This is a genomic window from Paenibacillus tianjinensis (genome assembly GCF_017086365.1).
GTDB lineage: Bacteria > Bacillota > Bacilli > Paenibacillales > Paenibacillaceae > Paenibacillus_AQ > Paenibacillus_AQ tianjinensis.
Genome location: NZ_CP070969.1, coordinates 5,765,187 through 5,822,857, shown reverse-complemented (window position 1 = coordinate 5,822,857; position 57,671 = coordinate 5,765,187). Strand labels below are relative to the sequence as shown.

General features: G+C 48.4%; 46 protein-coding genes (1 of these 46 only partly in view). All 46 read left to right on the top strand.

Annotation, left to right across the window (positions count from 1 at the left end):
• Positions 1 to 24 precede the first annotated feature (24 nt).
• A complete protein-coding gene (gene fabZ, locus JRJ22_RS27040) occupies positions 25 to 447 on the top strand; it encodes a 3-hydroxyacyl-ACP dehydratase FabZ (RefSeq protein ID WP_054942285.1) in 423 nt (140 codons plus the stop codon).
• Positions 448 to 494: 47 nt separating this feature from the next.
• On the top strand, positions 495 to 2,213 hold the full coding sequence (locus JRJ22_RS27035) for a phospho-sugar mutase (protein ID WP_206102280.1): 1,719 nt from the start codon (positions 495 to 497) through the stop codon (positions 2,211 to 2,213).
• 113 nt (positions 2,214 to 2,326) lie between these two features.
• On the top strand, positions 2,327 to 4,363 hold the full coding sequence (locus JRJ22_RS27030) for a DUF5693 family protein (RefSeq protein WP_206102279.1): 2,037 nt from the start codon (positions 2,327 to 2,329) through the stop codon (positions 4,361 to 4,363).
• The gene (gene csaB / locus JRJ22_RS27025; RefSeq protein ID WP_206102278.1) at positions 4,339 to 5,487 is read left to right on the top strand and encodes a polysaccharide pyruvyl transferase CsaB; all 1,149 of its coding nucleotides are present in this window, start codon (positions 4,339 to 4,341) and stop codon (positions 5,485 to 5,487) included. Before JRJ22_RS27030 ends, csaB begins: the two co-directional genes overlap by 25 nt.
• Positions 5,488 to 6,252 (top strand): WecB/TagA/CpsF family glycosyltransferase, encoded by a 765-nt coding sequence (locus JRJ22_RS27020; protein ID WP_408637856.1) that lies wholly within the window; start codon positions 5,488 to 5,490, stop codon positions 6,250 to 6,252.
• A 113-nt stretch (positions 6,253 to 6,365) separates the two neighbouring features.
• Positions 6,366 to 7,493 (top strand): glycosyltransferase family 4 protein, encoded by a 1,128-nt coding sequence (locus JRJ22_RS27015; RefSeq protein WP_206102276.1) that lies wholly within the window; start codon positions 6,366 to 6,368, stop codon positions 7,491 to 7,493.
• A 165-nt stretch (positions 7,494 to 7,658) separates the two neighbouring features.
• A complete protein-coding gene (locus JRJ22_RS27010; RefSeq protein WP_206102275.1) occupies positions 7,659 to 11,603 on the top strand; it encodes an S-layer homology domain-containing protein in 3,945 nt (1,314 codons plus the stop codon).
• 227 nt (positions 11,604 to 11,830) lie between these two features.
• Positions 11,831 to 12,097 carry a hypothetical protein gene (locus JRJ22_RS27005; protein ID WP_332461352.1) on the top strand — a complete coding sequence of 89 codons (267 nt, stop codon included), beginning with the start codon at positions 11,831 to 11,833 and terminating at the stop codon, positions 12,095 to 12,097.
• Between the two features lie 512 nt (positions 12,098 to 12,609).
• Entirely contained in the window at positions 12,610 to 15,438 is a 2,829-nt protein-coding gene (locus JRJ22_RS27000) for an Ig-like domain-containing protein (RefSeq protein ID WP_206102274.1), read from the top strand.
• 83 nt (positions 15,439 to 15,521) lie between these two features.
• Complete coding sequence (locus tag JRJ22_RS26995) at positions 15,522 to 16,058, top strand: hypothetical protein (protein ID WP_206102273.1); 537 nt, start codon at positions 15,522 to 15,524, stop codon at positions 16,056 to 16,058.
• A 164-nt stretch (positions 16,059 to 16,222) separates the two neighbouring features.
• Positions 16,223 to 16,495, top strand: coding sequence for an alpha/beta-type small acid-soluble spore protein (locus JRJ22_RS26990; RefSeq protein WP_206102272.1), 273 nt, complete (start codon positions 16,223 to 16,225; stop codon positions 16,493 to 16,495).
• A gap of 222 nt (positions 16,496 to 16,717) precedes the next feature.
• Positions 16,718 to 17,920 carry a methionine adenosyltransferase gene (gene metK / locus JRJ22_RS26985; RefSeq protein WP_054942275.1) on the top strand — a complete coding sequence of 401 codons (1,203 nt, stop codon included), beginning with the start codon at positions 16,718 to 16,720 and terminating at the stop codon, positions 17,918 to 17,920.
• Positions 17,921 to 18,128: 208 nt separating this feature from the next.
• Entirely contained in the window at positions 18,129 to 22,145 is a 4,017-nt protein-coding gene (locus JRJ22_RS26980) for an Ig-like domain-containing protein (protein ID WP_206102271.1), read from the top strand.
• A gap of 346 nt (positions 22,146 to 22,491) precedes the next feature.
• Complete coding sequence (locus JRJ22_RS26975; protein ID WP_232380967.1) at positions 22,492 to 25,209, top strand: stalk domain-containing protein; 2,718 nt, start codon at positions 22,492 to 22,494, stop codon at positions 25,207 to 25,209.
• Between the two features lie 58 nt (positions 25,210 to 25,267).
• Entirely contained in the window at positions 25,268 to 26,425 is a 1,158-nt protein-coding gene (locus JRJ22_RS26970; protein WP_054942273.1) for a sensor histidine kinase, read from the top strand.
• A gap of 4 nt (positions 26,426 to 26,429) precedes the next feature.
• Positions 26,430 to 27,152 carry a response regulator transcription factor gene (locus JRJ22_RS26965; protein ID WP_054942272.1) on the top strand — a complete coding sequence of 241 codons (723 nt, stop codon included), beginning with the start codon at positions 26,430 to 26,432 and terminating at the stop codon, positions 27,150 to 27,152.
• Positions 27,153 to 27,488: 336 nt separating this feature from the next.
• The gene (locus JRJ22_RS26960) at positions 27,489 to 27,899 is read left to right on the top strand and encodes a glycosyltransferase family 2 protein (protein WP_206102269.1); all 411 of its coding nucleotides are present in this window, start codon (positions 27,489 to 27,491) and stop codon (positions 27,897 to 27,899) included.
• Between the two features lie 195 nt (positions 27,900 to 28,094).
• Entirely contained in the window at positions 28,095 to 30,350 is a 2,256-nt protein-coding gene (locus JRJ22_RS26955) for an ATP-dependent helicase ComFA (protein ID WP_232380966.1), read from the top strand.
• The gene (locus tag JRJ22_RS26950; protein WP_206102268.1) at positions 30,338 to 31,213 is read left to right on the top strand and encodes a ComFC family protein; all 876 of its coding nucleotides are present in this window, start codon (positions 30,338 to 30,340) and stop codon (positions 31,211 to 31,213) included. Before JRJ22_RS26955 ends, JRJ22_RS26950 begins: the two co-directional genes overlap by 13 nt.
• Before the next feature lie 169 nt (positions 31,214 to 31,382).
• Positions 31,383 to 31,802, top strand: coding sequence for a TIGR03826 family flagellar region protein (locus JRJ22_RS26945; RefSeq protein ID WP_206102267.1), 420 nt, complete (start codon positions 31,383 to 31,385; stop codon positions 31,800 to 31,802).
• A gap of 102 nt (positions 31,803 to 31,904) precedes the next feature.
• Positions 31,905 to 32,192 (top strand): flagellar biosynthesis anti-sigma factor FlgM, encoded by a 288-nt coding sequence (gene flgM / locus JRJ22_RS26940; protein ID WP_206102266.1) that lies wholly within the window; start codon positions 31,905 to 31,907, stop codon positions 32,190 to 32,192.
• A gap of 12 nt (positions 32,193 to 32,204) precedes the next feature.
• Entirely contained in the window at positions 32,205 to 32,705 is a 501-nt protein-coding gene (locus JRJ22_RS26935) for a flagellar protein FlgN (RefSeq protein ID WP_206102265.1), read from the top strand.
• A gap of 56 nt (positions 32,706 to 32,761) precedes the next feature.
• Positions 32,762 to 34,363 (top strand): flagellar hook-associated protein FlgK, encoded by a 1,602-nt coding sequence (gene flgK / locus JRJ22_RS26930; RefSeq protein WP_206102264.1) that lies wholly within the window; start codon positions 32,762 to 32,764, stop codon positions 34,361 to 34,363.
• Positions 34,364 to 34,382: 19 nt separating this feature from the next.
• Positions 34,383 to 35,303 carry a flagellar hook-associated protein FlgL gene (flgL, locus tag JRJ22_RS26925; protein WP_206102263.1) on the top strand — a complete coding sequence of 307 codons (921 nt, stop codon included), beginning with the start codon at positions 34,383 to 34,385 and terminating at the stop codon, positions 35,301 to 35,303.
• Positions 35,304 to 35,320: 17 nt separating this feature from the next.
• Positions 35,321 to 35,884 (top strand): DUF6470 family protein, encoded by a 564-nt coding sequence (locus tag JRJ22_RS26920; RefSeq protein WP_206102262.1) that lies wholly within the window; start codon positions 35,321 to 35,323, stop codon positions 35,882 to 35,884.
• Positions 35,885 to 35,964: 80 nt separating this feature from the next.
• Positions 35,965 to 36,411 carry a flagellar assembly protein FliW gene (gene fliW, locus JRJ22_RS26915; RefSeq protein ID WP_206102261.1) on the top strand — a complete coding sequence of 149 codons (447 nt, stop codon included), beginning with the start codon at positions 35,965 to 35,967 and terminating at the stop codon, positions 36,409 to 36,411.
• Complete coding sequence (gene csrA, locus JRJ22_RS26910) at positions 36,405 to 36,635, top strand: carbon storage regulator CsrA (RefSeq protein WP_206102260.1); 231 nt, start codon at positions 36,405 to 36,407, stop codon at positions 36,633 to 36,635. Before fliW ends, csrA begins: the two co-directional genes overlap by 7 nt.
• 106 nt (positions 36,636 to 36,741) lie before the next feature.
• The gene (locus tag JRJ22_RS26905; RefSeq protein WP_232380965.1) at positions 36,742 to 38,274 is read left to right on the top strand and encodes a flagellin N-terminal helical domain-containing protein; all 1,533 of its coding nucleotides are present in this window, start codon (positions 36,742 to 36,744) and stop codon (positions 38,272 to 38,274) included.
• A gap of 197 nt (positions 38,275 to 38,471) precedes the next feature.
• Complete coding sequence (locus JRJ22_RS26900) at positions 38,472 to 38,864, top strand: flagellar protein FlaG (protein WP_206102259.1); 393 nt, start codon at positions 38,472 to 38,474, stop codon at positions 38,862 to 38,864.
• A gap of 18 nt (positions 38,865 to 38,882) precedes the next feature.
• A complete protein-coding gene (gene fliD, locus JRJ22_RS26895; protein ID WP_206102258.1) occupies positions 38,883 to 40,379 on the top strand; it encodes a flagellar filament capping protein FliD in 1,497 nt (498 codons plus the stop codon).
• Between the two features lie 26 nt (positions 40,380 to 40,405).
• Positions 40,406 to 40,795, top strand: coding sequence for a flagellar export chaperone FliS (gene fliS / locus JRJ22_RS26890; RefSeq protein WP_206105323.1), 390 nt, complete (start codon positions 40,406 to 40,408; stop codon positions 40,793 to 40,795).
• Positions 40,788 to 41,123, top strand: a complete 336-nt coding sequence (locus tag JRJ22_RS26885) for a flagellar protein FliT (protein WP_206102257.1) — start codon at positions 40,788 to 40,790, stop codon at positions 41,121 to 41,123. Before fliS ends, JRJ22_RS26885 begins: the two co-directional genes overlap by 8 nt.
• A gap of 226 nt (positions 41,124 to 41,349) precedes the next feature.
• Complete coding sequence (locus tag JRJ22_RS26880; RefSeq protein ID WP_019915069.1) at positions 41,350 to 41,547, top strand: cold shock domain-containing protein; 198 nt, start codon at positions 41,350 to 41,352, stop codon at positions 41,545 to 41,547.
• Between the two features lie 500 nt (positions 41,548 to 42,047).
• Complete coding sequence (locus JRJ22_RS26875; RefSeq protein ID WP_206102256.1) at positions 42,048 to 43,478, top strand: S-layer homology domain-containing protein; 1,431 nt, start codon at positions 42,048 to 42,050, stop codon at positions 43,476 to 43,478.
• A gap of 260 nt (positions 43,479 to 43,738) precedes the next feature.
• The gene (gene hpf / locus JRJ22_RS26870; protein ID WP_206102255.1) at positions 43,739 to 44,290 is read left to right on the top strand and encodes a ribosome hibernation-promoting factor, HPF/YfiA family; all 552 of its coding nucleotides are present in this window, start codon (positions 43,739 to 43,741) and stop codon (positions 44,288 to 44,290) included.
• Positions 44,291 to 44,586: 296 nt separating this feature from the next.
• Entirely contained in the window at positions 44,587 to 47,094 is a 2,508-nt protein-coding gene (gene secA, locus JRJ22_RS26865) for a preprotein translocase subunit SecA (protein ID WP_206102254.1), read from the top strand.
• Between the two features lie 218 nt (positions 47,095 to 47,312).
• Positions 47,313 to 47,594 (top strand): hypothetical protein, encoded by a 282-nt coding sequence (locus JRJ22_RS26860; RefSeq protein WP_206105365.1) that lies wholly within the window; start codon positions 47,313 to 47,315, stop codon positions 47,592 to 47,594.
• Positions 47,499 to 48,633, top strand: a protein-coding gene (gene prfB / locus JRJ22_RS26855) for a peptide chain release factor 2 (protein ID WP_408637912.1) whose coding sequence is annotated in 2 segments (ribosomal slippage) — positions 47,499 to 47,591 and positions 47,593 to 48,633 — 1,134 coding nt in all. Because the reading frame shifts where the segments join, the coding sequence is not laid out codon by codon here. The genes JRJ22_RS26860 and prfB overlap by 96 nt, the downstream gene beginning before the upstream one ends.
• A 340-nt stretch (positions 48,634 to 48,973) precedes the next feature.
• Entirely contained in the window at positions 48,974 to 49,858 is an 885-nt protein-coding gene (locus JRJ22_RS26850; RefSeq protein WP_206102253.1) for a YitT family protein, read from the top strand.
• 155 nt (positions 49,859 to 50,013) lie between these two features.
• Positions 50,014 to 51,063, top strand: a complete 1,050-nt coding sequence (gene argC, locus JRJ22_RS26845; RefSeq protein WP_232380964.1) for an N-acetyl-gamma-glutamyl-phosphate reductase — start codon at positions 50,014 to 50,016, stop codon at positions 51,061 to 51,063.
• A gap of 21 nt (positions 51,064 to 51,084) precedes the next feature.
• Positions 51,085 to 52,317, top strand: coding sequence for a bifunctional ornithine acetyltransferase/N-acetylglutamate synthase (argJ, locus tag JRJ22_RS26840; RefSeq protein ID WP_206102251.1), 1,233 nt, complete (start codon positions 51,085 to 51,087; stop codon positions 52,315 to 52,317).
• A gap of 40 nt (positions 52,318 to 52,357) precedes the next feature.
• Entirely contained in the window at positions 52,358 to 53,161 is an 804-nt protein-coding gene (argB, locus tag JRJ22_RS26835; RefSeq protein ID WP_206102250.1) for an acetylglutamate kinase, read from the top strand.
• Positions 53,162 to 53,260: 99 nt separating this feature from the next.
• Complete coding sequence (locus JRJ22_RS26830) at positions 53,261 to 54,547, top strand: aspartate aminotransferase family protein (RefSeq protein ID WP_232380963.1); 1,287 nt, start codon at positions 53,261 to 53,263, stop codon at positions 54,545 to 54,547.
• Entirely contained in the window at positions 54,544 to 55,512 is a 969-nt protein-coding gene (argF, locus tag JRJ22_RS26825; RefSeq protein WP_206102249.1) for an ornithine carbamoyltransferase, read from the top strand. The genes JRJ22_RS26830 and argF overlap by 4 nt, the downstream gene beginning before the upstream one ends.
• 711 nt (positions 55,513 to 56,223) lie before the next feature.
• A complete protein-coding gene (locus tag JRJ22_RS26820; protein WP_054942246.1) occupies positions 56,224 to 57,459 on the top strand; it encodes an argininosuccinate synthase in 1,236 nt (411 codons plus the stop codon).
• A gap of 119 nt (positions 57,460 to 57,578) precedes the next feature.
• On the top strand, positions 57,579 to 57,671 hold the 5' end (the start) of the coding sequence (gene argH / locus JRJ22_RS26815) for an argininosuccinate lyase (RefSeq protein ID WP_206102248.1). 1,323 nt of this gene lie beyond the right edge of the window; the window shows 93 of its 1,416 coding nt (coding positions 1-93); its start codon is at positions 57,579 to 57,581; its stop codon lies beyond the right edge, outside the window.

The following is a 57,671-nucleotide window of genomic DNA, read 5'->3' as shown; positions in this document are numbered from 1 at the left end:
ATATCCGAAAGGAGCTTTGCCAACATGCTTAATATCAATGAAATTCAAGAAATAATCCCCCACCGGCCTCCATTTCTGCTGGTGGACAAAATTATCGAAATAGAAATGGGCAAACGGGCAGTAGGCATCAAGAATGTGACGGTGAATGAACCGTTCTTCGCCGGCCATTTTCCGGGATATCCGGTTATGCCGGGTGTGCTGATCACCGAAGCGCTGGCTCAGGTCGGAGCTGTGGCCATTCTGGGAGTTGAAGCTAACCGCGGGAAGATTGGTTTTCTGGCAGGTCTGGACGGATTCCGTTTCCGTGGCCAAGTAGTGCCGGGCGATACGCTTACACTGGAAGTGGAGATTACCAGACTTAAGGGCAGCATCGGAAAAGGCCAAGCTACTGCCAAAGTGGATGGCAAGATCGTCGCTTCCGGAGAAATTATGTTCGCACTAAGCTAGTACCTGTTATAAAATCATATATCATAGATGGAGAAGGAGAGATTCATATGACTCAATTAAGCCCGAAAGCCGAAGAAACTTTATCACGCTGGCTGCAGGACCCTTCTGTGGACGAGAACACCAAGGCAGAACTGAACCTTCTTGCGAATGAGCCGCAAGAGCTGGAAGAGCGCTTTTACAGAGATTTAGAATTTGGTACAGGCGGTTTGCGCGGTGTGATTGGTGCCGGCAGCAACCGGATTAACCGTTACACAGTAGGCAGAGCTACTCAAGGGTTCGCTAATTATATTCTGGAACAGCATACCGGGGAAGGCAGACCTTCTGTCGTAATCGCGCATGATTCCCGCCGTTTCTCACCGGAGTTTACTTTGGAGGCAGCGCTCGTACTGGCTGGTAACGGCATTGAAGCGCATCTCTTCCCTTCGCTGCGGTCCACACCACAGCTGAGTTTCACTGTACGCCATTTGAAGGCTACTGGGGGCGTAGTGATTACAGCCAGCCATAACCCTCCGGAGTACAATGGTTATAAAGTGTATAATTCCGAAGGCGGACAGCTGGTTCCGCATGAAGCGGAAAAGGTTATTTCCTACATATTGGAGGTTGATTCCTTCAATGGTGTAAAACGTATTTCCCGTGAAGAAGCCGAGAGCCAAGGCTTGCTGCATTGGCTGGGAGAGCAGGAAGATGAGGCCTTTACAGATACGGTGGCGGCTGTCAGCGTTGCCCGTGAACAAATCACATCTACACTTGGCCGTGATTTCAAAATTGTCTACACTCCGCTGCACGGAACAGGGAATCTGCCAGTCCGCAGCGTTTTGAAGAAGATCGGATTTACTGAGGTTCATGTCGTACCGGAGCAAGAGCAGCCGGATTCTGAGTTTTCTACCGTCAAGTCTCCGAATCCTGAGGAACGCGAAGCGTTCACCCTTGCGATTAAGCTGGGTGAGGAGCTGGGCGCTGATCTGCTGATCGGAACCGATCCGGATGCCGACCGTATGGGAGCCGTTGTGCGCGACAATGAAGGCAAATTCGTGGTTCTGTCCGGCAACCAGTCCGGTGCGCTGATGATCCATTACTATTTGAGCCGTCTGCAGGAACAAGGCAAGCTGCCAAGCAATGGTGCAGTGGTTAAGACCATTGTTACCAGTGAAATGGGGGCGGCCGTAGCTTCCCATTATGGCGCTACCGTATTTAATACACTGACCGGATTCAAATATATTGGGGAGAAAATGACCCAATTCGAGCAGTCCGGGGAGTATACCTACCTATTTGGATATGAAGAGAGCTATGGTTATCTTGCGGGCAATTATGCCCGCGATAAGGATGCCGTGCTTGCCTCTATGCTAATAGCAGAAGCGGGTGCCTATTACAAGGCGCAGGGCAAGACGCTGTATGATGTCCTCCAGGAGCTGTATGAGCAGTTTGGCTACTTCCTGGAAAGCCTGGAGTCCCGCACGCTCAAGGGTAAAGACGGTGTAGCGCAAATTCAGGAAATTATGAATGACTGGCGCACTAGCCCGCCACAGGAAATTGCCGGTGCCTCTGTAACCGAGGTCCTTGATTACTCGCTCGGCCTGAATGGCCTGCCGAAGGAAAATGTATTGAAGTACCTGCTGTCTGACGGATCCTGGTTCTGCCTGCGCCCATCCGGCACAGAGCCGAAAATTAAAGTGTATTTTGCCGTTCGCGGTGAATCGCTCCAGAATGCAAAAGACAAGGTAGCTGCGCTGACGCAACAGGTTATGTCCCGCGTGGACGGGAAATAATATATCCTACAAGATATTAAGTTTTCTACAGAAACGGATACTGCTCCTCACAGGACGCACGTCCGTTTCTGCTTGAGTTTAGAGGTTTTGAAGTGAAAGAGGAGGTACTTTTGGTGCAGCAGAAATGGCAACGATGGAATATAGCTTCGCGCAAGTGGTTGTGGATACTCGTGGTGATTGGTGTTTTGGCCGCTCTCCCGGTTGTTTACGATCGCCTGCAGACAGAGAAGTCTTCCAAGACGGTTGAATTTGTATTTGATTATCGTGATCTCGTAGAGGTAGCCAGCTACCGCGTAAATCCTAAGGACTATATATCTGAGCAGCTTGACCGTTTGAAGGATGCCGGTGTACAGAGTATGGCTATTTATGAGAGCACGCTTGAGGATTACCGCAAAACCCGCCGCCTGATGTTATGGGGTGCGGCTGACATCGCAAATTTGACAGACACGGTGATTCCGGAAAATGAGAACTATACATACGTCCTCTTCACGAGCACGGAGAATAGTTCGGTGCTCGCACCGATCATACAGGAAGCCTTCAATCGTCTTGATATCGCAACTGAAAACTGGAGCTTCCGCGGACAGCAGGGGCTTATCATCAAAACTCCGCTGGAGGACGCAACACTGAAGCCGCTGCAGCCGGACCCGTTTAATCTGGAGATGCTGCATGAGAAGGGCTTTAATATTGTGCCCCGGCTGGTTGATTCATTAACATACGACCAGGAGGCTGTTACGAAGCTGCTGGATCGTTATCAGGAGCTTGGAGTGAAACGGATTCTTTTTGAAGGGGAATCTGTTAAGGGATTCAATGATGATGCTTCCGATAGCAGTCTATCTGCATTTGCAGATCTTCTTAAGGAACGCGGAATGGGAATTGCTGCAATCGAGAACATTAAAGTACAGCAAAAAGGATTTAATAGACTGGCTTATCTGCTCGATTATAATGTGACCCGGCTGTATTCTCTTAGCGAAGGTGATTCCGGACTATCTCCGGAAGTAATCGCTGACCGCTTTGCGCTGGCCACTAAGGACCGTAATATCCGGATGATCTATCTCAACACTATTCCATCACGGGATACCACCAAGGCTCAGGTTACCGACACCTTGGACAACCTGGTAACCAGCCTTAGCGGCCCGGATGGGGCAGTGAAGAAAATCGAAGATAACGGCTTTACTCTGGGTCAGGCCACGGCTTTTGAAGTTGTCGATTCCTCCTATCAGCGTTACTTTAAGCTGGGAGCTGTGATTGGCGCAGTATCCATGGTTGCCCTTCTTGTCTCCTACTTTATTCCTTTGCTCACCCTTGCGGCCTGGGCACTGGGTCTGGTTGGAAGCGCAGGGCTGATGCTGCTGAAGCCGGAGCTCTTTGAACAGGCGTTGGCACTTGCAGTGGCGATCAGTGCACCAACGGTTGCAACGGTGCTGGCCGTCCGCAAAATCAACGAACAAGGCCCGCCGCTGCGGAAGAGTACGTTAACTTATGTGGTTATGAGCCCGGGCCGCCGATTGGCGCATAGTCTTGTGCTATATATAAAGACTGCTCTTATCTCACTGAGTGCCGTGCCTTTTGTCATCGCACTGCTAAACAATATTACCTACAGTCTGGTGCTCAATCAGTTCCGCGGGGTAAGCCTGCTGCATCTGGCTCCAATTGCCCTGACCGGGCTTTATGTACTCTTATATCGCGGAGAGTTTGCATTTAACAAAACAGGCAAACTACTGCGTACCCCAATTACGCTAGCCTGGGTTATTGCTGCCGGCATTCTCGGCGTGATGGGAATGTATTACTTAAGCCGTACCGGCAATGGCGGCAGTGTAAGCTCGCTTGAAATGTCATTCCGTACCTTCCTGGAGAATACAGTTGGCGTGCGGCCTCGGAATAAGGAGTTCCTGCTTGCCCACCCGCTGTTTATTTTGGGTGCCTTCATGGCCTATAAATATCGGAACGCCGCCTTTATCATGATCGTCGCGGTGATTGGACAGCTATCCATGGTGGATACTTTCGCCCATATTCATACTCCGGCCTTAATCTCACTCATCCGCGGAGGGCTTGGCTTGGGACTTGGTCTTATCATTGGACTTATCGCCGCCTTAGTATGGCAGATTGCGGAAGGGTGTTGGAAAAGATGGTCGCCACTGCTCAGAAAATAATTATTTCCGGCTACTACGGTTTCCGTAACAGCGGGGACGAGGCAGTGCTGCAGTCCATTCTAAACGCATTGCAGAAGCAGTCTCAGGCTGCCGGGATCACTATTGAACCTATTGTGTTATCCATTGATCCGGAATGGACGACCGCCACCTATGGGGTGAAATCCGTCCACCGGATGAAGCTGGGCGAAGTCCGGCGTGCCATCTCGGAAAGTGCCGGGCTTATCAGCGGGGGAGGCAGCCTGCTTCAGGATGTAACAGGCAGCAAGACTATTCCTTATTACCTAGGTATAGTTAAACTTGCCCAGTGGCTGGGGAAGCCGACCTTTATTTATGCCCAAGGCATCGGTCCGGTGAACCGGAAGCTGTTCCATCCGTTGATCAAGTCCGTATTCCGCAAATGTGTCTATGTGTCTGTGCGGGACGAGAAGTCCCGTCTGCTGTTGCAAAGTATGGGACTTGACGGGAGTAAGATTGAGGTTGTTCCCGACCCTGTTATGGGTCTGGAGCTTCCAGCGGTACCCGGAACGCCAGCCCAGGCTCCTCAATCTCCCAATAGCTCGGTTTCTGCACTGAAGACTGTAGGCGTATCAGTGCGGTATTGGGAGGAATCGCGGCGGGAGCTGGATGCGATCGCTGAAGGGCTGGTACAGGCCTGTGCCGAAGCGCCGCTTCACTTGCGGTTCCTGCCTTTTCACCATCCGCCAGACAATGAAGCCTCAAGATATGTGATACAGAAGCTGGAGAGGAAGATAGCAGCGCTTGGAGGAGCAGTTAGCCTGTGTGAGGATGCGCTTCATCCCCAGCAGATGCTGCGTGAAGTTGCAGGGTGTGATGCTCTGATCGGTATGCGCCTGCACAGCCTGATCTACGCCGCCGGCAGACGTGTGCCTCTAATGGGTATCTCCTACGACCCCAAGATTGATCATTTTCTGGAGCAAATCCGCTCCACGCCGGTAGGATCGACCCAAACATTGGAAGGCAGCGTGGTTGCAACTGAAATTCTGCATCTTCTGGAACAAGGGGAAGCATGGAGACGGGAGCGGGAGCCGTTAATCGCAGCCTTAGTTGAAGCAGCCGAGGCTCCGGCCCGGCAGATAACCGAATATTTCCGCCGTAAAGGATGATTGAACGTGAAAGCAGATAGTGTTTTGCCCACTGTGCCAATTTTTGGTATACGAGTATCCAAAGTCGACATGAAAGCTACGGTTTCCTATTTGACCGAGGCTGTACGTAACCGGGAGCCTCATCAGGTGATCACGGCCAATCCCATCATGGTTATGACTGCACTGGACAATCCGGCCTATATGGAGATTATGAAGTCAGCAGAATTGGTCGTCCCTGATGGAACGGGTGTTGTATGGGCAGCGGAATATTGCAAAGAGCCTGTGGCTGAGCGTGTAGCAGGATTTGATCTTTTACATGAATTGCTGCGCCAAGGCGAAGTCTATAACTGGAGGGTCTACCTTCTGGGTTCTACACCCGATGTGATTCGCGAGACCGCTTCAAGGTTACAAACTCAATATCCGCGTATCGTAATAGCCGGCTACCGGGATGGTTACTTTGGACCGGAAGCAGACGAGGAGATTATTGCGGATATTACCCGCTCTCAGCCAGACCTGCTTTTTGTCGCCAGAGGTGCAGACAGCCAGGAACCGTGGATCGCCAAGTACAAGTCCCGGCTGAATATTCCTGTGATGATGGGGGTGGGCGGGAGCTTTGATGTGATCTCAGGCAAAAGCAAACGGGCTCCTAAAGCTTTCCAGAAACTCCGTGCAGAGTGGTTATATCGACTTCTCAAAGAGCCGACTCGATACAAAAGAATGCTTGCGCTGCCGAAATTCGCAGTAAAAGTGGTACGCGAGAAAGATAAAGTGACAAAAGTTCAGTGAAAAGCGTGAATTAACCGGAAAAATCCGAACAACAGCCTAAAAACGGAATTGGAATTTACTTTTAGTTCGGCGTATAATTCAATGCGGTAGAGAAATGGGGGTCGACTTTTCAAATGTTAATTATATACATCGCCGGATTTGTTGTGTGCATGGGACTTGCGCTCCTGTTGACGCCACTGGTGAAGAAATTCGCTATTAAGATTGGTGCTACAGATGTGCCGAATGCCCGAAAGGTGCATACGAAGATAATGCCCCGCCTTGGTGGGCTAGGTATATTTCTGGCGTTTGTGTTAGGCCTGCTTGCCGTATTGCCAATTATTCCTTACGATTTTACTCCGCGGGAGGCTAACTTCATCAAAGCGCTGCTGTGCGGCGGCGGACTGATTGTTCTTATCGGGGGATTTGATGACCGGTTCGAGCTTTCAGCTAAAGTGAAGCTGCTGGGCCAAATTGCCGCAGCCTGCATCGTAGTTTTCGGGTTTGGCATTACTGTTGATTTCGTGAATATTCCTTTTAACAATACGTATTCCTCACTGGAGGGCTGGATCGCTGTTCCGCTGACGATCTTCTGGATTGTCGGTGTCACTAATGCCGTTAACCTGATCGACGGGTTGGACGGGCTAGCTGCCGGTGTATCCGGAATTGCAATTGCTACAATCGCTGTAATGGCATTTTTGATGGGCAATACGATGGTTGCGCTCCTGTGCCTGCTGTTGCTTGGCAGTATATTGGGTTTTCTGTTCTTCAACTTTCACCCGGCAAAAATCTTCATGGGCGATACAGGCTCACTGTTCTTAGGCTTCTGTCTGGCACTCTTGGCGCTGCTAGGATTTAAACAAATTGCGGTCGTGTCCTTTATCACTCCACTCCTAATCATTGGAGTTCCTTTATCGGATACATTCTTCGCGATTGTCCGCCGCAAGCTGCAGAAGAAACCTATCTTTGCACCAGACAAAGGGCATCTGCATCACTGCCTGCGCGAGCTTGGATTCAGCCACCGTCAAACGGTTCTCATCATTTACGGCATTGCTGCTTTCTTCGGAGTACTGGCGGTTATTCAAACATCCGCTTCACTCTATGAAGCAAACTGGGTAACCTTCGTGGTCATCTGCGTTATGCTGTTCTTCCTGCAGATTGGTGCTGAAATTACCGGCGTCATCAGTAAGACTAAACGGCCTTTAATTGACTTTCTGCTAAGAATGCGAATGAAGGTTAGTCCGGAGCGCGGATCCAAGTCATAAAGGTTCTAAATACTGTGATATGCTATTATATTCCTTTAATTTACAAAGCTCATCCTTTTTAGGATGAGCTTTTTTGTTGTATTCCTAAAAAAAACTGCCGATATGACCGATAAAGAACAAAGTGAAGAATATCGAGAACATATACTCAAAGGAGAGATATAACACATGTTACGCTTTAAGAGAGCATTCGTTTGGCTGCTGCTGGCGGCTCTGATCGTTTCCATGTTTCCTGGTAAATACACGCCGCTAGCAGCGGCAGCAACCACGACCTACTTTAGTCCGGATGATCTCACGCTGCGGAATACAGCAAGTCTTGACCAGACAGCGACCACTGGTGCAACAGCAATCACAAGAAATACTGTATATAAGACAAGCGCTCCCAACTTCTCCATAACCGGTACCTATGCACAGGTAACTGCTTCCACTATGAAGGTTACTGTGCAGCAGATGACGCAGAGTGGAGGGAAATGGGTTACAGATGATACCCATACTACTACTGGAGCGGTAACTACAGACACATTAAACCCTGATAACCGGTTTATAGCAAGTGGCCTAACCCTCTTTGCAGGATATAATAAAATTACTTTTTCAGGCATGCAAGGCTCCTTACAACGCTCAGAATCGTTTTATGTGCTTTACGATAAGGTCCCTTACATTTCTTCTCTTCAAGTACTTGGAGGAGGACCCACTGCCATTAACTTAAATGAAGGTACCAAGGTTGTTGTGCCTAACCAGCAGATCACGATCCAGGGTAATGTTACGAATGCAACCAAGGTAGGGGTATCCCTGAATGGTGGTTCTTCGCTGCAAACCTCGCTTCTTGAGGATGGAACCTTTTTCACACCAGCTCTCACTTTGAAATCTGGGGAAAACACGCTGGACATCATAGTACAGAATTCTGCCGATTCCATTGCAATTAAACGTTCGGTGTATTATTTTGACACCAACAAGCCGTTTACCGATCTGCAAATCACACACGGCGATTCAACGCTGACGCCACCCGTCTACAAGGCTTATAATATTTTGGATAATATCCCTACTCTGACAGCTAACGATACCACGGCCAAGATTATGGGACAGGTACTTTTGCCGTATAACTCCAGCACTAAGTCCTTTGAAGCGGATCATGAAGTGAAAATTAACGATGTGGTCGTTCCAATCGATGTACTGGAGTCCTATACGATTGCCTCAGACGGTACATTTAGTACAACGATTGGTACAACCGCACAGAAAGAAATCATTATCCCTGCTCCGGATGGGGTGACACCTCAATACCGCCTAATCACATTCCAGACTACCAATCCATTTGCGCTTACTGCGGGAACTTCTAGCGTAATCGTCGGTATTAAGTACGGGACCTACACTACATCGGTCAAAGAATCTTATAAGTTCCTGGCGGGTGAGACCGTCATTACGGATATGTACTATCTTTCAGGTTATAAGGAAGTTTCTACAGGTAATATTGACGCTAAAACATTATCTAAGCTTCCTTTAAATGGTGCTGAAGTCGAAACACCTGACTTTTTCATTATGGTGAAGTCTAGCGCGGCACCCTCAACTTTATTGGGTTCATACCTCCCTTTGGGGGCATCGCTGAAGCTAGAGAAACAAACTAACCTCAATAACCTCGGTTCTAATGAAGCTGTCTATAAAGTTGTTGGCTTCTCCAACGGGCAACAGAAGGTAAAATTTCAATTTTCAGGTTCGCAATCCTTCTATAATGCAGATATTGCTTATGTCTCCAAGAACTATATTTATGTAGCTAACTTAAATGATGGTCAGACTTATACGTTCAGTTCAGCTAATGCTGCTAATACAATGTTGGTATCAGGTGAATATATCGGGTTCGAGAATATCAGCAACGCCCAATTTTTCGTCAACGGAACTTCAAATGATAAACTGAATCCAGCACTACAGCCTACTGATAAATTTAATCCGACGACCGACCCGAAATTCTCATTTGTACTTAATATTTCAGCTTCAGGCCCCCTCGTATATGGAGAGAATAAAATCGTATTCACAGGGACCTCGATGGACAATGTGGGCAATAAGAGAGAAATACGCAAAGAACTGAAAATCTATATTGTAGATACAAATGTATCCAACCTGTCACAATTCCATCCCAAGCTGCCTAAAGGCAGAGCGGCTCTTAGCCATACGAATATTAAGGATTATACGGATAAAGAGCTTAATGATATTCTTGGATTGACTTCTGAGTTCATCTATAAGGATGAAAAGTATGTTACAAGCCAAACCAGCTACGACTTGGTACTCCGAGGTGGAGCGGCGAATAAGCTTAACCTGTACCAAGGGTCGGAATTGTTCCTTTCCCTGGATAATGCTATCCTGGGCACAACCTCTGCCAAAGCAGGGCCAACGCAGTTCACTTATAGAGGAAAGACCTATTACTATGATTTTGTGGGCAGCAGCACAGATTTCATTCTGCGGATCATGGATATTCCGGCAGAAACAGCGGGAAGCATTGTATACAATCTGGAATTAATCAATGAAACCGGTGCGCGCACGAATCAACGTTTGGAGGTAGAGCGTGAAGTCTCTCCATACCGCATCTTATCTCCAGTAGAAACGGTTGGGAAACAGATTGTCGTCAATAAAAACTTTGTCCGTTTTGATATTGAAGCTGAAGGGGCAACAAAGGTTTTAATTGATAAGTATGAAGCTGTGCCACGCACAGATTTGCCGAACAGATTTACGCTGGATTATGTTGGTTTGAAACCAGATAAAGCAACAACCATAAAAATCCAGATTGTTCGTGCTGCGGCAACCATAAATGATACAATCACTGTCTATTATGCAAGTGCCGTTCAAGTGGACACACAATTCATGGCTGAAAAGGTTGCAGCTAAGTATAGTGTATTCAACAAGGGACTGGAGCTTTCGTTTCCAAAGGGTACACTAATGAAAGGAAACACTAGCTCCGGCGCGGCGAAGTACTATCCTGATACCAAGCTGCTTTTCGGGATTGCAGATCCGTTAGATGGAGTTGTTGAGCGTAAAAACGATTATGGCAACACAATCAACGTAGATGCAGATGCCCGCACACCAGGAGGTCAAAGCACATTGCTAATTCCTTCTGATTTGGTATTGCGGTTTAACTCCACAGTAGAAACTAATAACTTCTCCCGGGTATCCGACATTTACTGGATCAGTGGAGGTCTTGGTGAAAAGGGAACTAAGGGCACTGCACTATATAAACCGGCTACGAATGGTATCGCGCCATACTCGGTAGAAGGTAATTTCACACAAATTGAAGCTGAACGCAAAATTGTTCCTTCACAGCGTGGCAAACTGACCCTAACGTTTAGTCCCAATATTGTGGATGAGGTTGGGTCAACGATAACAGTGTACCGATATACGGACTCAGGACAATGGGAGAACATTGGCGGCGAGGTCGATACGAAGAAACATACTATTACTGTTGCTTTTGATCAATTTGGGTATTACACAGTAATGAAGCTCCGCCGTGGATATACAGACATCACGAATCATCCGTGGGCAAGAAATATCCTTAACGGATTGTACTCCAAAGGAATTATGAAAAATCTTAGATTCGATCAATTTGGAGCCGATGATACGACTACACGTGGTGAATTTGCCACCCTGCTGGTGAAAGGGCTGAATATCCCTTTAAGCTACAATAATAGCCAGCAAACCTTCTTTGATATTGTGCCGGAGGCAGTTTCGACAACATGGGACTTCAAACATATTGAGACTGCTGCAAGAGCAGGTATCATAACAGGCTTAAGCGATGGGTTCTTCGGCCCGGATCAGCCGTTAACAAGAGAACAGGCAGCCGTGATGATTGCAAGAGCTCTGAAGCTTAAAATGGCGCTCAACGATGACAAGCTTCTGACCACTCTTACCAAGTCGTTTGTGGATTCGGGAAGTATGGACTTTTACTCCAGACCAGCCATAGATGCAGTGTCTAAAGCCAAAATCATGACAGGCAGTGCAGTGACAATTACGGGCCAACCTAAACCGGTATATAATTTCAATCCGAAGGGCAAGCTGACTAGAGCGGAAGCCGGAAAGATTGCTGTGTCACTCCTGCAGAAGAGCACAAGCATCTTCCCGAAAACCTTCAATTAATGTAGCAATAGAACGACAGGTCCGCGAAAACTGTTCGCGGGCCTGTTCTTTTTAATGGAAAATACATGCCATCGACATTAACTTTGTAATCTGCACTGTTTTACGTTACAATAATTTAGAAAATAATTTTTTCTGAAAGGTGAAAGCCATCGATGAAACCGATTTTATCAAAAGCGCAATTGGATTACACGAAAGCAAAGAATTTGTTTGAGAATAGAGCAAAAGTTTTGGAAAGAGAGATCGCCGCAAAACGGGCGTTGCAGGAGATTACACAAGAGGTAATGGAAGAGCTTGTACAAGCTACAGGTTTCCATGATGCATACAATGATCTTGTTATCGCCGAGAATGCCTTGATTGAATGGTCCCACACCACAATTAAACATGAGAAGACCTACCGCGAGAACCGTGAGGCTATTGATGCCATGTACGAGAATGTAAATGCCAGTCCTGAGAAACGTCAGGAATTGATTCAACTATCGATGAAGATACGTTAGTTTATATGTTATATAAGAAAAGCGCCGGAATCGGCGCTTTTTTATTTTCCAGTATGAGGAAAGACGATAGTTTGAAAAAGGAGAATTATGTTTATTTACTTAACAAATATTGCTTAATGACGTCTTGAAACCTCCATGCTATACTAATTCCCGTAGCAGCCCAACATTAACAATAGTTAGTAGAACATACATATCTATCTTCTATTGGAACGGGGAGCGGGATACAGCGGTTTAAAAATTATTTTTGAACAAAGCGCAACTTTTCCGGAACTCCTGCGTTTAAGGTGTAGAGTCATTTACACCAGGCATTTGTTAGATAACCCTAATAGCTAGGGCAATGCCGAATGGAAAAATTAGCTTTACGTGACTTGAGGCACATTGTATAATACTTAGGTAGAATTAGGAATCTAGTATTACTATGCCTTAAACCTGTTTACAAGTTTCTGTGATACCCGTCACAGACATTATTTATACTTAATATGCTCAACTCGGGAAAGGGGGTGCATCGGCTAATGAGTGACATGAGCTACCCAACTAAAGAAAAATCTCAGTTCATGAACGTCCAAGGAGGAGAAAAAAAGGTTATGAAGAAAATTTTATCCGTAGCATTATCTACAGCAATGGCATTCTCGATGTTTGCCTCTGTAGCGTTTGGTGAAACTGCAACAACTCCACAAGCAAAATTTGATGCTTTGGCAGCTAAAGGTGTTCTTAACGGATACCCAGATGGTCAAGCTCACCTTGAAAAAGATCTGACTCGTGCAGAGTTCGCTAAGATCGTTACTAAATTGTTCGGCCTTTCAGAAGTAACTGGTAAATTGTCTTACAAAGACAAAGGTTACACAGCTACTAACTGGGCTGTTCCTTACATCGAAGCTGTAACTGCAGCAAACTTGATGCAAGGTAAAGATACTGTTAAAGGTATCTTCGACTACAACGGTAAAGTAACAGTTCAAGAAGTAGCGGCTGTATTGTTCCGCGCTTTGAAACTGGAAACTCCGGCAACAACTGATAACTCCGCATCTGCATGGGCTAAAGGCTATGCACAAGCAGTTATCAACGCTGGTCTGGTTGCTCAAGGCACCAACTTCAAAGCTAACGCTACTCGCTCTTTGGTAGTAGAAGCAGCTTATGCAGTTGACAACATGACAACTAAAGTAGCTGTTGCTGGCGCAGAAGCTTTGACTCCAACAACCGTGTTGGTAACTTTCGCTGACAAAACAACTACTACACTGACATTGACAACAGCCCTGGTTGAAGGCGTAGAAACTACAATTCCTACGTTCAAATACAAAGGCTTTGACTATGCAGGCGTTAAAGTAACTTTGGCAGCTCCTAAAGTAGTTTCCGTGACTGCTCCGAACTCCAAACAGCTGGTTGTTAAATTCAACCGTGCTTTGGATTCCAAGACTGTTATTGGAACAACTTATGGTACAGACACACTGGCTCCTGGAGCAATTGCTGTTACTACGTTGACAGATGCTCAGCCTGTTGACATTCGATATGCAAATGCTACTTTGTCTTCCGACAAGACAGAACTGGTACTGACTCCAGCGGGTAGCGCATACTTCAAAGGTCAATACACTGTAACAGTAACTGCAGATGTTAAGACTGATACAGGTGTTAAGGTAACTCCTTACACAACTCTGCTGACTGTTGCTGATACAACTGCTCCAACAATTGTATCCGTAACTTCCACAGCTAAGGCTACTACTAACAAAGTGGTTGTGAAATTCAGCGAGCCAGTTCAAGATGGAGCTGTCGCTTACGTTGACGGTGTATCCGCTACTGTGCCTACTGGATCTGCAAGATCTTCACTTGATGAAGTAGTCCTGACAACTTCGACAACTCTGGTTACTGGCAAAACTTATGATGTTTCCTTCCTGAACGTTAAAGACTTTGCTGGAAACTACATTGCACCGAACCCAACTAAAACTACAGTAACTGTTGTAGCTGATGTTGAACTGCCAACAATCTCCAGCTTTGCCGTATCCGGTGAAGACACAATCAAAGTTGTATTCAGCAAAGCTGTTGATATCAACTCCCTGAACGGTGTATTCACATTGTTGAATTCTAACGGTGTTAGCCAAGGTACCCTGGTTCCTTCCAAAGGTAGTGATAGCAAAACCTTCACTCTGAAAACTCCGACTATTCCAGTATTCACCAATGGTGTATTCAACGGAACTGTAGTAATCGGCGCTGGAATCAGAGACCTTCTGGGCAACGTAACAACAGCTACTTCAACTCAAGCTGTTACTTTCACTAAAGATAGCGTAGCTCCTACAGTATCAAGCGTGACTTACACATCCACTGGTCTGGCTGTGAAGTTCTCCGAAAATGTTGAAGTTAAGGGAAGCAGCTTCACGTTGGTTAATGATGCTACAGGCGTTCCAACTCCGGTAACTGTTGCTACTTACAAAAATGAAGATGGCGTTGTTACATTCAACAATGTTACTGGCCTTGCAGCAGGAAGCTACACTCTGCGTCTGCCAGCCGGATTTGTTGTTGACTTGTCCTCATCGGCTAATAAGAGTGCTGCAACGGTACTGCCTGTAACAATTACTGCTACAACCTCTACAGATTCCAAAGCACCTGTATTCATTAGTGCGCCTGTAGTAGTTCCAACTCCTAAGAGTGCAAGTGACCAACAAGTTACTTACACAATTCAAGATGCTAGCGGCTTGAATCTGAATACTGTTCGTGATATCAATAACTACACCCTGGATTCTAAGGCTCTGCCAGCTGGTTCTTATGTAACAACCAACTATACTGGTAAGGCTAGTGATAACCTGGTGGTTAATGTTTACATTCCATCGAGCGGAATCAGTGCATCCAAGGGCTTTGACTTCTTGATCACTGGAGTCCAAGATGCAGCTGGTAACGCAATCACTCCACAGCTGGCAAAACTTGCTTTGGTTGATGGCGTTGCTCCTAAGCTGGCTACTGCAACAATCTCAGCTGATGATGCTACTAAGTTGATTGTTAACTTCACTGAGCCTGTTAAAGGCATTGACGCAACTAAATTTGTAGTCAAAGTGAACGGTGTTGAAGCTACAAACGGAGTGGCCATTGCATCTGTTTCCGGAAGCAAGTACTTCATCACAATTAGTGCGATTCAAGATAAATACAACGGCGCTGATGTACTGTACTTCGACAACAACAAAGACGGAAAAGTTCAAGCTAGTGAAATCGTAGCTTACACTTCCGCTAAAACTGGTGTGATTGATCTGAGTTCTTCATTCGTTAATGCAATCTCTGTAACGATCGCTGACAAGTCCGGTGTTACTGACATGGATGATAACGCAATCGACAACAGCGTAACTGTAAACGTAGCGAAGTAATTCGGTTTTACCGAAGCCCAGAATAGCCTCTTCGGAGGCTATTCTTTTTTTTAGCATTTTTTGAATTCTGAAGGAGGAAGCTGATGAAAACCGTTTGGAAAATTTCCATTGCAACCGGGCTGCTTGCTTGCAGTGTATGGGCAGGTTCTGTACTCAACATCACCGCTGAAGGTGCAAGTGTCGGCTCGCAGCCAGGTACGGCTGATGATCCCGTTGTAACGAAAAGTTATGTGGATCAACAAATTCAAAAGGCACTTCAAGGTGGAACAATAGCTACTCAGCCACCTACGGCAACCGCAACACCTGTTGCAACTGCTGCACCATCTTCTTCTCCGGCTCCAAGCAGTAATGAAGTAGTAATTGTTGATGTGAAACCGGGCCAGACTCTAATTGCTAGTGCGGGTGCTGAATTTATTGTCCGTGCGGGTAAAGCGGTCATTTATTCACAGGACAGTAATGGCGTCGCTGATTTAACGGATGGAACCGATCTTGCCAATGGGCTTGCAGCACCATCTAATCATTTATTATCGTTTCCCCGTGATGGACGTGGGATAACTGTCCAAGAAGGTCAAACTTTAGGACTTGTAGTCATGGTACGAGGTTCTTACACATTGAAATAAAGAAGAAATACTATTTCCTTAATATTAAGGATACCCTGTGGGAGCGATCCTCATACACCGGAACTCTTTCCCACTGCTGACAAACATTAAACGGACTCAAAGCCATGGATCAGACGCAGAATACTTCCTGTAATCTTTAAAATAATTTCAGGAGGTGCTGTAACATGGCACGTACTAATCGCACAGTGGTACCGGAAAGTCGCGCAATGCTGAAACAAATGCAATATGAAATTGCAGCAGAATTCGGTCTATATGGTGCTTCTTATGGCGGAGGAGCAGATACGGAGTTTGCATCTGAGCTTGGAGCTCTTGGAGGGGCTGCAGGAATTGGACGGAGTCAGTATCTTGGCCATTTAAGCTCCAGAGATAATGGTTCTGTTGGCGGGGAAATTACGAAGAGGCTTGTCAAGCAAGCTGAGCAGTCTCTTTTCACATAACTTGTGCAAACGCCGGTTGAGACTGCCTTTAATTGACACCATCCGGCAAATAAGATAATATGACTTTTGAGGAAAGCCTTAAACCTTTTCCATATGGAAAAGGTTCATTTTTTGAAGACAGCATTAATAATTTCTTGATACTATTCTTATTTTATTTGGCCTGTTATCACTAAGGAGCCCCCTTATACAGTGTCAGACTAACAATATGGGAGGTTGTTGTACGTGTCTATTAAAGGACGTCATTTGTTTACTTCCGAGTCCGTAACAGAGGGACATCCGGATAAAATCTGTGATCAGATTTCTGATGCAGTGCTGGATGCTTTTTTGGCCAATGATCCAAATGCCCGCGTTGCCTGCGAGGTAGCTGTAGCAACTGGTCTTGTACTCGTCATTGGCGAGATTAGCACCAAGTCGGAGTATGTAGATATTCCGGCCATTGTACGCAATACGATTAAGGAAATTGGCTATACCCGCGCAAAATATGGTTTTGACTATAATACTTGTGCTGTGCTTAGCTCACTGAATGAGCAGTCTGCGGATATCGCGCAGGGTGTAAATGCGGCGCTGGAGCATCGTGATCCTGCACAGGTTGCTGAAGAAACTGCTAATATTGGCGCAGGTGACCAAGGCCTGATGTTTGGTTTTGCAACAGATGAAACGCCTGAATTAATGCCTTTGCCGATCGCCCTGTCACATCGAATTGCCCGCCGTTTGTCTGAAGTCCGCAAAGACGGTACTTTGGAATATTTGCGTCCGGATGGCAAGACTCAGGTAACGATTGAGTATCAGGATGAAAAACCGGTGCGTGTAGATACAATTGTAGTATCGACTCAGCACGCAGAGGAAATTTCACTTGAGCAGATCCAGGCGGATATTAAAGAACATGTTATTCTGCCGGTTGTTCCGGCTGAATTGCTCGACGATAACACTAAGTATTTCATTAATCCGACAGGCCGTTTTGTCATTGGCGGTCCTCAGGGGGATGCCGGATTAACCGGACGCAAGATTATTGTTGATACATATGGCGGTTATGCCCGTCATGGCGGAGGCGCATTCTCCGGAAAAGATCCAACCAAAGTCGACCGCTCTGCTGCCTATGCAGCCCGTTATGTAGCAAAGAATCTGGTTGCTGCCGGCCTAGCTTCCAAATGTGAAATTCAATTGGCTTATGCAATTGGGGTCGCTAATCCTGTATCGATTAATGTGGATACATACGGAACAGGGAAAATCAGTGAGGAAAAGCTGGCTGACCTCATCAGCAGCAATTTCGATCTTCGTCCTGCCGGAATTATCTCCATGCTGGATTTGCGCAAACCGATTTACAGACAGACCGCGGCTTATGGTCATTTTGGCCGTACCGATGTCGATCTTCCTTGGGAACGTGTGGATAAAGCAGAAATGCTTAAAGCTCAGGCCGGAATTTAATTTATACACTATATAGACAAGCCCGCAGACAGGTCTTCTTTTTATGAGAAGATTGAAGTCTGCGGGCTTTTTTAATTTCAGTTGAGGAAGTTAGGGGTTAGGAGTGATTCACACTTGGAAGTCTTCTAAACTTTGGAAGCCTTTTAGCCGAAATATAAGAATATGTATAAAGACGAGATAGTATGGCTTGAGAGGAGTCTATCACCGCATGAAAAGGAAAATTTCAATATGGACGGCACTCATTCTGGCAGGAAACCTGGTGCTCGGTACAGGGTATTCGTCTATCGGAATCGGGAGCTCGGCAGTGCATGCCGCAAATGAATTTAGCATGTCCACATCCCCTGTCCAGGGAGAAGTGAATGTGAATGTAGCGTCGTCCATCAAACTTAGCTTCGATCGTCAGGTAACTCCGCAGAGTGGAGACATCACCGTTACTGCACTAGGGGCCAGTCAACCCTATGTAACTATCCCCGTGGGCAGCTCAGGCCTAATCAGCAGTTCAACGCAATATCAGCTCAAATTAGGTAAGGACCTTGAGTACAATAAGACCTATACCGTTAATGTGCCCCAAGGCATGTTTAAAGACGGACTGGGACTGGAATCAGCGGCAGCCTCTTGGACATTCACGACCGCGCCATCCATCAACCAAGCGATCACTGCTAGTGATTATTCTCCTGCGAATTATTCACGGGTGGATAGCAACCTTTCTCAGCTTAGCTTCAAGCTTAATAAGAAACTTCAGCGGGGTGGAGGTTCAATTAAGCTTATCGCTTCAGCAGACAACACTGTAGTGCAGGAGTTTAAGCTCATAGACGGAGAGGGATATATCAATTTACAAAGTGATGCCTCCTCAACTACGGTGACTTTGACTTTAACAAACAAACTGATGTCTGGCAGCAGCTATTACGTGCTGGTTGATCCCTATGCACTTAAAGATGATGACAATAAATCCTTTGCAGGGATTTCTACAGGGAATGTCTGGAGTTTTTCAGTCAAGGGAACGGCTGTCTCATCTGTAAATGTATCTCCAGCTAACAGAGCAGGTGCCGTCTCGACAACAGGCAATCTCCAGCTGACATTTGAGCAGCCGATGATGCCGGCTGCTGGAATAATCACTTTATCTCCGGGTACTTCAGACGGCACCAGGTATTTCAACGTGAATTCCTCTGCGGTTACGGGAGGGGGAACCCGATTTATTACGGTGGGTGCTGCTTCTGCCGCGAGTCCGCTGTTAAGCAATACGAAGTATACGGTGACCATTCCGCAAGGGGCTTTTTATGACCAGGATGGTAATGTTTTTCCTGCTTCAGGATCTTATACATGGAGCTTCACAACCACGTCGCTTACGGGATTTGGCGTAACAGCGCTTAGTCCGGCTGACCGCAGTGAGTCTGTAGGTACTGGTGAACCTATTAAGATTGCATTCAATCAGGCGGCAACTTTAACCGCTGAGAGTGGAGTAGCTCTGTATAAAAGCGGCGGGACAAAACTAACAACAACTGTATCTGCAGTTCCAGGTACAAATTCTAAGGAATACGTTATTGTACCTTCCACGTCACTAGACAATGACACAACCTATTATATTGATATCGCCAAAGGGACATTTGTTGACAGTAATAATAATCAATATGAGGGGATTAACGGAAAGGGCTCCTGGAGCTTCCGGACGGTAGCCTTGGATAAGATGTCCCCCAACCTCTCTTCAGCAGTGCTCGAGAACAATCGAACGATCCGTTTGAAATACGATGAGCCGCTTAATTCATCGGTATCATTGCTGATGAGCAGTTTTTCAGTAACGGTCAATGATGAGAAAAGAGCAATCGAAAGTATTTACATTCAGGGAGACAGCGTATATGTGACGCTTAGCACGGGTGTAGCTGTAGGGCAGATTGTTAAGATCTCCTATTCAGGCGGCTTAAGAACCATTCAAGACTTGAGCGGAAATACGGCAAACAGTTTCACATCACGGCAGGTAACCAATTCGGTTCAATCAGCATTGCCTACACCCAAAGACGGCACTTTGTCTGGAAAGACTGTAATTTTGAATTTTAATGATGTGCTGAGAACTGCTTCTACAGCTGGTTATGGCCAGTTCTATGTGTATGCAGACGGCGTTTCACTGGGTGTTAATTCTGTTAGCTCCAGCGGTTCAACAGTTACTTTAGGTGTAAATAATGTAGCATCTAGCGGCCAGGCTGTCCGGATAACCTACATCGCCGGGTCTTATCCGCTTCAGGATCAGTACGGTCAGAACATAACAAACTTCAGCGATTTCTATATCCGCAACACCAGCGATACGACCGCTCCGGTATTTCAGAGTGCAGTCGGTTCAGGCAAGCAGATTATACTTACTTATAATGAAGGATTATCCTCGGGCAATCTGCCGATGATCAGTCAGTTCTCAGTCCTGGTGGGAAGTACGCCTAACTTTGTAACCAACGTAGCTGTTAGCGGAAATCAAGTAACACTTACCTTAGAGAGTACACTTTTAACAACGAGCTACACCACAATCTCTTATGTTCCAGGGACAGCCGGAATCAGTGATTTCAATGGCAATAGGGCTGCTTACATTAATCTTGCGCCGGTCTCTATCTCGGGAAGCAGTGTAACGACAGTGCCGAATATCAGTTCAGCAACTATCACTGGTGATGAGCTTACCGTTACTTTCAGTAAAAGTATGCAGGCCAGTACGTCACTATATACCGGGCAATTCGCAGTCAGAGTAGACGGAAGTATTGTAGGGGTACAATCTTTCAATGTTTCCGGAGCAACCCTGAGATTGGTTCTGTCTACAGTAGTTAAAACCGGACAAGCCGTTGACCTGTCCTATATGACAGGAGCTGGAGGCATTTTTGATGTTAGCGGGAATGCACTTGCTTCATTTACAGCACTTTCTGTTCAGAACCTGACTGGGGGAACCAGCACAACGGCTAGCCGTCCTTCCTATCTGGGTACGCTCACTGCTGGTGAATTCGGGAAGGAATATCCGCTGCTCAAGAGTGACTCCGCTTCAGTGGCAGATGATCGTTCCGTTTACAGCCAGTCGCTCAAACGATATACACTGACCACGGCTCGCCTGGCTGCCAGTTATGAATACCTTAATAAGCTGGGCACGCCATCCTTAGTATTTGAAGTCCCGTCAACAGAGCTAGCCGCCTATGTTTCGGTACCGCTCAAACCGCTGCTGGATGCCGTAAACCGCAACAGTAAGTCGACGTTCGGGGTTCGCTACGGGGACAGCATGTTTACTCTGGCGCTGGATGATATCAATATGAACAGCCTTGCCGCCAACCTGATCGCAGACAGCAATACGATATCGCTTGTACTCCGGCTGGAGAAGGTTCCATCCGGCACATACACGCCTTTTGAGCAGAAGCTTAGAACACAAGGGCTGCAACCTATAACCAGCTTGACGGATATCCGGCTGAGCGCCGTGGTCAGCGGCAATTATTCCAATGGTACCGTCCTTACTGTACCGGGAGAGTATGCTGTTCGCACGACCTCAACTTTGAACAATGACCAGGTATCAGCAGCCAGACTGGATCTTGCCTATTATGATGCTGCTTATCTGCCTACCAAGATTGGCTCGGCCGGAAGTTATACGGTAATCAAGGCCAGTACAACAGGCAATCAGGTAGTCGGCACGTTCCTCTCAACCCGCAGCTTTACCGATATGAGCAAGCACTGGGCAAAGACGACTGTAGCTTTACTTGCTGCTAAAAATATTATCGACAGCAGCTACGGCACCACGTTTAATCCAGAACTGAAGATAACCCGGGCTGAATTTGCAGTAATGCTCAGCAGGGGGCTGGGGCTGCTGGGGGACAGGGTGACTGCACAGCAGTTCAGAGATATTCAGCCTTCTACACAGACAGGTGATTATATTGGGGCAGCGGCTAAAGCCGGTATTATTACAGGGAATACAGACGGCACCTTCCGGCCGAATGACAATATTACCCGGGAACAGCTGGCCATCATGATTATCCGTGCGATGGAATATACGAAGAATCCGATCACACTGAACGGTACGGCTTCATCTGCGCTAAGTGTCTTCAAAGACAGAGGTAAAATCCAGAATGCAAGTGCTGAATTTGTCGCCAAAGCTGTGCAGGAAGGAATTATACTGGGAATGACTACCACAGTGTTCCAACCGCAGGGTAATGCAACCAGGGCTCAAGCAGCGGTGATGCTGCAGCGTATGCTCGGTATGGCAGGTTTCCTGTAGAATAACAAGTTATCAGGCTGAGGCCCCGCTTTGCGGGGCTTTTTTTGTGTCAAGATAAGCACTTCTTTGTTTTACCCGATACATTATCTTTCTCTTTCCAGCAGAAACGGATACCTTCCCTAATAGGATGGCAAAGCCGTTTCTTCTTATATCTGCATAGACTTACCAGGCTATTAAATAGGACGGAATCTAGCAAACTTCGCAACTTTTTGGCTTCGTTTCAGTCTATTAAAGTGTTAAGGAAAAATGGAAGCCTGTTCTTTGACTGGAAAAATAGATGCGGATATCAGAGAACTTATATTAAAAAAAGAGATGGGAGAGTTACACTGAAATGAATGAAGTTTCCATGGAGAAGAGAAACGAAGAGCATGCACAGGGGGGAAGAAGGTTACCTGCCAAACGCTGGATTGCTGCATCATTAGCCGGTGTACTCTGGATCATGCCGGTAATCGGAAGCGAAGGACTGCCTGGATGGGGATCCTCTACTATACCAGTAGCCCAGGCAGCAGCGAGTTCTTTTACAGTGACCAAGCTGAGTGAAGAAGTGATCACTTCTGGTGCAATGATGATGAAATATAAGTTCACAACACAACGTTCGGGTATAAGTGCTACCGGGCTGGCGGATGTCATCCGTGTAGATTTGAGTAATCCTTATGTGTCCCTTGATGTAATGACCGGAAAGGGCGGTAAACTGACTACCCGTCAAAGCACTGGCGGTATGGCAGCTGAAACAGGAGCAGTAGCTGCAGTTAACGGTGATTATTTCAACACCGGCGGCGAAGGTGCCCCGATAGGGGGACAAATTTCAAGCGGGGTTGTGGTTTCTACACCATCACAGCTTGAAGGAATGTACGCTTTTGCAGTGACTAAAGACCGCCAGCCGGTGATCGACGAGTATGCTTTTGAAGGACTGGTCACAGCTGAGGATGGAGCCCAGTTTCCGCTGTCCGGTATTAATAAAGGGGCTTACAGCCCTGAAGGCGGCAGTTCTACATATAGCCATGCCAATGCTGCCTATCTCTATACAGATGCCTGGACTGCACTGGCCCGGCCGAAGAATAGTTCTACTACGCCAACGGAGGTATTGGTAGAGAATGATACAATCACTCAAATCTCATTAGATGCAGCATTGCCGATGGCAGTTCCGAAGGGGGCTTATATCCTGCGGACACACGGGCTCGCAGCACAGTTCGTCAAGGCACATCTGGCAGTAGGTCAAAAGCTGAGCAGTGTGTATTCCCTGAAATCTAAAACGACGCAGCAAACTGTGGATCCGGCAAGCCTGCAAATGATGATCGGCGGACATACCATCCTGGTCAACAACGGTAAAGCAGCCACCTTCTCGAGGTCAACGAGCAGTATCGGCGGCTTCCGGGCCCGTACTGCACTTGGTTATTCCCAGGATGGCCGTTACGTATATGTAATTGCGGTGGAGGATAATGAGAGCAGTGCCGGTATGTCACTGACAGAATTGCAATCATTCATGACAAACATCGGTGTCTGGAAGGGAATGAATCTGGACGGAGGCGGGTCTACGACCATGGTAGACCGTCCGCTCGCTGAAACGTCGACTACGCTAACCTTTAATACAGAATACGGCACGGAGCAGCGCAGCATTGTCAACGGCCTCGGAGTGTACACATCAGCTCCACAGGGTGAGGTGAAAGGGCTGAAAATCAGCGGCAGTTCAGCCCTCCTAATCGGGCAAAAAGCAACCTATACATTAAAAGGCTATGATACGTATTATAATCCGATAGATGTCGCTTCAGCCAATCCGGCATGGGTATCCAGCGGCGGCAGTGCTACAGTGAATGCAGGCGAAGTGACTGGTGTCAAAGCAGGAACAGTTACACTGACCGCGACCAGCGGTGCGGCAAGTGCTTCTGCGAAGGTTACCGTTCTGGGCGGGGACGATCTTGCCAGCCTGACCGCGGGAACGGTTACAGCTCCTTTGGCGGCTGGTGCATCGGTCTCCGTACCAGTCACAGCGGTTGCTAAAAGCGGCGCGACACTGGCTGTGCCAAATTCAGCGCTGAAATGGGAATTTGTCGGGTTCAAGGGCAGTGTACAGGATGGCAAGCTGACGGTTGACTCGGTAAACGCAGGTGTCACCACAGGGTATGCGATTGCCCGGTACGACGGGTTCAGTACTGCGGTTGTTTTATCGACTGCAGCAGCTACACCGTGGGAGAATTTTGATAATGTTACTTATCCGATCGCCTTTACTTCCAACGTGAGCAGTGTTACCGGAACGGCCGCGATCGTGGCTGGAACGGCGGAGCGGGCAGGCTCCAAGGTATTGTCACTCAGCTATGACATGACTGCAGGAAGCGGTAAAATGTATGCTTATGCCCAGCTTAACGGAACCTCCGGCAAAAGCATTCCGGCAGCCGCAACTTCGATGTCACTTGATGTTATGGGAGATATGAGCCTTAACTGGCTGCGGGCGGAAGTGGTGGACAGCGCTGGAGCAACGGCTTATATTGATCTCGCTAAAGTCATTGACTGGAACGGCTGGAAGAGCCTGAATATTGATTTATCGGGGGCAGCTATTAAATTCCCTGCGCTGCTGAAAAGAGTGTATATAGTGAATGTAGAAGAAGGTCAGGACGAACGGGCTAAGACGGGTACCGTTGCTTTCGATAATCTTTCCTTCGTGATGCCATCGCTGTCCAGTGAAGCCGGTCTTCCACAAGGTTCGGCTTCAATGATCATCGGCTCCAAAGCTATGACGGTAAATGGGACCAAGAAGTCGATAGATGTAGCTCCAATCGTCAAGGATGGTACCACATATGTGCCGATAAAATATGTGCTGGATGCTTTTGGCGGAAGTGCTGCCTGGGATCAGAATACTAAGAAAATTATGGTGCTGCGCGGTGCCAAGGCGCTTGATCTGACTGTAAACAAGAAGGAATTTATATTGAACGGCAAGCGGCAAAGCGCCGAAGTAGCTCCTTTAATCCTAGATGGCAGGACTTTAGTACCTCTTCGGCTCGTCTCGGAACAGCTCGGATTGACTGTAAAATGGGAACAGAAAACGAAGACCGTAACTATCGAATCGTGATATGGTAATATTAAAGGAAAGCCTTTAATACGATCCGATAGAAATGGGGCAAGCATCCGTGGAATTTCAAGCCGATGCGATAGATCGCGTCATTAAGAATACCATCGACGTGATGGAGAGCAGCAAGTATCAGATTTTTGAAATATTGCAGGTTGCGCGGGATGAGCTTGTTGCACTCACCAAAGAACTGCAGAGGGTCATGGAAGAAACGGATGAAACATTGCAAAAGGTGGACAAGCTGGAGCTGCAATACCACCGCTCCCGGATCCGGCTGACGGAAGTCAGCCGTGATTTTGTCCGCTATTCGGAGAAAGACATCCGGATTGCTTATGAGAAGGCCACCGAGCTTCAGCTTGAACTCATGATGACAAGAGAACGGGAAATCTATCTTCGAAGCAGGCGGGACGAATTGCAGCTGCGGGTTCGCAGTGTCGAAAATTCGGTAGAGCGTGCAGAATCGATCGGTTCGCAAATGAGTGTTGTTATTGAATATCTGTCCGGAGAAATGGGACAAGTGACGAGAATTGTCGAAACTGCGAAGAACAGACAAATGATCGGACTTAAAATAATTTTGGCCCAAGAAGAGGAACGGAAAAGAATTGCCCGGGAAATTCATGACGGTCCTGCTCAAATGCTGGCGAATTTAGTCCTTAGGACGGAAATTGTAGAAAGAATGCTGGTAAAGCAGGAATATGGGCTAGTGCAGGACGAAGTAATAGACTTAAAAGGGCAGGTTCGTTACAGCCTGGAGGAAATGCGTAAGGTGATTTTCAACTTGCGTCCGATGGCGCTCGATGATCTTGGCCTGATTCCAACGCTGCGGAAATATGTGCATGATTACGAGGAGAAGACGAAGATCCGAACCGCCTTTGAAACGAGAGGTAAGGAGCATCGTTTATCTTCAGCCATGGAAGCTGCAGTCTATCGCCTTGTTCAGGAAGGCTTGTCGAATGCCGCCAAACACGCTTATCCAAGTTATGTGCTGGTAGAAATCACCTATCAGGCACAGCTGATCAAGATTGTGGTGAAGGATAACGGAGTAGGTTTTAATGTGAAAAAGGTAAGTGAGCAGGGCAGCCGTGAAAGTTTTGGGCTGGTAGGTATGCGGGAGCGTGTAGAGTTACTCGAAGGAAGAATGGAAATAGAGTCTGCAGAGAATCAAGGCACAACAATCGTAATTCACATTCCGACGAATGTGGAAAAGGGGAAGGAGTAATGTGATGGAGAACCAAATCACTGGTAAATCGCCTATAAAAGTTCTTTTGGCCGATGATCATCAATTGTTTCGTGAAGGGCTTAAACGAATATTAAATATGGAGGATGATATTGAGGTCATCGGGGAATGCGGAGACGGCATCCAGGTACTGGAATTTTGTAACGTCAATAAGCCGGATATCGTACTGATGGATATCAATATGCCTATCGAGAACGGTGTAGAGGCTACACAAAAGCTGCGGGAGATGTTCCCGGATGTTAAAGTCATTATTTTATCGATTCATGATGATGAGAGCTATGTGTTCGAAACGCTGCGCAAGGGTGCCAACGGCTATTTGCTTAAGGATATGGAGGCGGAGTCGCTCATTAATGCCATACGCTCTGTCTGCGAGGGTCATGCCTTCATTCATCCGAAGGTTACAGGCAAGCTGATTAACCAGCTGCGCCGCATGACCTATCTTAATGAGACAGGGGCAATGGCTGAAACCCCAGTGAAGGAAGCGGGCGTTAAATTTGTCGCTGGTGACAACAATCCGCTGACCCGCCGTGAGGCTGAGGTTCTGCGGCTGATGGCCGAAGGCAAGAGCAATAAGAACATTGGGGAATACCTCTTTATCAGCGAGAAAACCGTCAAGAACCATGTCAGCAGCATCCTGCAAAAAATGGAAGTGGATGACCGTACACAGGCTGTAATCAATTCGATTAAATATGGCTGGGTCACTCTGTAACCGGCTTAATTTTAACTGAGCGTTTTGGAGAATCCAAATGATCCGGAACAACATTACATAACGTAAGGGCTGCTGTCTGGCTCAAGCCAACGTATTGTTTCAGTCGCAGTTATATAAAAATGGACTTAGGACGTTTTATATATTCGAATTTTGCAAAATGCTGATTTAATTATGTACCCGGCTATAGAGAATTTGACCCCGTGTGCGCCTGAAAGATATTATTTATCAGACTGGGAAAAGAGCAGGCGGGGCAATATCGGCTTTAAGAAACCATGGGCAGTCACCGACCTCGTAACACCGGCATATAGTGTCGGTATAAAGAGGAGGTGCATCTCCATGGTAGCCCAGTTAATATGGATTGTGGCTGTTTACGCATCTGCGGTGATCCTCATTCATATCCTGCATCACCGGGAACAGACCCGAAGGGTCATGCGGTCCGGTAAGCGGATTCATTATTTTTTGATCACACGCAATCATGAAGCAGTTATTGAAGGGTACATCCGGATGCTGGCTTTTCATGCTTTTTGGACTGGAAAACTGTACAGGGTGACTGTGCTGGATGATGAATCGAAGGATGAGACATTAGCAGTAGCCACTAAATTGGCATACAGCGGTTCTGCAATTGATATTGCACCATTGATGCATTTTCGCTCCGTAGCGGGCGAGGATGAATACCAGCGGGAGATCGTTATCGATTTGCGGATGCCGGGAAGCGGGGGATCGCAATCAAGACGCGGCGAATGCTAACTAAATATGCAAGAAACGGGTGAAGCACACTCTCCAGTAATAGGGGGGGGTGCTTTTTTGTGTTGGAGGAGGGACTGTAAGGTCATCAGCAGACAGGCTGGGCCGGAAGTTAACATTCACTATTGTAACGGCCAATTTCAAAGTAGAGAGATTATAGGTGGATGTATGTTACATAGCCAAGCAGGAGGCGTTGTGATGAGAGTCAGCGTGTATGCAGTTGAAATTGACGGGTGCTTTAAAATATGGGTTTCATTGAATTTGGCTGTCGACCTTTTGTGGTGGAGTGGGGCCGTAGAACGTGGCTGGAGCGGCAGAGCAGCAGACAAACTGGTCATTCTCTCCTCTTCACTCCCCCTCGGTTGGGCGGTGAAGCTGCGGGAGCGCTTCCGTTTCTATAAAATGATGTGCAAGTGGTCATCCGAGGAGTGGGCAGCTTATCTGAAAGAATCTCTTCAAGAAGAAATGCAGAGAGAGAAAGTGTCGGGGGGAACGCAGCAAAGAACATGGATGAATCAAGTTGATGTAATCAAGGGGCCGCTGAAGGATCGGGAGCAGCATAATTGCTGGGCCGGGATAGACTCAGGACGTGATAAGGATGAATCAGAGCCGTACATCAGCAGCGGGATTGGGGATGGATTGCAGGATCGAAGTGAATCTCTCTGCATCGCAGCCGACCGCCTGGTGGTGACACTCTCCGGCCGCTCGCTGCTTCAGCCGGAGGTGGAAGCATTGCTGGCAGAGCAGCTTCCCGGAATGGAGCAGGACTGGCAGTCTGTGGCCCAGCTCGCCCATCTGCAGGGGCGATTGAAGCTGCAAGCTGCCGTTAGTGCCGGAATGGTGCGGGAGAGGGAAGAGCGAAGCAGCAATAATAGCGGGAAGGCCGAAGGTAAGAGAGGTGATCATAGCAACTCAGGTAGCAGATGGGGTGAAGGATATAGGGGGGATCACAGCAACTCAAGTAGCAGCTGGGGTGAAGGATATAGGGAGGAACACAGCAGCTCTAGTAGCAGGAGAGCTAAAGGAGACAGAGAGCATTCTAGTAACACCAGAGGCGGATGGGCTGAAGGAGGCGGAGTTTGCCTCCGCAGGGCGGGCTTGGCCGCGGCGCTCCGCTTGCCGCTGCTGCTCTGGAGGCGCGGCGCTGCCCGCCGCCGCGCGGTAGAACGCTGCCTGCGTTGCGGCAGCGTGGCCACAGGCCGCACGCCATGCGCTGCGTGCGGCCTGGCCGGCTGCGCCTACTGCGAGGCCTGCCTCGCGCTCGGGCGCAGCCGGGCCTGCGCGCTGCTGCTGCGCAGCGCGGCGTCCCCGGCCGTGCGGGGCACGGCCGGAATCAGCCCCACCGTAGCGGCACGCCGGTGGGGGCTTAGTGCAGCTCAGGCGGGGGCCGCCGGCGCTGCACTGCAGTTCTTGACGGCGCGGCGCCAGCACGCCGCCGGCACAGGCCCAGAGCGGTTCCTGCTCTGGGCAGTGACGGGAGCGGGGAAAACGGAGATCACGTTTCCGCTCCTGGAGGCAGTGCTCGCTGCCGGAGGCCGGGCACTGGTGGCGACGCCGCGGCGCGACGTCGTGCTGGAGCTGGCCCCGCGGCTCGCCCGGGCTTTCCCGGCGGAGACGCTGGCCGTGCTGTACGGCGGCAGCCAGGACCGCTGGGTACCGGGTCAATTGACGATTGCAACCACGCATCAGCTGCTAAGGTTTCATCATGGCTTTGATCTGGTCATTATCGATGAACTGGATGCTTATCCCTATCATAACAATCCAATGCTGGCTTTTGCTGCTGAACAGGCCTGCAAGCCGGATGGAGTGTTTATCTTCCTGTCGGCGACACCGCCGCAGAAGCTGCAGCGGCAGGCGCATTCAGGGAAGCTGCCTCATGCCAGAGTGCCCGTACGGTATCATGGACATCCGTTGCCTTTGCCCCGCCGTATACCAATGAATCCCGTCCAGCAATGTATTAAGCGCGGAGCCCTACCCGCAGCATTCCTGCAAGCCCTGCACAGGTCGCTTGCACGTGAAGCGCAAATCTTTATCTTTGTGGCCCGGATCGCTCATATTGAAGGGTTGCTGACCCTTCTTCGCCGGAAAATCCCCGGTGTGTGCATAGAGGGCACCTCATCTAAAGATCGGGACAGAACCGATAAGGTCATTGCCTTCCGCAACAGGGCAATCACTATCCTGGTCACTACTACCATCCTGGAACGGGGAGTTACCGTTCCCCGTAGTGATGTTTATATTTTGGACGCAGACAGTAAACTGTTTGATGAAGCCTCGCTGGTTCAAATGGCTGGCCGTGCCGGGCGCTCCAAAGATGACCCTGCCGGCAGGGTAAACTTCTTATCACCGGAGTGGACCCAGTCACAACGCAAAGCCATCGGGCAGATCCGTACAATGAACTCGATTGCCCGCAAGCAGGGGTATCTGGACAAGAGGAAAGCATCATGGACTCATTAACTGCATGGCTTACCAAAGTCCGCTCCTTGCTGGCGCCTTCTTTGCTTCATTGCCTGATTTGCGGCAAAACCAGCCGCCCGGCAGCAGGCCTGCACGGTATCTGTGCAGTTTGTGAAGAGGCTATTCCTTGGATCCGGCATCCCCGCTGTCAGAAATGCGGTCGCCATGTCGGCTGCCCCGACTGCAGCCGCAGCGGTGAAGCCGTACCGATTGTCTGCAACCGGAGTGCAGTAGCTTATACAAGTGTGATGCGCGAAATCCTGGGTCAATATAAATACCGGGGGAATGAACAGCTTGCTCCATTGTTAGGCTCAATGCTGGACAGAGCCTACATCCAGCTTAAAGCAGAAAGAGAACGGAGACAGCAGGGGATTGCAGAATTCCAAAAAGCACAGAGGGTATTTACAAGTCCCATATTCCGCGGCAAGCAATCTGCTAGTAACCAGCGATGGCAGGCGGATCTGCTTGTCCCGGTGCCTGTATCTGAAGCCCGGCTTGTTGAGCGGGGATTCAATCAGGCGGAGCGGCTGGCAGATGTGCTGTCCGGGTTCAGGGGGATTCCGCAGCTCCCGCTTTTGGTCCGCACTCACCATACCAGCAAACAAAGCTTCAAGCACCGGGCGGAACGAATCGCAGATATGAAGCATGCTTTTGCAGGAAATCCGGATGTAGAGGTCCTATTGCAGTTTGAGGTGTGGCTCGAAACCTTGGGTAAACGAACACGTCCGCTGCAGATTGTTATAGTAGATGATATTTATACTACAGGGAGCACCATACGCGCGTGCGCGGGTACTATAAGAACGCTGTGTGACCGCTATGGAAAAGCTGCTGAGATATATAGCCTGACCTGGGCCCGTTCATAGGCCGTGCAGGAGTGAGGTGAATGTGATTCCTGACAATTTTATCCGAATAATCTAACTAAAATCCTTCTCTTGCCGATACTAATCATAGACTATGCTTGTGCAATCATGTAATCTAAGCATAAGTTAATTCTATGCTGCACAAAATGTAAGGAAAGGAGCCGCTGCTGAAATGAATGTAGACAATTGTCCAAGATGCGGCCGTCTGTATGTCAAAAACATTATGGATTTATGCCAGCCCTGCATCAAAGAGCTTGAGCATCAGTATGAAATCTGCGTGGAGTATTTGCGGAAGAATAGAGGCACTAATATCCAGGAGCTGTCCGATGCCACGGAAATTTCTATTAAAGAAATCACCCGTTTTATCCGTGAAGGCCGGATTTCAATAGCAAATGCACCGAATATGATGATGCCGTGCGAGGTATGCGGAACATTAATCCGGGAAGGGCATATGTGCGACAGCTGCCGCACCCGTTTAAGCAAGGATCTTAATAATGCGGCTAAGGAAAGTACAGCAGCAGAGAATGCAAAGAATGCCAATAGTCCGAATAAAGCTGCCTATCGGGCCGTTGATAAATTTAGGAACCAATAAATTCTGGAAAAAACGTTTTCAGCTATAAAGAATGATTCATTAAAGGCCGATAAACTTAGTAAAGATTATCGGCTATTTTATTTTATAAGGAAGGTGGAAGTTATGAAAATTAACGAGACCGGACGAATCAATCCAATTAACCCGTATCAACGCAATGTGGAAGCGCAGCGCCAGGACCAAACCAAGAAGAGCACCCGTAAGGATGAGGTTTCGATTTCCGATGAAGCTATTAAGCTCCTTCAAGCACAGAAAAGCGGCACAATCGACGCAGCACGTGCTGATAAGATCCAAAGCCTGAAACAGCAAGTTTCCGCAGGTACCTACCAAGTTGACGCAGCCAAACTCGCAGAGACACTCGCCCCTTACTTTAAGCAATCCTCCGAGAATTAGGTGAACCCATCCATGGCATTAACGAGATTACTTGAACTTCTTGAACGGCTGGACGAGGCGCATCTTCAGATGCTCGATCTGGCCGCCCTCAAGAAACAGACAATTATGGACAATAAGGTGGATGGTCTGATTGACATCATGAACCGTGAGTCCAAGCTGATGAAGCTGATTGGGCAGCTCGAGGAGCAGCGTGCAGAGGCGGCGTTTACCTTTTTACAAGGTGTAGGCATCCGTTCGAATCTGAACCTGAATCTGACAGAGCTGTCTCGGCTTGTATTTGACCCTGAAGACAAATCGCGGCTGCAGCAAGTTCAGCAGAAGCTTTCTAATACACTTCACCGCTTGAAAAAAGCCAACGAGCTAAATCAGAAGCTGATTGAGCAGTCGCTTACCTTTATAGATTATTCCCTGGATTTGCTTGTCGGTAGACCAAACCAGGATTTCACCTACCATCATCCATCCGATAAGGGATATAGCAGCACTAGGCCAGGACTTTTTGACGCCCGCGGATAGATGGATCTTTCTTGCATTCCGTTTTGCCGGAGCATTCATAGGGAGGAATTAGCAGTATGACATCCACATTTCATTCAATCGAGACAGCAAGACGGAGCCTTTTCACCCAGACCGCTGCGCTCAATACAACCGGACACAACATCGCTAACGCGAATACGGAAGGCTATACCCGTCAGCGAGTCAATATGACTGCTTCTATTCCTATTGAAGCTTATGGACTGAGCAATTCAACGGTACCGGGTCAGATGGGTACTGGTGTAGAATTCGGCTCTATTGACCGCATTCGTGAGACCTTCCTTGACGATCAATACCGTGGCGAGAATTCTTCACTGGGAGCCTGGACCATCCAATCAGACACATTGGATAAGCTGGAGGCCATCTTTCAAGAACCGTCAGATACCGGACTCAGCACAGTTCTCGATAACTTCTGGAAGTCCTGGTCTGATTTGAGTAAGAATCCGGAAGACAGTACTTCCCGTAAGATTGTGGTTCAAACTACAGAGTCCTTAGCGGATGCCCTTAACTATATGAGCAGACAACTCGATAATCTGGATACCGATCTGGCGTCCAACATCGCAGTCAAGGGTACCGAGGTTCAAGGTTACCTGTCCTCCATCGCTGATCTCAACTCTTCCATCTTTAAGATAGAGAGCATGGGTGACAAAGCTAATGATTTGCGCGACCAGCGCGATATGCTGACTGATAAGCTATCCAAGATTGCCAATATCAGCGTAGTGCAAGGCCAATACGGCTATAATATCTCACTGGGCAGTCAGGCGCTGGTTCAAGGTGCTGCGGTTTCGGCTACGGTGGATAGTGCATTTCTCAATTCGGCATTTTCTTCCGGCGATTTGAAATCCGGAGAAGTATTCGGGATGATCTCTTCCAGTCAGACATATCTGGCAGATTATAAGAAGCAGCTTAATAATATTGCGAATACAATTGCTACTGGAGACATGGACGTGACCCTTCCTAAAGGCTCCGTTCTTCCTGAAGGTACCGTTCTTACCAGTGATGCAACTATAACTAAGGCAGACGGTTCAACAGCAACCGTTACTGCAGGCACAGCTTTCCCGCAAGGATCAACTTTGAACGCAGATGTGAAAATAACGGTCAAAGGGATGAATGGCCTTCATCAGCTTGGTTATACACTGGATGGTACACTCAATCCCGGGAAGCCGCTGTTCACCATCTCCGGTGACGGATCGGAGATTACGGCAGGAAATATTACCTTTAATTCAGAGATTGCTGCGGACACCAATCTTTTGGCAACTTCACTGCGCACGAGCGGAAGCGGAACCTCTGAAGCTGTTGTCAAAGGTAATAATACTTTGGCACTTCTGATGGCTAATCAACAATCAGGTTCATTTACTTCACCAACTACGGGTATTAAGGCAACTGCCGGCACTTTCTATAAAACAATGGTAGGGCAGCTTGGAATTCAGTCCCAGGAGGCTACCCGCCAGACTGAGAACTCCAATTACCTTGTGGAACAAGTGAATGCCCGCCGCCAATCAGTCAGCGGAGTTTCTCTTGACGAAGAAATGTCCAACATGCTAGTGTTCCAGCGTGCTTATAGTGCTGCAGCGCGTTTTATGACGACCTATGACGAAATGCTCGATAAATTAATCAACTCTACCGGTACCGTAGGCAGATAAGAAAGGGGGAATGTAAGCGATGTTGAGAGTTACTTCTAACATGATGAACGCACAGCTGATGCTTAACTTAAACCGTAATGCGCGAAATATGAATGATACTCAGCTACAGTTAGCTACAGGGCGGAAGATAAACAAACCTTCCGATGATCCGGTAGGGATTACCTATTCATTACGGTATAGAGCAGACCTTTCAGCGAATGAACAGTATCAGGAGAATGTCGATGATGCTACTTCTTGGCTAGAGTTTAATGATACTGTGTTAACTCAAGCCGGAAGCATTGTGCAGCGCCTCAGAGAATTATCTGTTCAAGGGGCAAGCGGAACTAATCCTCAACAAGCACTGGATAGTATTAACTCTGAAGTGAAGCAATTGAAAGAACAATTGATTGATATCGCCAACAGCCAGTTTAAGGGGAAGTATATTTTCAATGGACAGCAATATACAGAGCAGCCTTATCAATTCTCCACCGGAGCAGATGGAACGCTAGATTCCTCAGGTGCTTCCTCCGTCATAACGGATGACGGACTTCTCAATTATACGGTAGGAGAGAGTGTACAACTTCCCATCAATGTAACTGGGAATCAAGTATTTGGTGGAAGCGAGAGTGATAACATCTTTGCAATTATTGATAGTATTTCTGCTGCTCTCGCCAGTGGGAATACGGGAGCGGTATCCTCGCAAATTGCTAATTTGGATACCCGGAATGATAAAATGTTGGCCATACAAGCGGATATCGGCGCTAAGTCGAATAGAATCGAGCTTATGAGCAACCGTTTGAGCGATTTAGAAGTTAATTTGACAGACCTGCAGTCCAAGACAGAAGATGGAGATTATGCAGAGCTGCTTACTCAATCCAAGACTCAGGAAAATATCTATAACGCTTCGTTGTCGGTTGGAGCTAAAATTATCCAATCGTCATTGGTTGACTTCATTAGATAGATGGGAGGTGTTTTTCCATGCAGGTGGCTGTGCAAATCTCGCGAACCCCAGCCCTGATTGGGATGAATACAACCCCTGGTAGTTTGACCATGAGCCAGCCTCAAGCAGACATGCAGATTACTACAATCCCAGGACAATGGGATATTCATCAGCCTGGGCCAGATGTAATCATTGACCAGTCCAAGGCACGTGCGGTTTATACGGGTGGAACCTACCGTGAGATGAGTCAGCGTATTTATTCCGGTGTGGAGCAGCTATGGTTGCAAGGGATAGCCAAACGGATGGAGCAAGGCGCGCGGATGGCTAACTTTCAAAAACCAGGTAATTCCATTGCCGAAGTATACGGAGAAGATTGGCAGCCGGTTTCTTACCCGGAAGTGCGTGGTCCTGCCGCTTATGATAATGTTGATATTGATATACAGGCTAATCCACCGCAGATTTCGTATCGCAAAGCAGAAGTCAAGATTGAGGCCAAGCAAAATGTGCCGGAAATTCATTATACCCCGGGTACATTAGAGATTTATATGCGACAAATGCCTTCTTTGACCTTCACCCCACAGATCATTGATGACAAGTACTAGATTATAAGCTATAGATGGATTGTTACAGCCATCTGTAGCTTTTTTGCTAAGTAGAATATTGAAGAGGAGTGTTGACAACAATGAACATAGAAACATCCGTATTAGGCGTGCTTGACATTAAAGATGAACAGATATATCACTTTCCCAAAGGGATTCCAGGCTTTGAACAGGAGACGGAGTTTGCGATTATTGAGTTGGAAGAGGGGCCATTTGCCTATTTGCAGTCACTTAAGACAGAGGAACTCGCCTTTTTGCTGACGGATCCCTTTGTTTTTTACCCGGGCTATGAATTTGAACTGCCTGAAGCAGAAGCTGAGGAATTAGAAATAGAACAATCCGTAGTGGTTCGGGCGATTGTGACGCTCAGAGAAAAACTGGAGGAGTCTACATTGAATCTACTTGCTCCGATCGTGTTTAATCCGGACAAACGGGCAGGCAAGCAGATTGTACTTCACCATTCAACATATTCAACCAGACAGCTGTTATGGAGAAATAGCCCGAAGAAGGAGGACGAGTTATCATGCTAGTTCTTGGACGAAAAAAGGGCGAATCGATTATTATTCAGGAGGATATTGAGATTACCATTCTCAGCGTGGATGGAGATACTGTCAAAGTGGGGATTACAGCTCCGAGACATGTCGATATTTTTCGGCAGGAGGTTTATTTGTCGATTAAAGAAAGCAACAAAGAATCTGCAGTGCCTGCATCCAGCAGCTTAAATGATCTTATTAGCCGTCTGAAATCAAAATAAATTCTAAAAAAAGTGTAAAAAGCTATAAACAAAGTCTGCGTGCGGACGATATATATAGTAGGCACTGATTGGCAGGGCGGCCGACCTTAACAGTCAGTGTTACCACATGGATGTGGATCAACTTATTTCAGGGAGGAAATACAAAATGATTATTAACCACAATATTGCTTCACTTAACACACAACGCCAACTGTCTGTTAACACAGCTAACCAAAGCAAGAACATTGAGAAGCTGTCTTCCGGTCTTCGCATCAACCGCGCTGGTGATGATGCAGCAGGTCTGGCAATTTCCGAAAAAATGCGCGGTCAAATCCGTGGTTTGGATCAAGCTTCCCGTAACGGTCAAGATGCAATCTCCTTGATTCAAACGGCTGAAGGCGCTTTGAACGAAACCCACTCCATTCTGCAACGTATGCGTGAACTGGGTGTTCAATCCGCAACTGACACTAACACTGCAGATGACCGTGGAAAGATCCAACAAGAAGTTGACCAACTGGCTAAGGAAATCTCCCGGATTTCCAATACTACAGAATTCAATACCCAGAACCTCTTGGCTGGTGGACTTAGCAACACTTATCAAATCGGTTCCAATGCTAACCAAAACCTTAGTTTATCGATCAGTGCGATGGATGCCCAGTCCCTTGGTGTAGCAGGTGCTACCACTACTACTACGTTCGCCAACACCAACACTGGTGTAGGATCTCTGACAACTACTTCTTCGAGTCTTAACGGTACTTTCCTGAACGTTGCGAAGGTAGTGGCAGCAGCGGGTACCGTTACTGGTAGTAATGCGTTAGGCGGTACAGGAACAGCAGGTGGTACTTACACCGGTTCTAAGGATGTAACTTTCCAAGTTAAAGCAACGTCTGCAGCTGGAGGCGATGTAACTGGAGCATCTTACTCAACCGATGGTGGTACTACTTGGACTAATGCAGCAGTAACTGTTACTGCTGGTACAAGTACGGCAATTACATTGGCTGACGGTGCATCGCTTACTGTTGCCTTTGATGCGCAAAATGCAACTAACGATACATGGACTTTTTCACAATCTGCAGAATATTTGAACATGCAGCTTGGTTCTGCTAATAACGGCGGTACTACAATCGGCTCTACAGTAAAAGTATACAACAACCAATCTTCCGTAACATTGGGTGATGCTGCTTCGGATCGCGTTGCTACAGTAAACTTTGACTTCAACACTGTAAAAGGTAGTGTAACAGCAACTGGTACTGCTTATGCGGCTGGTGACTCTGATGCTATCACTCAATCTCAAGTGGCTTCCACAAGCGCAGTTACTGGTGGAGGTAAAGTCGTTGCAGATGCGCAGGTTCAAAAAGGTATCAACGTTTCTACCCAAGGCGCTGCTAACAACGCTATCACAGCTATCGACAAAGCTATCACAACTGTATCTTCGGAACGTTCTAAACTGGGGGCTTACCAGAACCGTTTGGAGCACACTATCAACAACTTGAATACTTCTTCCGAGAACTTGTCCGCTGCTGAATCCCGTATTCGTGACGTAGACATGGCTAAGGAAATGAGTGACCAGACCAAGAACTCCATCTTGGCTCAGGCAGCTCAAGCGATGTTGGCTCAAGCCAACCAACAACCTCAAGGTGTTCTTCAATTGCTCCGTTAATTTTTGGTTCAATAGTGAAGCGCAGATTACAGCCGCCAAGATTATCTTGGCGGCTGTTTTATTTATAAGAATCTTACCGTAGCATAGATAACTGTAGATACGGCTGATTTTAGGAAGATTATTTCATATACATCTTAATAATAGGGCTGAAAGACCGATAAATAGAGTATAAACATATGCTGCGGAGGGTGCCGATTATGGATGTTCGACTTTCAAACTCAGGTGTCTACAATAACACGAATTTGGAGTATACCAAAGTAAACCCGGTAGTTAAATCAGTAGAATCTGACACCAGGACTGTTGAAAGTGTGTACAATACTAGCCAGCTTAAAAGACTGGAAAATCAAGGTGTCACCATATCAGCAAGCGACGAGCAGACAGTCAAAGCACTGGAGAAAGTCCTCAAAGCGATGGAAGGTCCTGAAACAAGGTTGCAGGTTAGTGTGCATAAGGAAACGAAGGCCATCATGGTCAAGGTACTCAATAAAGAAACTGGTGAACTGATTCGCGAAATTCCTCCTGAGAAGACACTGGATATCGTAGCGAATATGATGGAAATTGCCGGAATTATTGTGGATGAAAGAGTCTAAGGTTAGGGGGAAATAAATATGGCGACACTTCGTGTCAGTGGAATAGCATCAGGTATTGACGTAGATAGTATAGTAAAGAATATGATGACGGCGAAGAGAGTTCCATTAGACAAGTTGTCTCAACAGAAGCAAATCATGGAATGGCAGAGAGATAACTACCGCGAGATTAACAGCAAACTAGTTGATTTCAAGAGCAATAAGCTGACCGCCTATAATAAATCAACTGCTATGAACACACAAACAGCGGTCGTTTCAGGCGATACGGCTGCTCTAAAGGCTGTTGCTACAGCCGAAGCGAATGGCATATCTATGGATATCACAGTAACTCAGCTTGCCCAGCCCGTGACTGCGATAACGGCCGGAGCGACAATGTCTCAATCGGGCAGCACACGGTTAACATCGAGTTCAACCCTTGCTGATTTGCAGAAACTTAATACTGGTGCAGCCCAAGCCAGCAATTACACAATTACACTAAATGATGTTTCGATTTCGTTGTCGAGCGATCTTAGTATATCAGCGGCGATCTCCAAAATTAACAGTACTTCAGGTACTGACGTAACTGCTAAGTTTGATGAAGTGACAGGTAAACTTTCATTCGCATCCAAGACCTACAGCGATAAAGGTAAAGTGAGTTTCGGCTCAGGAGATACCTTTCAGAAACTGTTTGGTGGAGTTAACAGTACTTTAACATACAAGCCGGCCACTATTAAGGTAGCAGGAGAAAATGGAACTTCCACAGATATGAGTTTTGCAAGTAACAGCTTCAAACTTAATGGGGTTCAGCTTACATTGCTCTCCAAATCAACAAGTTCATCTGTGGTTACAACTACTACGGATGCAACAACCGCATTGGACACTATTAAGAATTTTGTTTCTGACTATAACAGTCTTCTAAGTACATTGAATACGAAAGTCAACGAGGAACGTTATAGCGACTATACGCCACTGACTGATGAACAACGGGAAGCTATGTCAGACAGTCAGATAGAGACATGGGAAACCAAGGCTAAGAGCGGTCTGTTAAAAAATGATGAAATATTAAAATCGACACTTACTGCTATGCGATCTGCCATTACGGAGAAACTGGGACAACTAAGCAACTATGGAATTACGACAGGACAATATTATGAGAATGGTAAATTGTATATAGATGAAGATAAGCTCAAGCAGTCCATTTCAGATGATCCTCAGAGTGTTATAAAAACTTTCCAAGGAGGCAGTGGCAGTTCTGTAACGAGCCTATTTGATAAGCTCTCTACTACAATGACAACAGCGGTGGAGAAGCTTTCGACTAAAGCAGGTACTTCTAAATACTCGGCTGATCTGACTGCTGCTTTTAAATATGACAGTGTTATGGGCAAGGCCCTGGCCGACTACACTACCCGGATCTCCGATCTCCAGGATAAGCTAGATGATTATGAAGACAATCTATACAAACGCTTTACAGCCATGGAAACAGCAATCAGTCAATATAACAGTCAGTCTTCCAGCCTAGCCAGCTACATGTCCTCTTAAGCCTAAGGAAAAGAAAGGTGAATACAATGATTACATCTCCTTACGATAAGTACCGCCAATCATCTGTACAGACTTCCAGTCCGTCACAACTGCTACTGATGTTGTTTGATGGAGCCATCCGTTTTGCGAAAACCGGGATAGAAGGTATTGACGAACATGATTTTGAGAAAGTTAGCACTTTTCTAGGTAAGGCTCAGACTATAGTGAATGAACTCCTTACAACCCTTGATCGAAAGTATGATGTCGCCAAAACCTTGGCACCTCTATACGAATATATCAACTATCTCTTCATCCAATCCAATATTAAGAAATCCAAGGCTGAAGCTGAAGAGGCGATTGGTTACCTTGTGGATCTACGCCAGACCTTCGCTCAAGCAGCCAAGATGACCGCTGGACAAGACCTTCAACATGGATAAGCTGCTGGAGGAGCTTGAAGAGCTTACTCAAACTATGGTTTCCAGGCTAATGGATGCCCCATATGAGGAACTGGAGAACTTCGTAAATGAACGGCAGAATCTTGTCGATGCTATAGGAAAAGAAGTCGAGAACTGTCAGATGACTTCTGAACAGAAGGAAGTACTAGGTCGAATCATGGAACATGATTCTGCTATTGTGGCCCGGATGAATGCCCATCGGCTGGAAGCGCGAGAGCTTCTGCAGAAGCGTAACCAAGCCAAGGCGCAACGCAGTGCCTATGAGGCTTCGTACGCTCCAGACAGCATCCTAATGGACCGCAAAAAATAATAATTTCCTGATGTTTCATCTCAGGAGCAGACGGGTATTATAAAGCGTCTGCTCCTTTTTTGATGAAATGATCACAGTTTAAGCTACTTTATTTTTAAATTAACGAATGGTAAATTATTGAAAGTAAACATTTACTTTTCCAATTGACAATAGAGAAGCCGCGGTGGTATAGTCGAATTGTGAGCAAGACTCACGTTCATCTGATGACGAAGGGAATGTTTAATCAATGGAAGGTAAAGTTAAATGGTTTAACGCAGAAAAAGGTTATGGTTTCATCGAAACTGCCGACGGTGGCGACGTATTCGTACACTTCTCCGCAATCCAAACTGACGGTTTCAAGACTTTGGATGAAGGTCAATCCGTAGAGTTTGATATCGTAGAAGGCGCACGCGGACCACAAGCAGCTAACGTCATCAAATTATAATCATCCGGCGCAGCCGACCTACATATATGGTAGATGGTTAGCAATTGAGACTACGCTAGCACAGACCTTGGGATTTTCCCGAGGTCTTTTTTTGTTGTGCGGAAAAGGGTGCGAAAAGTGAAAACCTCACATGGATTTCCATATTTATGTTAGAGTAATGCAAAATCTGGGTAATGACAGATGTTGGGCCTACGTTCTTGCCTCGATGCAGACTTATCGCAGCTTAGGCGTATAGTTAAAAATGATGTAATTAGCGATAGACGTATAGTGATGCTAAAGCCCATGCACTACGGATAATGGTTCCACAATAAGCGGTGTCTGAATAAATTCATACTGCCTAAGCTGACAGAACTAATAGTATGCTTCCGAAGCAGGTTTTGAACAAGTGTTTATACAAAGCGGAGGCTCACCAATTTTAAGCATACGCTTCCAGTGTCGCTTTTGTAGGGTGCTAGTCGGCAGGCTATGCTCACAAAACTTTTAGGAGGATGGACAGCAGAATGAAGATGAAGAAAGCATTGCGCGGTTTGATGACTGGTTTGCTTGGAGTCACTATGTTGTTCGGGGCTCTTGGTAGTGTCTCAGCTGCACCGGCTGCCAAGGATATTCAAGGCCACTGGGCACAAAACCAACTGCAGGATTGGCTCAATAAGGGTTATTTGCAAGGGTATGCTGACGGCACTGTAAAGCCGAATAAGCCTATCACCCGCGGGGAATATGTTGCCCTGGTGAATCGCCTGTTTGGGTTCACGGAAACGGCATCTATTGCGTTCAAAGATCTTAAGAGCTCCAACTGGGCTTATAGCGAAGTGGCAAAAGCCGTAAAAGCCGGATACATCGGCGGCTATGAGAACAATACATTCCGTTCTGCCAGTCCGCTTACCCGTCAGGAAGCTGCCGTAATTACTGCCAAGCTTCTTAGCTTGGATACCAGCAACACCTCACTTACGTTCAAGGACAGCGCCCAAATTGCTTCATGGGCCAAAGGTGCAGTCGCAGCTGCGGCAGCTAAGAACATCATCAACGGTTACCCGGATGGAACCTTCGGGCCTAAGAGACCTCTGACAAGAGCTGAGGCCGTAGGTATCATTGGCAATTCAGCAGCTAACAAGCCTAGCGGTTCAGGTAATCCGGTAACACCTACACCTACTCCATCAGCAACAGCTACGCCAACCCCAACACCAACGCCTACAAGTACAACTGGTGGGGGAAGCGGTGGCGGAGGTGGCGGTGGAGGAACCACTGCTCCAACGGTTAGCAATATTACTTATGGTCATGTCGGTTCTGTTACAGCAGACGTATATCTGACACCGTCAGTGACGGGGGCAGTTTATTATGTGGTTGCCCCTTATAGCAGTACTGCGGCAGTGCCAAGTACCCTGCAGATTCAGAATGGCCTGACCAGTACAGGAACTGCAGGAGTAAACTATGGAAAAGTAGCAGCAACTGGTAATACGACTGTAGCTTTCTCCGTTTATGGATTGCAGGCGAATACCGAGTATGCGGCTTATATCGCACTTTCGGATTCTGTTGGAAGCTGGTCGGCTGTATCAACCCTGCGTTTGACTACAGCTCCAGGCGGCGCAACGGCGATTACAGAGCTTAGCCCGGGCTCTATGGGGACTGTGACAGCCGATGTCTATGTAACCTATGGTCAGGCCGGAGGCGCATCTGCTCCGGTAAGATATGTTGTACTGCCGGCTAATGCTGCCGATCCTAGCGCAGCGCAGGTTGCTGCCGGTCAAAATAGCAGTGGCGTTCAGTTGAGTGCACCGTGGACAGGCACTATTTCGCCGGCTCCAGCTCCAGGGGTTAGACAAACGCTAACGTTAAGCGGACTTTCTGCCCACACCGATTATAAGGTATATGTCATCACAGGCAGTGGCAGCTCATGGTCGCCCGTAGAAATTCTGCGGATTCATACCAAATAGCCATAAGAAATGGCGGCTGTGAGGAAATGAATAATTGGTAAGACGAATTTTTGATTGTATAATTCAAGGGTCAGGAATAATACTATAAGCCAGACTAGGTCCGGATAAGGGGGGAAAGGATTGCCCTTTCCGGACCTTCTGTTTGTAAAATAAAAGAAAATTGGACATATGTAAGGTAAATGTAAAGTCTGTAATGAATTGCTTTTTACTTAGGCCTGACAATTTGGTATAATGAGAACGTAAACAAAGGAGGAGTGCCCATGCAATTCAGCATTCGAGGTCAACAAATTGAAGTGACCGACGCTTTGAGAGACTATGTTGATAAGAAGCTCAGCAGACTTGAGAAGTATTTCGATGCACCCCCTACCTCAGAAGGATTTGTGACGCTTGGCGTTGTTCGTGGCCTTCATACGGTGGAAGTAACCATTCCACTGGCGGGTGTTACGCTTCGTGCCGAGGATCGCAGCGACGATATGTATGCTTCCATTGATGCTGTCGTGGACAAGCTGGAACGTCAAATTCGCAAGCATAAGACCAAACTCAATCGTAAGTTCCGCCAGGAAGGCAGTCTGAAGACCCTGTTTGTGGAGGGACCCCCAAGCACTGTTGCTGTAGAGGAACAGGATTATGATGATTTGGAAGTTGTGCGGAACAAGCGCTTCACCTTGAAGCCTATGGATGTCGAGGAAGCGATTCTGCAAATGAACATGGTTGGACATAATTTCTTTGTATTCTCCAACATTGACACTTCTGAAGTGAGTGTTGTTTACAAACGGAATGATGGAAAGTACGGCCTGATCGAACAGAACTAGACCTGTAAATACTCAAATGTAGATACTGGGAATGTTTTCTTCGCATCAGTATGACTAAGACAATTAACCGAGCCCCTATTCGCTTCAGCGAATAGGGCTCTTGTGCGTATATAGAAGGGGAAGAAAGTTCAGCTTCTTATATTTTGCCAAATAAGGTTACAGCTACTCGTATTGCGGCTTCTCTTACAAACTGTTACAATTTATGAAGCAGCGGAATCGAAATAATATATGGCCCTTTCAATATTAGTGAGGATGGGCTCGATTCCACCATCTGTGTTGCATGAAAGGGGTTAACCATGCTAGGACTTGTAAAGAAAATATTCGGTGACACCAACGAACGCGATGTCAAACGTCTGATGAAGACGGTCGAAGTAATTAATGCGATGGAGCCGGATTTCGTAGCGCTCTCGGATGAAGCGCTCAAGGCTAAGACCGAAGAATTCCGTGCCCGGATCGAAAAAGGCGAGACCCTTGAGGAAATTCTTCCTGAGGCATTTGCAACCGTACGCGAAGCTTCCAAACGGACGCTGGGCATGCGGCATTTTGACGTACAGCTAGTTGGAGGTATGGCGCTGCATGAAGGCCGGATCTCCGAGATGAAGACAGGTGAAGGTAAGACCCTGGTAGGGACATTGCCGGTCTACTTGAATGCATTGCTCGGTAAGGGTGTGCATGTCGTAACGGTAAATGATTATTTGGCACAGCGCGACAGTGCGCAAATGGCACAAATTTATAACTTCCTGGGCATGACGGTTGGGGTGAACCTGAACGGCATGGACCATGCTGATAAACAACAAGCCTATGCCTGCGATATTACGTACGGCACCAACAATGAATTCGGCTTTGACTACTTGCGTGACAACATGGTGCTCTATAAGGAGCAAATGGTTCAACGCCCGCTATATTTCTGTATTATTGATGAAGTGGACTCCATTCTAATCGATGAAGCGCGGACTCCGCTTATTATTTCCGGACAAGCCGAGAAATCGACAGAACTGTATTACGCTGCAGACCGCTTCGTGAAGAAGCTGACTGCTGAAGAAGACTACACAGTAGATATCAAAGTGAAATCGGTGGCTTTGACAGAGAAGGGCGTCGCTACGGCTGAACGCGCTTTTGGTGTTGAGAACCTTTATGATCATAGTCATGTAACACTTAATCATCATATCGTCCAGGCACTCAAGGCTAATGTAATTATGCGCCGTGATGTAGACTATGTAGTGAATGGTGATGAGGTTGTCATCGTCGATGAGTTTACGGGCCGGTTGATGGCTGGACGCCGTTACAGCGACGGGCTGCACCAGGCGATCGAAGCGAAGGAAGAGATTGAGGTTCAGAACGAGAGCATGACGCTGGCTACAATCACCTTCCAGAACTATTTCCGGATGTACCGCAAGCTTGGCGGGATGACAGGTACTGCGAAGACGGAAGAAGAGGAATTCAAAAAAATCTACGGTCTGGAAGTTCTGCAGGTTCCTACGAACAAGCCGAACCAGCGTGTGGATATGCCTGACGTGGTCTACAAGAGCGAGAACGGCAAATTTAACGCGGTGGTAGCAGAGATCGTTGAACGCCACAAGAAAAATCAGCCGGTGCTGGTTGGTACAGTATCGATTGAGAATTCCGAACGCGTATCGGAAATGCTGAAGCGCAAAGGTGTAAGACACCAGGTGCTGAATGCTAAACATCATGAATCCGAAGCGGAGATTATCTCGCATGCCGGACAACCGGGAACCGTAACAATCGCTACGAACATGGCTGGCCGCGGTACCGATATTGTGCTGGGTGAAGGTGTAACAGATCTCGGAGGTCTGCATATCATTGGTACGGAGCGCCATGAATCCCGCCGGATTGATAACCAGCTGCGTGGACGTGCGGGACGCCAGGGCGACCCGGGTTCGACTCAATTCTATTTGTCCCTCGGCGATGACCTCATGAAGCGTTTCGGCGCGGACAATGTATTGAATATGATGGACCGTCTCGGATTCGAAGAAGATCAGCCGATTGAGAGCCGCATGATTACCCGTGCCGTTGAATCTGCCCAGAAGCGGGTAGAAGGCAATAACTTTGATATCCGCAAAGTCGTACTGCAATATGATGATGTAATGAATCAGCAGCGTGAGATTATCTACAAACAGCGCCGTGAAATTCTAGAGTCCGATAATATCAAAGATGTCGTAACGGAAATGATCCAGCCGGTCATTGACCGTGTGGTTCGCGCACACTGCAGTGATGATATTCCGGAAAACTGGGAGCTTCAAGAGGTTGCTGATTATGTGAACAGCAAGCTGCTGGATGAAGGTGCTCTTACCCGTGATGATCTCTGGGGTAAGGAAGTTGAAGAAATCGTCGAATACATTTTCGACCGTGTGATGCAGAAGTATTCCGAACGCGAAGAGCGTCTCGGCTCTGAGCTGGTACGCGAATTCGAGAAGGTTATCGTGCTTCGTTCTGTAGACAGCAAATGGATGGATCATATTGACGCCATGGATCAGCTCCGTCAAGGGATTCACCTTCGCGCTTACGGCGGTACCGATCCGCTTCGTGAATATCAGTTTGAGGGCTTTGAGATGTTCAACGCCATGACTGCCAACATTCAGGAAGAAGTCGCTACTTATATTATGAAGGCGCACATCGAAACGAATCAGGAGCGGCAGTCAGTTGTGGAGGAGGACAAAATCTCCACCAACGCCGAGCCAGTTGAGAAACGTCCTGTGCATGTTGAGGCAGCCATCGGCCGCAACGACCCTTGCCCGTGCGGCAGCGGCAAGAAGTACAAGAACTGCCACGGCCAGAACGCATAAGATATAAGAATTGTGTTAATTCTTTAGGTTTATAATGACAATAAAAAGCGGCTGGGCCCGGGGGACACCCCGTTTGCGGCCCGGCCGTTTTTTTGGAGTTTGGGTGTTAAGCTGATCATTAAGCGCAGCAAGCGATGATGATCTGAAAACCAAAGCCCAGGCGGGAGTGACGGAGGGGAAGTTTGGAACTGGAGGAGCGATAGCGTCCGCATTTAGGTTTGGATTTCTACCGCGAAGACCGGTTCGAAATAAGGAAATCCAAACCTAACAGCGGCCGGAAGTCCAAGCATTCCCCGCAGTTACGGGCAACGCCAGGGATAGGATTGAATGAGCAAGAAGCCCGCAGCGAATTAATGGTCATTATAACGCAATGTCCAACCAGCGGCCCGGCCCAGCATTTTATTATGAAAGGTGAAGTGATCCCATTGATCGATTCCAACGTAAAGCAGGATCTGCGTGAAATAGGCAAGAAACTAACCAACCTTAGGGGGTCTCTTTGACTTAGACCTGAAGCTTGAGATGATTGCGAACTTTGAAGAGAAGATGGCTGCGCCAGGCTTCTGGGATGATCCCGAGAAGGCACAGGGTGTCATCGGTGAAATGAATGCGGTGAAATCCTCCGTGGATCAGTTTGAGAAGCTGCAGCAGGAGTATGATGATGCCGCAATGATGGCGGAGCTGGCCGATGAAGAAGGCGACGCGGAGCTGGCGGCAGAGGTTGCCGGAACTATCCGCGCTGTAGCCGGCAAAGTCGATGACTTTGAGCTGCAACTGCTGCTTAATCAGCCGTATGACAAACTGAATGCCATCCTGGAGCTGCATCCGGGTGCGGGCGGAACGGAGTCCCAGGACTGGGGACAAATGCTGCTGCGCATGTATACCCGCTGGGCTGAAAAGAACGGCTTTAAGGTTGAGGTGCTCGACTACTTGCCGGGCGATGAAGCGGGCATCAAGAGTGTCACACTGCTGATCAAGGGCTTCAACGCCTATGGCTATTTGAAGGCTGAGAAGGGTGTACACCGGCTAGTGCGTATCTCGCCGTTCGATTCTTCCGGAAGACGCCATACCTCTTTCGTGTCCTGTGATGTGGTTCCGGAGATTACTGATGATGTCGAGGTGGAGATCCGTACAGAGGATCTGAAGATCGATACGTACCGGGCCAGCGGCGCGGGCGGTCAGCATATCAATACAACAGATTCAGCGGTGCGTATTACGCATATCCCTACAGGCGTAGTGGTCACCTGTCAGAACGAACGCTCGCAGATCAAAAACCGGGAGCAGGCGATGAAAATGCTGCGTTCCAAGCTGTATGAGAAGAAACTGCAGGAACAGCAGCAGCAGCTGGACGAGATCCGCGGGGAGCAATCTGATATTGCCTGGGGCAGCCAGATCCGCTCTTACGTGTTCCATCCCTATAGCATGGTAAAGGATCACCGTACTTCCGTGGAAACCGGAAACACTGGGGCAGTAATGGATGGCGATCTGAATCCGTTTATTGACGGATATTTGCGCAGCCAGATTAAGACTGAAGTTGAATAAGCAAACTGTATTCCTACGCGTCTTCGGAGGTGTAGGGATTTTTTTTGGAGAGATATAGCACTGAAATTGAAGCGTCTCACCTATACCGTGCAACGGATAGGTGGTGGTGTGAACATCCGAAGCACGAGCCTTGAACGGGAAAAACCCCCGCTATTTTTTGGATAAGCTCTCCATAATTAAGATTAACGGGAATTCCTCCGTGTAATTTTGATTAGATGGGCTTAAACTGGACGATAGGTTGAATGTAAAGGGAATCATTCCCGGTATCTTGAGTTTCTGTGCTTTTCCAGTACTGATATTGAAAATAATGCCCCAATTACATCTTAAGGAGAAGCTAGACATGCAAAAAGTCAATTCACGCAACAAACCTCCGCTGATTCCACTCAACGGGCCGCTGCGCCATACGGTGGATATCGCGTTAATTCTAATCGGCTCGCTGATTACCGGACTGGGATTTAACCTCTTTTTCCTGCCGAACCGGATCGCTTCGGGCGGGGTATCGGGCTTGTCCGTACTCGCAGAAGCCTGGTTTGGCGCGGAGCCGGCTTTTACCCAGTGGGCACTAAACATACCGTTGTTCATTCTCGGTGTCATTTTCCTCGGCAAGCAGTATGGCATGCGCTCCCTGCTGGGCAGCTTTGTGCTGCCGCTATTTATCTACTTGACCAAGGATGGCCCGGTTCCGACCACCAATCCGCTGCTGGCTTCGATTTATGGGGGCATTGCTGTGGGATTAGGGCTGGGGCTGGTGTTCCGCGGGCGCGGATCTACTGGCGGACTGACGATTTTGGCGCAGATTATTCAGAAAATCACCGGGTTCAGCTTCTCGCTGTCTGTAGTGCTGCTGGATGGTACGGTCATCACGCTGGCGGCTTTTGTACTGGGCATGGAGCAGGCCATGTACGCGCTGATTGGATTGTTTGTGACCGGCAGAGTCATTAATGCGCTGGAAGTAGGTTTTAGTGTAACTAAGGTGGCCTATATTATTTCGGATCAGACGGAGGAAATCTCGCAGGCGATTCTGAATGATCTGGACCGCGGGCTGACGAAGCTGAATGCGCAGGGCGGGTATACGGGTGACAACCGTACGGTGCTAATGGTGGTAGTCGGCCAGAATGAGATTACCCGGCTAAAAGCAATTGTCCGCTCTGTGGATCCGGGGGCGTTCGTCATAATTACTGAGGCCCACGAGGTATTGGGTGAAGGGTTTAAAAGAGAAGCGTAGAATCTCCATAGGAGAAGCCTGCGCTTCTCTTTTTACGATCAGGCCTTCCAAGAAAGTTAACGCAACGTGTTGTATTTATATTAATTCGGTCGTATAATAATACATATTTGCAGGACGGTATGCATTGAAGAATTAGTCAGAAAGCGGGGATGACATTGGGAGGCAAGCTGAGAGCGGCGATTGTTGGATCAACGGGTTATGGAGGCGTGGAGCTGATTAGGCTGCTGCAGAACCATCCGGATATAGAGATTACCTCCGTAATCTCCTCGTCAAGTGCGGGAGAGCCTATCGAGCTTGGATTTCCGCATTTGACAGGGATCGTGGAGCGCAAGCTGGACGGTGTAGATCCGGCGGAAATCGCCGGCAGAGCGGATGTTGTGTTCACAGCAACACCTTCAGGTGTTAGTGGTAAGCTGGTGCCGCAGCTGCTGGAGGCGGGTCTGAAGGTAGTCGATCTGTCCGGTGATTTCCGGTTGAAGGACGGCGCGGAATATGAACAATGGTATAAGCACACGGCTCCGCCCGAAGCTTATCTGGAGCAGGCGGTCTACGGCTTATGCGAGGTCTATGGTGAACGTACGGCAGGCGCCGATTTCATCTCCAATCCCGGCTGTTATCCGACAGCAACGCTGCTTGGACTAATCCCTGCTGTTGAAGCAGGCTGGATTAAGCCGGAGAGTATTATTATTGATGCGAAGTCGGGTGTTTCCGGATCAGGCCGAGGAGCGAATCTTGGGGTTCATTTTGCCGAGGTGAATGAGAATTTCAAGGCTTATAAAGTCAACAAACACCAGCATATCCCGGAGATTGAGCAGGTGCTTACTGATATATCTGGAGAAAAGGTGACCGTGACCTTCACTACCCATCTGGTACCGATGACCCGGGGGATCATGAGCACGATGTATGCGGGGATGAACGGGAATTATAGCGAGCAGGATTTTGTGGAATTATATAGTAAATATTATGCAGGCAGGCCGTTTGTGCGGGTCCGCTCTGCTGGAGTGCTTCCGGCGACAAAAGAAGTCAGCGGCTCGAACTATTGCGATATCGGCTTCTCTACAGATGCCCGTACAGGTCGGGTAACCATTGTGTCCGTCATTGATAACATCGTTAAGGGCGCAGCAGGTCAAGCGATTCAGAACCTGAATTTGATGATGGGATGGGAGGAAACCCGCGGCCTTGGTTACACACCAGTGTATCCTTAAGGTTCAGCGGTTAAACATACAATGAGCGAGAACAAATCATATACCGTCGTAGAAGGCGGAAGTATTACTGCACCAAAAGGCTTCACCTCCGGAGGGCTGCACTGCGGCCTCAAAAAAACCGAGCGAAACGACCTTGCGGCCATTCTGTGCGAAGTTCCGGCAACGGCTGCAGCCGTGTATACGACCAATGTTTTTCAGGCAGCGCCGCTTAAAGTAACGCGTGAAAGTCTGGCGAACGGTACGCTGCAGGCGGTCATCGTGAACAGCGGGAACGCTAATGCCTGTACGGGTGATCAAGGCGAAGCCGATGCATACGAGATGCGTGCAGCCGCAGCCAGCGCTTTAGGTGTAAACGAGCAGGATGTTGCTGTCGCTTCGACAGGTGTGATCGGCGAATTGCTGAAGATGGACCGTGTACGCAGCGGGATTGCCGGTTTGCCGGAGAAGCTGGATGGCGGCGCTTCGGGTGCAGAGGAGTTCTGCCAGGCGATTTTGACAACGGATCTGGTGAAAAAAGAATGCTGCGTCAAGGTGCTCGTCGGCGGAGAAGAAGTAACGATTGCCGGAGCGGCCAAGGGTTCAGGAATGATTCATCCGAATATGGCAACGATGCTGGGCTTCATGACGACGGATGCTGTGATTGAGGGAGAAGACCTGCTCCGTCTGCTGCGAACGGCTACCAACACTACCTTTAATATGATTACAGTGGATGGAGATACAAGCACGAATGATATGCTGGTAACGATGGCCAGCGGGCTGGCCGGCAATGAGAAGCTCACGCGGCTGCATCCGGACTGGGATGCTTTTGCCGCTGCGTTTACGCATGTGTGCCAGCATCTGGCGAAGGCGATTGCCCGTGACGGTGAAGGGGCGACGAAACTGATTGAGGTCCAGATTAGCGGTGCAGTACATGATGAAGCTGCAGCCGCAATTGCGAAAACGGTGGTCGGCTCAAGTCTGGTGAAATCAGCGATTTTTGGCGCAGATGCCAACTGGGGGCGGATTATTGCTGCGGTGGGACGCGCCGGGGTTCCGGTATCGCCGGAGAAGGTGGATATTTCGCTTGGCGGGATCGAGGTGCTGCGCCAATCGCGGCCGGTCGCTTTTGATGAAGAGAAGGCTCTTCACTATTTGCAAAAGACGGATACGGTGCTGATTACTGTGATTCTGTCCGACGGCGACGGTAAGGCAACAGCCTGGGGCTGCGACCTCACTTATGATTATGTGCGCATTAATGCTGCATACCGCACCTGACGGGCGGCCGGCATAAGTCCATAAGGAGGGTACCGAGATAATGACGGATCAAAAGATAGAGAAGCTGTTCGTGATGAAATGCGGCGGGAGTACGCTGGCTGCTCTGCCGGATTCATTTTTCGAGGATCTAAGAGAGCTGCAGGGCAGCGGGGTTCAGCCTGTGATCGTGCACGGTGGCGGGCCGGCGATCTCCGGCAATCTGGCGAAGCTTGGGATTGAGAGCAGTTTCGTGAACGGTCTGCGGGTGACGACGGAAGAAGTGCTGGATGTCGTAGAGATGACGCTCGCGGGAAGCATCAATAAGGCGATCGTCCGAAGAATCCAGGGAAGCGGCGGGCAGGCTCTCGGCCTGTCCGGTGTTGACGGTAATCTGATTACAGCGCGGCCCGTAGCTAACAGCGATGAAGTAGGACAGGTCGGCGAGGTCACTGAGGTCAAAGCGGAGATCGTAAAGGGCATTCTCGCACTCGGCTATATCCCGGTTATTGCGCCTATTGGTGTAGATGCCGGGGGGCAGCGTTACAATATTAATGCGGATACGGCGGCAGGTGCGGTGGCTTCCTTTGTAGAATCGCCTTCCATGATTGTTGTTACGGATGTTCCGGGGATTATGCGGACGATTGACGATGAGAAGGTCGTGCTTCCGTCGGTGACAGTGACAGAGATCGAAGAATTGATTGCCAGCGGCGAGATTTACGGGGGAATGATTCCTAAAGTGCGGGCCGCTATGGATTGCATCCAGGGCAGCGTGTCCGAGGTTGTTATTGTAGACGGCAAGGAGCCCCAGGTGCTGAGCCGTGTGCTGAGCGGAGAGAAGCTGGGCACGAGAATTATCCGTTCGTAGTTTGTTACAATAGAGTGGAGACAAGTCGGATGGGCGGTATTACCAAAAAAAGAGCGCTGCCGGTTTACCGGAAGCAGCATGGTGGGAGAGTGACTAAGAATGAGTGAGCTTACACAGGCGGAAAAAGATTCTTTAACAGGGGCTGCAGATACCCGTTCAGGGGAAACGAAGGTTCAGGAGGCTGCTCCTGCCAAGCTGAGTGCGGTATTCCCGTCCTACGCCAGATATGATCTTAGTCTGGTCAAGGGTAAAGGCAGCTGGGTCTGGGATGATCAGGGCAATAAGTACCTCGACTTCATGTGCGGGCTCGCAGTAACCAGTCTGGGTCATGCTCCCGAGAAGGTCGGCGCGAAGCTGAAGGCACAGATTGATACGCTGTGGCATGTATCGAATCTGTTCCACATTCCGGGGCAGGACCGGGTGGCCGCGCTGCTTACAGGCAATAGCTGTGCGGATCAGGTGTTCTTTTGCAACAGCGGCGCGGAAGCGAATGAAGCTGCGATTAAGCTGGCACGCCGCTATCACCAGAAGGTGAAGGGAACGGGCCGCTATGAAATCATTACATTTGAGCAGTCGTTCCATGGACGTACCCTGGCGACGCTCACGGCGACCGGCCAGCAAAAGGTGAAGGAAGGCTTCCTTCCGCTTCCTGAGGGCTTCAAGACCGTACCTCTGCATGATCTGCCGGCACTGAAAGCTGCTATTACGGATAATACTGCAGCAATCATGCTGGAGATGATCCTGGCTGAAGGCGGCGTGCTGGAAGTCCAGCAGGAGTTCCTGGATGCTGTAGTAGAGCTGTGCAAAGAGCACGGTCTGCTGCTGATCGTGGATGAAGTGCAGACCGGCATGGGCCGCACAGGCAAGCTGTTTGCTCATCAGCACTACGGCATTGAGCCGGATATTTTCACCTTGGCCAAAGGGGTAGCCAGCGGATTTCCGGCAGGCGTAATGCTCGGCAAAGGATATTTGCGCGAAGCCTTCAGCCCGGGCAGCCATGCCAGCACCTTCGGCGGCACGCCGCTGGCTGCAGCGGTGATGGAAGCGACGATCGAAATCATGCTCGAAGACGGGCTGCCGCAGCGTGCCCAGGAGATGGGAGAGTACCTGCGCGGACTGCTGAGAGAGCAGCTGGCGGATACGCCGTTTGTGAAGGAAATCCGCGGCAAAGGCCTCTTGATCGGGATCGAATGCGCAGAGCCGGTAGGGGATATTGTACTGGCCGGACAGAAGCAGGGACTGTTATTCGTGCAGGCCGGACCGAACGTGATCCGGCTGCTGCCTAATCTATATGTGAGTGAGGATGAGATCCACCAGGCGGTGGACATTCTAGTCCAGCTCATTCATACTTATGCTAACAAAGTTAACGGGGAGGCACATTCATGAGCCAGGGAGTACAAAGCGATAAGGCGACTATCGCACAGCAGCTCAAAGGCCGTGATTTGCTGGAGCTGAACGACTATAGTCCGGAGGAAATCACGTATCTGATTGATCTGGCTATAGAGCTGAAGCAGAAGCAAAAGAACGGTGAGGTCTACCAGCCGCTGAAGGGCAAGACGATTGGACTTATTTTTGAAAAATCCTCGACCCGCACACGCGTATCCTTCGAGGTCGGAATGTTTCAGCTTGGCGGTCATGCGTTGTTTCTCAGCAAAAATGACATCCAGCTTGGACGCGGAGAAACGGTTGGCGATACAGCACAGGTGATGTCCCGTTACCTTGACGGCATCATGATTCGTACCTTCGGTCATGATAAGGTGGAGGAGCTGGCCCGCTTCGCTTCAGTTCCCGTAATTAACGGACTAAGCGATCTGGCGCATCCGTGCCAGGTGCTGGCTGACTACCAGACGGTCTATGAGCATAAAGGCAAGCTCAAAGGCCTCAAGCTCGCCTACATCGGCGACGGCAACAACATGGCGCATTCCCTGCTGATCGGCGGGGCCAAGCTGGGCGTACATGTCTCGATTGCCGGACCGGAAGGCTATGAGCCTGACGCCGCTGTAGTTGCGGAGGCGCGTGAGATTGGCAAGGAGACTGGCGCGAACATCGTTATCACCCGCAGCCCGCAGGAAGCGGTGCAGGATGCTGACGTCATCTACACGGATGTATGGGCGAGCATGGGCTTCGAAGCTGAGCAGCTGGCGCGTGAAGCAGCGTTCAAGGACTATCAGGTCAATGAAGAACTGGTAAAAGGCGCGAAAAGCGACTACCTGTTCCTGCACTGCCTGCCGGCCCACCGTGAGGAAGAGGTCAGCACCGGCGTGATCGACGGCCCGAACTCGGTTATCTTCGACCAGGCTGAGAACCGCCTGCATGCGCAAAAAGCGCTGATGGCTGCGCTGATGGGCTAAGGTAAGGCAGTTCTGCTACTTTTGTTTTAGCTATCAAATTTATTATTAATTGGAATTTCTCCGCCTAATTTCCGCTCATGCACCTACATCGAAATTCTAAGTGGATAATCTCCACTTAATTTTTCGGAAAGTACCATCAAAGGGGTATGTAAACGGAAATAAGTGGAGAAATTCCACTTATAACGTAGATATGACGGTCAAACCAGGATTTAGGTGGAGTAATTCCAACTAATATGTCTGGTCTTATACTATATAAAAACTATATAGGATGAACTTGGCCTTTGGAGCTGATATCCGGTGCTAAGCAGCGGAGTGAAGTTTGGAACTGTAGGAGCGGTAGCGTCCGCCTTTGTCATTGAATTCATACTATAGCTGCATAGACTGAATTTGAATATTAAGGGAAAAGTGGCGGAAGGGAATTTTGGAACTGTAAGAGCGGTAGCGTCCGCCTTTGTCTTCGGATTTCTACCGCTATAAGCGGTTCAAATTAGGAAATCTGAAGACAACAGCGGCTGGAAGTCCAAACATTCACTGGAGTCACAGCTAATCCCAAAATAGAAAAATCTCTGATTCGATCTATACAGTAATTGATTCAATGATAACAGCGGCCGAAAGTCCAAACCTTCACGCAGTCTGCGTCCGGGCACCGGAGCTATACTCTTGTGCCTAAGTTGATCCTATACCCCCACACTGAAAGGAAGTTGCACCCCCATGGCAAAAGAAAAAATCGTACTCGCCTATTCCGGCGGACTGGATACCTCAGTCATCCTGAAATGGCTCAAAGAAACCTATGATGCGGAGATTATTGCCTTCACCGCCGATATCGGCCAGAAGGAAGAGCTTGACGGCCTGGAGGAAAAAGCGCTGGCAACCGGCGCATCGAAGGTCTACATCGACGATCTCCGCGACGAATTCGCAAATGACTTCATCTATCCGATGTTCCAGTCGGGTGCGCTGTATGAAGGCCAATATCTGCTCGGAACAAGCATTGCCCGTCCGCTGATCGCTAAGCGTATGGTGGACATTGCCATCGCCGAAGGCGCTACAGCGATTGCCCATGGCGCAACGGGCAAAGGGAATGACCAGGTCCGCTTTGAGCTGAATGCGGCGGCATTGTCGCCAAGCATCAAGGTGATTGCGCCTTGGCGGCTGGAAGAGTTCCGCAACCAGTTCCCGGGCCGTGCGGAAATGATTGCCTACGCTGAAGCCAATGGCATTCCGGTGCAGGCATCGGCGGCGAAGCCATATTCAATGGACCGCAATCTGCTGCACATCAGCTATGAGAGCGGCGTGCTGGAGGATCCGTGGTTTGATCCAAGCGCACCGGAGAACAAAGAAATGTTCCTGCTCAGCAATGCTCCGGAGGATGCTCCGGATGAAGCGGAGTACCTGGAGCTGGACTTCCTGAAAGGCAACTGTGTGGCGCTAAACGGTGAAGCGTTGACTCCGCTGCAGGTGATGGAGAAGCTGAATGAGCTGGGCGGCAAGCATGGCATTGGACGTGTGGACATGGTTGAGAACCGTTTTGTCGGCATGAAGAGCCGCGGCGTGTACGAGACCCCAGGCGGAACCATCCTGTTCACCGCTCACCGCAAAATGGAATCCATCACGATGGACCGTGAAGTGATGAACCTGCGTGACAGCCTGATCACCCGTTACAGTACGCTGGTATATAACGGCTTCTGGTTCGCTCCTGAGCGTCTTGCGCTGCAGGCCCTGGTGAATGAGAGCCAGAAGAACGTAACCGGTACGGTTCGCGTGAAGCTGTACAAAGGCAACATTATCGGTGCCGGCGTGAAATCTCCGGTCAGCCTGTACAATCCGGACATCGCGACGATGGAGGCGGATCCGACCCAGGCGTATGACCAGGGGGATGCGACAGGCTTTATCCGCCTGAATGCACTGCGTCTGAAGGTTTCTGCCGGTGTGGCGGAATCGAATAAGTAGATTATTTTAGCCGCTCGGCGGTTTTATAGCAGCATATCATATAAGCGGACACTAGAAGGCCGTTCCTCCGTCAGGACAGGAGCGGCCCTTCTATCGTCCAGCAGAGGAGGACATAACAGGTGAGCAAGCTTTGGGGCGGACGGTTTACCAAAGGAACAAACAAGCTGGTGGAGGAATATACGGCATCCATCGGATTTGATAAGGCGCTGGCC

Excerpts from the sequence above, each read along its gene's own strand:
- flgM (WP_206102266.1), top strand. The coding sequence starts at position 31,905 with ATGAAAATTAACGAGACCGGACGAATCAATCCAATTAACCCGTATCAA.
- flgL (WP_206102263.1), top strand. The coding sequence starts at position 34,383 with ATGTTGAGAGTTACTTCTAACATGATGAACGCACAGCTGATGCTTAAC.
- JRJ22_RS26900 (WP_206102259.1), top strand. The coding sequence starts at position 38,472 with ATGGATGTTCGACTTTCAAACTCAGGTGTCTACAATAACACGAATTTG.
- JRJ22_RS26850 (WP_206102253.1), top strand. The coding sequence starts at position 48,974 with ATGCAAAAAGTCAATTCACGCAACAAACCTCCGCTGATTCCACTCAAC.
- JRJ22_RS26960 (WP_206102269.1), top strand. The coding sequence starts at position 27,489 with ATGGTAGCCCAGTTAATATGGATTGTGGCTGTTTACGCATCTGCGGTG.
- JRJ22_RS27000 (WP_206102274.1), top strand. The coding sequence starts at position 12,610 with ATGAGTGACATGAGCTACCCAACTAAAGAAAAATCTCAGTTCATGAAC.
- JRJ22_RS26965 (WP_054942272.1), top strand. The coding sequence starts at position 26,430 with ATGGAGAACCAAATCACTGGTAAATCGCCTATAAAAGTTCTTTTGGCC.
- JRJ22_RS27015 (WP_206102276.1), top strand. The coding sequence starts at position 6,366 with ATGTTAATTATATACATCGCCGGATTTGTTGTGTGCATGGGACTTGCG.
- JRJ22_RS26885 (WP_206102257.1), top strand. The coding sequence starts at position 40,788 with ATGGATAAGCTGCTGGAGGAGCTTGAAGAGCTTACTCAAACTATGGTT.
- fabZ (WP_054942285.1), top strand. The coding sequence starts at position 25 with ATGCTTAATATCAATGAAATTCAAGAAATAATCCCCCACCGGCCTCCA.
- secA (WP_206102254.1), top strand. The coding sequence starts at position 44,587 with ATGCTAGGACTTGTAAAGAAAATATTCGGTGACACCAACGAACGCGAT.
- fliS (WP_206105323.1), top strand. The coding sequence starts at position 40,406 with ATGATTACATCTCCTTACGATAAGTACCGCCAATCATCTGTACAGACT.
- fliW (WP_206102261.1), top strand. The coding sequence starts at position 35,965 with ATGAACATAGAAACATCCGTATTAGGCGTGCTTGACATTAAAGATGAA.
- JRJ22_RS26995 (WP_206102273.1), top strand. The coding sequence starts at position 15,522 with ATGAAAACCGTTTGGAAAATTTCCATTGCAACCGGGCTGCTTGCTTGC.
- csaB (WP_206102278.1), top strand. The coding sequence starts at position 4,339 with ATGGTCGCCACTGCTCAGAAAATAATTATTTCCGGCTACTACGGTTTC.
- csrA (WP_206102260.1), top strand. The coding sequence starts at position 36,405 with ATGCTAGTTCTTGGACGAAAAAAGGGCGAATCGATTATTATTCAGGAG.
- JRJ22_RS26990 (WP_206102272.1), top strand. The coding sequence starts at position 16,223 with ATGGCACGTACTAATCGCACAGTGGTACCGGAAAGTCGCGCAATGCTG.
- JRJ22_RS26955 (WP_232380966.1), top strand. The coding sequence starts at position 28,095 with ATGAGAGTCAGCGTGTATGCAGTTGAAATTGACGGGTGCTTTAAAATA.
- JRJ22_RS26830 (WP_232380963.1), top strand. The coding sequence starts at position 53,261 with ATGAGTGAGCTTACACAGGCGGAAAAAGATTCTTTAACAGGGGCTGCA.
- argB (WP_206102250.1), top strand. The coding sequence starts at position 52,358 with ATGACGGATCAAAAGATAGAGAAGCTGTTCGTGATGAAATGCGGCGGG.
- JRJ22_RS26980 (WP_206102271.1), top strand. The coding sequence starts at position 18,129 with ATGAAAAGGAAAATTTCAATATGGACGGCACTCATTCTGGCAGGAAAC.
- JRJ22_RS26905 (WP_232380965.1), top strand. The coding sequence starts at position 36,742 with ATGGATGTGGATCAACTTATTTCAGGGAGGAAATACAAAATGATTATT.
- JRJ22_RS26875 (WP_206102256.1), top strand. The coding sequence starts at position 42,048 with ATGAAGATGAAGAAAGCATTGCGCGGTTTGATGACTGGTTTGCTTGGA.
- JRJ22_RS27010 (WP_206102275.1), top strand. The coding sequence starts at position 7,659 with ATGTTACGCTTTAAGAGAGCATTCGTTTGGCTGCTGCTGGCGGCTCTG.
- hpf (WP_206102255.1), top strand. The coding sequence starts at position 43,739 with ATGCAATTCAGCATTCGAGGTCAACAAATTGAAGTGACCGACGCTTTG.
- argJ (WP_206102251.1), top strand. The coding sequence starts at position 51,085 with ATGAGCGAGAACAAATCATATACCGTCGTAGAAGGCGGAAGTATTACT.
- JRJ22_RS26920 (WP_206102262.1), top strand. The coding sequence starts at position 35,321 with ATGCAGGTGGCTGTGCAAATCTCGCGAACCCCAGCCCTGATTGGGATG.
- JRJ22_RS27035 (WP_206102280.1), top strand. The coding sequence starts at position 495 with ATGACTCAATTAAGCCCGAAAGCCGAAGAAACTTTATCACGCTGGCTG.
- argF (WP_206102249.1), top strand. The coding sequence starts at position 54,544 with ATGAGCCAGGGAGTACAAAGCGATAAGGCGACTATCGCACAGCAGCTC.
- JRJ22_RS26880 (WP_019915069.1), top strand. The coding sequence starts at position 41,350 with ATGGAAGGTAAAGTTAAATGGTTTAACGCAGAAAAAGGTTATGGTTTC.
- fliD (WP_206102258.1), top strand. The coding sequence starts at position 38,883 with ATGGCGACACTTCGTGTCAGTGGAATAGCATCAGGTATTGACGTAGAT.
- JRJ22_RS26935 (WP_206102265.1), top strand. The coding sequence starts at position 32,205 with ATGGCATTAACGAGATTACTTGAACTTCTTGAACGGCTGGACGAGGCG.
- JRJ22_RS26945 (WP_206102267.1), top strand. The coding sequence starts at position 31,383 with ATGAATGTAGACAATTGTCCAAGATGCGGCCGTCTGTATGTCAAAAAC.
- JRJ22_RS26950 (WP_206102268.1), top strand. The coding sequence starts at position 30,338 with ATGGACTCATTAACTGCATGGCTTACCAAAGTCCGCTCCTTGCTGGCG.
- JRJ22_RS26820 (WP_054942246.1), top strand. The coding sequence starts at position 56,224 with ATGGCAAAAGAAAAAATCGTACTCGCCTATTCCGGCGGACTGGATACC.
- flgK (WP_206102264.1), top strand. The coding sequence starts at position 32,762 with ATGACATCCACATTTCATTCAATCGAGACAGCAAGACGGAGCCTTTTC.
- JRJ22_RS26975 (WP_232380967.1), top strand. The coding sequence starts at position 22,492 with ATGGAGAAGAGAAACGAAGAGCATGCACAGGGGGGAAGAAGGTTACCT.